Source organism: Salicibibacter cibarius (assembly GCF_016495725.1).
Lineage (GTDB): Bacteria > Bacillota > Bacilli > Bacillales > Marinococcaceae > Salicibibacter > Salicibibacter cibarius.
Genome location: NZ_CP054705.1, coordinates 4,145,640 through 4,203,310 on the forward strand (window position 1 = coordinate 4,145,640; position 57,671 = coordinate 4,203,310).

General features: G+C 40.1%; 50 protein-coding genes and 3 pseudogenes (2 of these 53 cut by a window edge). 4 read left to right on the forward strand and 49 right to left on the reverse strand.

The genetic code is table 11. The annotated features are described in order from the left end of the window. The 21 genes and pseudogenes from HUG15_RS20890 to HUG15_RS20985 all read right to left on the reverse strand — a co-directional run. Window positions 1-682: the 5' portion of an acetate--CoA ligase family protein gene (locus HUG15_RS20890; protein ID WP_200125457.1), read on the reverse strand. The gene continues 2 nt to the left of window position 1, outside the view; 682 of the gene's 684 nt are visible here — the first part of the coding sequence; its start codon is at window positions 680-682; the stop codon is cut by the window's left edge — 1 of its three bases falls inside, at window position 1. Continuing rightward, on the reverse strand, window positions 666-2,120 hold the full coding sequence (locus tag HUG15_RS20895; RefSeq protein WP_200125459.1) for an acetate--CoA ligase family protein: 1,455 nt from the start codon (window positions 2,118-2,120) through the stop codon (window positions 666-668). The genes HUG15_RS20890 and HUG15_RS20895 overlap by 17 nt, the downstream gene beginning before the upstream one ends. A gap of 413 nt (window positions 2,121-2,533) precedes the next feature. Then, entirely contained in the window at window positions 2,534-3,448 is a 915-nt protein-coding gene (locus tag HUG15_RS20900) for a selenium metabolism-associated LysR family transcriptional regulator (protein ID WP_200125461.1), read from the reverse strand. 115 nt (window positions 3,449-3,563) lie between these two features. Continuing rightward, window positions 3,564-4,703 (reverse strand): YeiH family protein, encoded by a 1,140-nt coding sequence (locus tag HUG15_RS20905; RefSeq protein WP_200125463.1) that lies wholly within the window; start codon window positions 4,701-4,703, stop codon window positions 3,564-3,566. 594 nt (window positions 4,704-5,297) lie between these two features. Further along, window positions 5,298-6,401 carry an NAD(P)-binding domain-containing protein gene (locus HUG15_RS20910; protein WP_200125465.1) on the reverse strand — a complete coding sequence of 368 codons (1,104 nt, stop codon included), beginning with the start codon at window positions 6,399-6,401 and terminating at the stop codon, window positions 5,298-5,300. A gap of 126 nt (window positions 6,402-6,527) precedes the next feature. Beyond that, the gene (locus tag HUG15_RS20915; RefSeq protein WP_200125467.1) at window positions 6,528-8,042 is read right to left on the reverse strand and encodes a tripartite tricarboxylate transporter permease; all 1,515 of its coding nucleotides are present in this window, start codon (window positions 8,040-8,042) and stop codon (window positions 6,528-6,530) included. A gap of 17 nt (window positions 8,043-8,059) precedes the next feature. Continuing rightward, complete coding sequence (locus tag HUG15_RS20920) at window positions 8,060-8,497, reverse strand: tripartite tricarboxylate transporter TctB family protein (RefSeq protein ID WP_200125469.1); 438 nt, start codon at window positions 8,495-8,497, stop codon at window positions 8,060-8,062. A 728-nt stretch (window positions 8,498-9,225) separates the two neighbouring features. Then, window positions 9,226-10,191, reverse strand: a complete 966-nt coding sequence (locus HUG15_RS20925; protein ID WP_200125471.1) for a Bug family tripartite tricarboxylate transporter substrate binding protein — start codon at window positions 10,189-10,191, stop codon at window positions 9,226-9,228. A gap of 69 nt (window positions 10,192-10,260) precedes the next feature. Then, on the reverse strand, window positions 10,261-10,551 hold the full coding sequence (locus HUG15_RS20930; protein WP_200125331.1) for a hypothetical protein: 291 nt from the start codon (window positions 10,549-10,551) through the stop codon (window positions 10,261-10,263). Further along, a complete protein-coding gene (locus HUG15_RS20935) occupies window positions 10,552-11,652 on the reverse strand; it encodes an IS630 family transposase (RefSeq protein WP_200125473.1) in 1,101 nt (366 codons plus the stop codon). Between the two features lie 190 nt (window positions 11,653-11,842). Then, window positions 11,843-13,030 carry a CaiB/BaiF CoA transferase family protein gene (locus HUG15_RS20940; protein WP_200125475.1) on the reverse strand — a complete coding sequence of 396 codons (1,188 nt, stop codon included), beginning with the start codon at window positions 13,028-13,030 and terminating at the stop codon, window positions 11,843-11,845. A 108-nt stretch (window positions 13,031-13,138) separates the two neighbouring features. Next, entirely contained in the window at window positions 13,139-14,674 is a 1,536-nt protein-coding gene (locus HUG15_RS20945) for an acyl-CoA carboxylase subunit beta (RefSeq protein WP_200125477.1), read from the reverse strand. 577 nt (window positions 14,675-15,251) lie between these two features. Then, the gene (locus tag HUG15_RS20950) at window positions 15,252-16,643 is read right to left on the reverse strand and encodes a DHA2 family efflux MFS transporter permease subunit (RefSeq protein ID WP_200125479.1); all 1,392 of its coding nucleotides are present in this window, start codon (window positions 16,641-16,643) and stop codon (window positions 15,252-15,254) included. 310 nt (window positions 16,644-16,953) lie between these two features. Continuing rightward, the gene (locus HUG15_RS20955) at window positions 16,954-17,796 is read right to left on the reverse strand and encodes a 3-hydroxyacyl-CoA dehydrogenase NAD-binding domain-containing protein (protein WP_200125481.1); all 843 of its coding nucleotides are present in this window, start codon (window positions 17,794-17,796) and stop codon (window positions 16,954-16,956) included. Between the two features lie 14 nt (window positions 17,797-17,810). Beyond that, window positions 17,811-18,997, reverse strand: a pseudogene (locus HUG15_RS20960) (thiolase family protein). 14 nt (window positions 18,998-19,011) lie between these two features. Next, window positions 19,012-19,518: an enoyl-CoA hydratase/isomerase family protein gene (locus HUG15_RS20965; protein WP_343073137.1), complete on the reverse strand. Its 507-nt coding sequence runs from the start codon at window positions 19,516-19,518 to the stop codon at window positions 19,012-19,014. Continuing rightward, the gene (locus tag HUG15_RS23545) at window positions 19,481-19,777 is read right to left on the reverse strand and encodes an enoyl-CoA hydratase/isomerase family protein (protein WP_343073138.1); all 297 of its coding nucleotides are present in this window, start codon (window positions 19,775-19,777) and stop codon (window positions 19,481-19,483) included. The genes HUG15_RS20965 and HUG15_RS23545 overlap by 38 nt, the downstream gene beginning before the upstream one ends. Before the next feature lie 15 nt (window positions 19,778-19,792). Further along, window positions 19,793-20,005, reverse strand: a complete 213-nt coding sequence (locus HUG15_RS20970; RefSeq protein ID WP_200125483.1) for an acetyl-CoA carboxylase biotin carboxyl carrier protein subunit — start codon at window positions 20,003-20,005, stop codon at window positions 19,793-19,795. A gap of 24 nt (window positions 20,006-20,029) precedes the next feature. Further along, window positions 20,030-21,361 carry an acetyl-CoA carboxylase biotin carboxylase subunit gene (locus tag HUG15_RS20975; RefSeq protein ID WP_200125485.1) on the reverse strand — a complete coding sequence of 444 codons (1,332 nt, stop codon included), beginning with the start codon at window positions 21,359-21,361 and terminating at the stop codon, window positions 20,030-20,032. An 898-nt stretch (window positions 21,362-22,259) separates the two neighbouring features. Beyond that, entirely contained in the window at window positions 22,260-22,490 is a 231-nt protein-coding gene (locus HUG15_RS20980; RefSeq protein ID WP_246516426.1) for an acyl-CoA carboxylase biotin carboxyl carrier protein subunit, read from the reverse strand. A 226-nt stretch (window positions 22,491-22,716) separates the two neighbouring features. Continuing rightward, window positions 22,717-24,300 (reverse strand): acyl-CoA carboxylase subunit beta, encoded by a 1,584-nt coding sequence (locus HUG15_RS20985; RefSeq protein ID WP_200125487.1) that lies wholly within the window; start codon window positions 24,298-24,300, stop codon window positions 22,717-22,719. Window positions 24,301-24,621: 321 nt separating this feature from the next. On the opposite strand from HUG15_RS20985, the gene HUG15_RS20990 reads away from it, so the two are divergent. After that, entirely contained in the window at window positions 24,622-25,524 is a 903-nt protein-coding gene (locus tag HUG15_RS20990) for a LysR family transcriptional regulator (RefSeq protein ID WP_200125489.1), read from the forward strand. Between the two features lie 692 nt (window positions 25,525-26,216). On the opposite strand, the gene HUG15_RS20995 is transcribed toward HUG15_RS20990, so the two are convergent. From HUG15_RS20995 to HUG15_RS21020, 6 genes and pseudogenes are all read right to left on the reverse strand, one after another. Then, window positions 26,217-27,425 (reverse strand): CaiB/BaiF CoA transferase family protein, encoded by a 1,209-nt coding sequence (locus HUG15_RS20995; RefSeq protein ID WP_200125491.1) that lies wholly within the window; start codon window positions 27,423-27,425, stop codon window positions 26,217-26,219. Window positions 27,426-27,519: 94 nt separating this feature from the next. After that, window positions 27,520-28,116, reverse strand: coding sequence for an isochorismatase family protein (locus tag HUG15_RS21000; RefSeq protein WP_200125493.1), 597 nt, complete (start codon window positions 28,114-28,116; stop codon window positions 27,520-27,522). Further along, complete coding sequence (locus tag HUG15_RS21005; protein WP_200125495.1) at window positions 28,113-30,035, reverse strand: hydantoinase B/oxoprolinase family protein; 1,923 nt, start codon at window positions 30,033-30,035, stop codon at window positions 28,113-28,115. The genes HUG15_RS21000 and HUG15_RS21005 overlap by 4 nt, the downstream gene beginning before the upstream one ends. Next, window positions 30,035-30,661, reverse strand: a complete 627-nt coding sequence (locus HUG15_RS21010) for a hydantoinase/oxoprolinase family protein (RefSeq protein ID WP_425504065.1) — start codon at window positions 30,659-30,661, stop codon at window positions 30,035-30,037. The genes HUG15_RS21005 and HUG15_RS21010 overlap by 1 nt, the downstream gene beginning before the upstream one ends. A 21-nt stretch (window positions 30,662-30,682) precedes the next feature. Further along, window positions 30,683-32,094: pseudogene (locus HUG15_RS21015) on the reverse strand (hydantoinase/oxoprolinase family protein); the annotation flags it as partial. Between the two features lie 30 nt (window positions 32,095-32,124). Continuing rightward, window positions 32,125-33,006 (reverse strand): hydroxymethylglutaryl-CoA lyase, encoded by an 882-nt coding sequence (locus tag HUG15_RS21020; protein WP_200125499.1) that lies wholly within the window; start codon window positions 33,004-33,006, stop codon window positions 32,125-32,127. A gap of 215 nt (window positions 33,007-33,221) precedes the next feature. Between HUG15_RS21020 and HUG15_RS21025 the strand changes: the two genes are divergently transcribed. Next, window positions 33,222-33,881, forward strand: coding sequence for a GntR family transcriptional regulator (locus HUG15_RS21025; protein WP_200125501.1), 660 nt, complete (start codon window positions 33,222-33,224; stop codon window positions 33,879-33,881). A 439-nt stretch (window positions 33,882-34,320) separates the two neighbouring features. Here the strand turns inward: HUG15_RS21025 and HUG15_RS21030 are convergent, their stop codons facing one another. After that, the gene (locus HUG15_RS21030; protein WP_200125503.1) at window positions 34,321-35,364 is read right to left on the reverse strand and encodes an IS30 family transposase; all 1,044 of its coding nucleotides are present in this window, start codon (window positions 35,362-35,364) and stop codon (window positions 34,321-34,323) included. A 615-nt stretch (window positions 35,365-35,979) separates the two neighbouring features. On the opposite strand from HUG15_RS21030, the gene HUG15_RS21035 reads away from it, so the two are divergent. Beyond that, on the forward strand, window positions 35,980-36,381 hold the full coding sequence (locus tag HUG15_RS21035) for a nuclear transport factor 2 family protein (RefSeq protein ID WP_200125505.1): 402 nt from the start codon (window positions 35,980-35,982) through the stop codon (window positions 36,379-36,381). Window positions 36,382-37,084: 703 nt separating this feature from the next. Here HUG15_RS21035 and HUG15_RS21040 read toward each other — a convergent pair. The 6 genes from HUG15_RS21040 to HUG15_RS21065 form a co-directional block, all read right to left on the reverse strand. Beyond that, the gene (locus tag HUG15_RS21040) at window positions 37,085-38,017 is read right to left on the reverse strand and encodes an isocitrate lyase/PEP mutase family protein (protein ID WP_200125507.1); all 933 of its coding nucleotides are present in this window, start codon (window positions 38,015-38,017) and stop codon (window positions 37,085-37,087) included. 712 nt (window positions 38,018-38,729) lie between these two features. Continuing rightward, window positions 38,730-40,229, reverse strand: a complete 1,500-nt coding sequence (locus tag HUG15_RS21045) for a tripartite tricarboxylate transporter permease (RefSeq protein ID WP_200125509.1) — start codon at window positions 40,227-40,229, stop codon at window positions 38,730-38,732. Between the two features lie 20 nt (window positions 40,230-40,249). After that, window positions 40,250-40,738 carry a tripartite tricarboxylate transporter TctB family protein gene (locus tag HUG15_RS21050; protein WP_200125511.1) on the reverse strand — a complete coding sequence of 163 codons (489 nt, stop codon included), beginning with the start codon at window positions 40,736-40,738 and terminating at the stop codon, window positions 40,250-40,252. A 126-nt stretch (window positions 40,739-40,864) separates the two neighbouring features. Continuing rightward, on the reverse strand, window positions 40,865-41,845 hold the full coding sequence (locus HUG15_RS21055; protein WP_211202296.1) for a Bug family tripartite tricarboxylate transporter substrate binding protein: 981 nt from the start codon (window positions 41,843-41,845) through the stop codon (window positions 40,865-40,867). Between the two features lie 346 nt (window positions 41,846-42,191). Beyond that, window positions 42,192-43,457 (reverse strand): 3-isopropylmalate dehydratase large subunit, encoded by a 1,266-nt coding sequence (locus HUG15_RS21060; RefSeq protein ID WP_200125515.1) that lies wholly within the window; start codon window positions 43,455-43,457, stop codon window positions 42,192-42,194. A 63-nt stretch (window positions 43,458-43,520) separates the two neighbouring features. Further along, on the reverse strand, window positions 43,521-44,036 hold the full coding sequence (locus HUG15_RS21065; RefSeq protein ID WP_211202297.1) for a 3-isopropylmalate dehydratase small subunit: 516 nt from the start codon (window positions 44,034-44,036) through the stop codon (window positions 43,521-43,523). Window positions 44,037-44,208: 172 nt separating this feature from the next. On the opposite strand from HUG15_RS21065, the gene HUG15_RS21070 reads away from it, so the two are divergent. Next, the gene (locus tag HUG15_RS21070; protein WP_200125519.1) at window positions 44,209-45,546 is read left to right on the forward strand and encodes an IS1380 family transposase; all 1,338 of its coding nucleotides are present in this window, start codon (window positions 44,209-44,211) and stop codon (window positions 45,544-45,546) included. 90 nt (window positions 45,547-45,636) lie between these two features. Here the strand turns inward: HUG15_RS21070 and HUG15_RS21075 are convergent, their stop codons facing one another. The 15 genes and pseudogenes from HUG15_RS21075 to HUG15_RS23230 form a co-directional block, all read right to left on the reverse strand. After that, window positions 45,637-46,758: an IS4 family transposase gene (locus tag HUG15_RS21075; RefSeq protein ID WP_200125136.1), complete on the reverse strand. Its 1,122-nt coding sequence runs from the start codon at window positions 46,756-46,758 to the stop codon at window positions 45,637-45,639. A gap of 353 nt (window positions 46,759-47,111) precedes the next feature. Beyond that, on the reverse strand, window positions 47,112-47,867 hold the full coding sequence (locus HUG15_RS21080; protein ID WP_200125521.1) for an IclR family transcriptional regulator: 756 nt from the start codon (window positions 47,865-47,867) through the stop codon (window positions 47,112-47,114). 476 nt (window positions 47,868-48,343) lie between these two features. Then, window positions 48,344-48,997, reverse strand: coding sequence for a DUF1670 domain-containing protein (locus HUG15_RS21085; RefSeq protein WP_200125523.1), 654 nt, complete (start codon window positions 48,995-48,997; stop codon window positions 48,344-48,346). Continuing rightward, window positions 48,994-49,708: pseudogene (locus HUG15_RS23800) on the reverse strand (DUF1670 domain-containing protein). Before HUG15_RS23800 ends, HUG15_RS21085 begins: the two are co-directional and overlap by 4 nt. Beyond that, window positions 49,696-49,818, reverse strand: coding sequence for a hypothetical protein (locus HUG15_RS23445; RefSeq protein ID WP_281393570.1), 123 nt, complete (start codon window positions 49,816-49,818; stop codon window positions 49,696-49,698). The pseudogene HUG15_RS23800 and the gene HUG15_RS23445 overlap by 13 nt, the downstream one beginning before the upstream one ends. Before the next feature lie 197 nt (window positions 49,819-50,015). Beyond that, window positions 50,016-50,207 (reverse strand): hypothetical protein, encoded by a 192-nt coding sequence (locus HUG15_RS21105; RefSeq protein WP_200125530.1) that lies wholly within the window; start codon window positions 50,205-50,207, stop codon window positions 50,016-50,018. 47 nt (window positions 50,208-50,254) lie between these two features. Continuing rightward, complete coding sequence (locus tag HUG15_RS21110) at window positions 50,255-51,238, reverse strand: toprim domain-containing protein (protein WP_200125532.1); 984 nt, start codon at window positions 51,236-51,238, stop codon at window positions 50,255-50,257. A 174-nt stretch (window positions 51,239-51,412) separates the two neighbouring features. Beyond that, window positions 51,413-53,011 (reverse strand): ImmA/IrrE family metallo-endopeptidase, encoded by a 1,599-nt coding sequence (locus HUG15_RS21115; protein WP_200125534.1) that lies wholly within the window; start codon window positions 53,009-53,011, stop codon window positions 51,413-51,415. Continuing rightward, window positions 52,998-53,276, reverse strand: coding sequence for a hypothetical protein (locus HUG15_RS21120; RefSeq protein WP_200125536.1), 279 nt, complete (start codon window positions 53,274-53,276; stop codon window positions 52,998-53,000). Before HUG15_RS21120 ends, HUG15_RS21115 begins: the two co-directional genes overlap by 14 nt. Next, window positions 53,277-53,720 carry a hypothetical protein gene (locus HUG15_RS21125; RefSeq protein WP_200125538.1) on the reverse strand — a complete coding sequence of 148 codons (444 nt, stop codon included), beginning with the start codon at window positions 53,718-53,720 and terminating at the stop codon, window positions 53,277-53,279. Between the two features lie 10 nt (window positions 53,721-53,730). Next, entirely contained in the window at window positions 53,731-54,912 is a 1,182-nt protein-coding gene (gene mobP2, locus HUG15_RS21130) for a MobP2 family relaxase (RefSeq protein ID WP_200125540.1), read from the reverse strand. Then, entirely contained in the window at window positions 54,909-55,163 is a 255-nt protein-coding gene (locus tag HUG15_RS21135; RefSeq protein WP_200125542.1) for a hypothetical protein, read from the reverse strand. The genes mobP2 and HUG15_RS21135 overlap by 4 nt, the downstream gene beginning before the upstream one ends. Before the next feature lie 322 nt (window positions 55,164-55,485). After that, window positions 55,486-56,343 carry a hypothetical protein gene (locus HUG15_RS21140; RefSeq protein ID WP_200125545.1) on the reverse strand — a complete coding sequence of 286 codons (858 nt, stop codon included), beginning with the start codon at window positions 56,341-56,343 and terminating at the stop codon, window positions 55,486-55,488. Then, on the reverse strand, window positions 56,340-56,948 hold the full coding sequence (locus HUG15_RS21145; RefSeq protein ID WP_200125547.1) for a hypothetical protein: 609 nt from the start codon (window positions 56,946-56,948) through the stop codon (window positions 56,340-56,342). The genes HUG15_RS21140 and HUG15_RS21145 overlap by 4 nt, the downstream gene beginning before the upstream one ends. A gap of 19 nt (window positions 56,949-56,967) precedes the next feature. After that, window positions 56,968-57,671, reverse strand: the 3' portion of a protein-coding gene (locus HUG15_RS23230) for a C40 family peptidase (protein ID WP_246516427.1). It continues 391 nt past the right edge of the window; 704 of the gene's 1,095 nt are visible here — the last part of the coding sequence; the start codon falls outside the window, past its right edge — the gene reads right to left on this strand; it ends in the stop codon at window positions 56,968-56,970.

The window sequence follows — 57,671 nt, forward strand, 5'->3', positions numbered from 1 at the left end:
ATGCCCTTGTTATAATTCGTACATCAACAGCTAAACAACCATCTCCATTTCTTTTGATGATTACTGGATTTAAATCCAACTCTTCCACTTTATCTTCTTCGGTAACCATAACCTCAACACGCTTAATCATTTCTACGAACGCAGGGACATCTGCACGTTCTGTTCCTCTATAACCATCTAATAAAGGGAACCCTTTTAGATTTTTCACCATTTTGTATATATACGATTCAGATAATGGTGATATACCTAAAGAAACGTCTTTCATTAATTCAACGAATACTCCTCCTAAGCCCACAACCAAAACATTACCAAAAGTATCATCTTTTTTAACACCAATTAAAAGTTCCTGCACCCCACTTTCCATTTCTTGGACAGTTACTCCATCAATATCGATATTAGAAACACCAAAATTATTAGCATTTGCATTTATCTCATCGAAGGCTTCTACTACATCTTTCAAAGAATTCAAACCTAATTTCACACCTCCAAAATTACTTTTATGAACTATTTTTGGCGAAACAACTTTCATTACCAGTGGTAATGTTAAATTATTAGCTATTTCCTTCGCTTCAGATTTTGTTTTCGCAAAACCATATTCATTTTGTTGGATACCATATTTTTTTAGTAATTTCCTACTTTCCACTTCATTCAATAATATTTTTTTATTAGTAGTCGGCTGCATAAGATACTTCCTTTCTTGCCTCATTTTCACCATGTCTAGCCATCATACTTATTCCAAATAACCCTTGCTCTATGGTTGATAAAACTGGTATCCCTTTTGATGATAAGAATGATTTTGTAGCATTTAATTTTTCCTCAATTAATTTAGGATCTCCATTGGTTCTTAATACGCCAACCACATTTACATTCAAATCATCTAATAAATCAAATTGTTTAAACATATTGCTTAATGTCTCCCGCAAATTCATATAATTAGATAGAGGAATCAAGTTTATATGAAATAATATATATGAAATATTATTATCGTTTGCTAATATACTCATAATTTTTGTAAAGGTTTGACCTTCATTTGCCGTAATAGCCCTTGCTGGTAAATCGATAGGATTAATATTATGATTTGATTCGCTAACACCCAATTGATGTAATTCATCTATGGACGATTCTTCTAATTGAGCAAGATCAAGCCATAATTCTTCACATACATCTGTTGCCAGGACTGATGCCCCACCACCATTTCCTATCATTGCAATGTTTCTATTTTCATTAACCTGTAAATATTGGAGACATTTCAACGCAGTAAACATCTCTTCCATACTATGAACATATAGTGTATTTGTTTGGTTAAAAAGCGCTTTCCATACCTCGTAATCTCCTGCTAAATTGCCGGTATGAGAAGAAACAGATTTGTTTCCTGCTGATGTACGTCCACCCTTTAATATAACTACTGGTTTATTAGGAGTTACTTTAGATAGAGTTTTTGCTAACCGTTTCCCATTTTTAACACTTTCTACATATAATCCAATAACTTTTGTATCAGAATCATCCAGCAAATATTCAATGAAATCACTATGATCTAAATCTATACAATTACCAACAGATATAACTTTACTGTAATAAATGTCGTGAGTGTCTCCATTACTAACAACATCATGAGCAATTCCACCACTCTGTGAAACAAAAGCTATAGATCCCTTAACTGGATTTTTACTATCGGTAAATGTAATTCCACCGGAAGGACAATAAGTACCTATACAATTAGGGCCTATTATTCTCATGCCATATTGTTTTGCAACAGAGAGCATGTCTTGTTCTATTTTTTTTCCGTGCTCACCAAATTCACCAAATCCCGCGGAGTAAATTTGCGCTACTTTAACTCCTTTTTCAGCACATTCCTTTACAACCTTGAGTACATGTTTAGTAGGCAATATTATGACTGCACGGTCAACTTCATCTGGGATATCCAAAACACTTTTATATGCCTTATAACCTTGTACTTTCTCTTCATTTGGGTTGACAGGGAATATGTTTCCTGAATAACCAAAATCATTAACTTTTCTTAAATCAGCAGCACCTAATTTTGACATATTATTTGAAGCACCTATAATAGCAATTGATTTTGGCTTAAAAGCAGCATCTAAAGCTTCTTTTGTGTTTGTCATCGGCTCCTCCTTTTGACCTTTTAGTCATCACATATTAAAATTTATTTTATATAGTGAAACAATGTAGAATAACAAGGATCGTACTATTTTAAGTGACAGTAATGGAAGGTGATAAATGTACCTTGATAATTTCGGTATACTATTGAAGTTACAAATTACCCTAATTTCGTGAAGATCTATAAAAATGCCTACGTAAGAATGAGCGGAAAGAATTAATGTGGTTCGGATACCCAATCTAAAAACTATCGGAATCGGAATTTGAATAAAATCCTTAAAGAAAAAGCTCTGCAGAAAAATAAATTAAGATGAATTTTGTTGAACGTAAGGAACTCTCTACAAAATAAATCTATTCCGTAATACGGTCCATGCACTCCTTTGTCCCTTTGGTGAATGTATAATTCTTTTGTCTTCCATTATCTATTTTCTGTCGTAGAAAAATGTTCATTGTTCCGAAGTAAGTGCAAAAACTCTTCAGATATTAACGATAACGTTTTTCTTTTTTTATATGCTATATAAAAATGTCTGCTCAATTCAACATTTTTAATTGGATATGTTTCAAATAAATCTAGGGATAATTCTTTTTCTATGGCATGTTTTGATATTATAGATACTCCTAAACCAGCTTCTACAGCTGCTTTTACGGATTCGGTACTTCCTAATTCAAGGACAACATTTAAATCTTCTGATGATACTCCCATTTTTCCGAGATATTGATGTAGTACAGAACGTGTTCCTGAACCTCTTTCTCTAAGCACAAGAGGGGTAGAGCATAATTCTTCTACCGTAATAATTTTTTTTGAGTTAGTAAAAAAATCTTTTTTAGCCACTAATAGAAGTTCATCAGACATAAAAGGTTCCATGTGTAAAAGAGGTTCATCCAACCAAGCTTCAATAAGGCCAATCTCCAATTCACTATTTCTAATCAATTCTACAATGTGTTGGCTATTTATAATTTCCGTATTTAATTCAACTTTTGGATATTTCATTTTGAATTCATAAAGTAACGATGGAAGGATACTTTCACCGATTGTCAAACTGCTAGCAATCACTAATTTACCATGTAATTCTCCCATTAGTTGATCAATTTCATTTTGTGCCCGAACCTGCGTATCCAGAATATTTTTGGCATAAGGATATAGTAAATTAGCTGCTGGTGTAGCTTCCACATGTTTTTTAGTCCGTTCAAATAAATTCGCATTTATGGCATTTTCAAGAGCCTGAATGTGAGAAGTTACCGTAGGTTGTGATAAATAAAGGATGCGAGCAGCTTCCGAAAAGCTTTTCTGCTCCACAACAACTATAAATGTTTCTAAATGATCATGGTTCATGATATACCCACTCTCTCGTAATAAACAAACAAGGTTAGCAATATCCACGTCACAATGATGTCATATCAAGTTTAAATGTGAATTCTTGCATAGAAGAGTAAAGTGTAGATCAAATTTAATACGCAATAAATCCACCTAGTAAATAAACCATCAGCAAGCTAATACCAGTTACTGTAAGGGCAGCTACCATACCAATATAAAAGGGTCTAACTCCAAGGGTTTTAAACATCCTAAGGTTTGTAGATAATCCTACAGCAGCCATGGCAATTCCAAGTAAATATTCAGAACCGAATGTGTTAAGAGATTCCCAAACCATCTGCCATTGATCCGGTGATAAAATGCCAAAGGCTAATTGATACTCTTGCACACCAGAATCACCAATTGTACGGACTATAGCCATCAGGAGAAAACCTATGACAAACAAGGGGATTAGTTGATACCACTTTTTCCTTTCTTGACCATCTGTGGAAGATCGGTTTGATGTCTTCAAATAGTAATAAGACATGAGCGGCACGACAGCTATCAGTAGAGTATTTCTTGTAAGCTTAGATATTGTGGCAACATCAACAACTTCATTAGACTGAAATATTTGGTTATAAATTAACGAAGCACCAGCTACCTGAGCCGTTTCATGAATAGCAGTTCCTAAAAACAAGCCAGCACGCACCGGATCGTCAGAAAAAAACCAATGTGCCAAATACGGGTATAGAAACATAGCTATTATTCCAAAGATTGTAATGCTTCCAATCGAATAAGTAATTTCTTCTTTATTAGCTTTGATTCCTGGTGCTGTACCTACAATTGCCGTAACCCCGCATATCCCTGTACCTACGGCCGTTAACGTTCCGAGTCGATGGGATTGATTTAATTTTGCAGTGATCCAGATCGTTACAAATAGACCTGTTATAACGCAAATCAAAATGATTGGAATACCCCAAGCTCCAAGTGTAATCACATCTAAAAAACTTAAACGTATACCTAATAGGATAATTCCAGCCTTTAAAACAATTTTGACTGAAAAATTTACACCTTTTTGGAAATCGTCGTGTAGACCGATCACATTTCTTATTAATATCCCCATGATAATCGCTACAAATATCGAGGAAATCGGACTACTTCCGCCATCTAAGATTCCTTGGAAATAATTAATAACAACTCCTAGCCATTTTGCAATGTACAATGATGCTGCCATTACTACAAGACAAAGGGTTAGCCCCGGCAATAACTGTGATATCTTTCGAATGCTTTTATGCATACTGTTCTCTCCCGACATAATTAAGGTTCTCTTTCTAATTGTAAAAGAAAGAAGAAAGTTGTGGTTATCGGGATATCAGAACACTCTTATTATAAAAATAAATAAGAGCATTAATAAGGATACGATTCATAAAAAAACCGTTATGCAGTTCTTGCTGTATTTCATTCTCTAAAGAAGCACCGTTTTTCTATTACTATGATTACTCATTTAGTAGAACCTCCAGGACTTCGTCGCAAAGATTAAAAACAGTAGGTCAAGTAGGACTGATCTGAAAGCTGTAAGCCATAATTATAATAAAATGGATCCCAAAATCTCTCCGAAATTAGTGGACAGGTATTAATAAATTTCTTTCCTGTGTCGTTTATATTTCATCCTCAAACACCCAGAATTTAACATGAAGGAAAAAATTAAAACTATCCACAAAACGCTTAGAAACATCGTCAACAAATACAGGTAAATATTAAAAATTGGGATGAAGTTTAGAGTGTATTTATGATCTTATAAGAATGTGCTGCGCGATCACTATTTTATTCTCTCTTTATTCACTTGCCAATAACTCTTTGCTTTGACTTAATTAAAACATGTTATATTGTGTTAAAGAGTTTTTTTGATATAAGGAATTAATATATCACATGTCGCCCATAATCCAGCAATAAAACGATAAGCAGGGCCATGTGAAGTAGCTGCTGCAGGACCAGTAAAAAATAAATTGGGAACAGTTGACTCAAAGTATTCATTAAGCACAGGATCACCCGAATCATTAATTGCTATATTTTGGTGAATTGAGTTCAAAAAAGAGATGTTATTAACAGAAAAACGAAAGCCAGTTGCTGCAATAACATGATCAACAATTAAAGAGGTTTGGTCATTCAATTTAACATGCACTTTGTTATCATGTGTTTTTAACACATATGTAATAAAGGTATTTGGTCTTTGTTTGACTTTCCCTTCCACTAGGGGAACCAAAAAGTCAGAAACAGTTGCTTTCTCCAATTCTTTCTTTATTTTATCTTGATATTGCTTTGAAAAATAATAAAACCTTCTAGATATTTCTTGTTGTTTTGCATTCATATTTTTTTGTGGTTTTAAACGTTCTGATCTTCTGTATACAAGTTCTACCTCTGCATTAGCCTGATGTAATAGCGCCGCTGTTTCCCAAGCACTTTGCCCTCCTCCCACTACTAATACATGCTGACCAACAAACTCATCAAAAGTAGTGTAATCAGATGAATGCGTAACTAAATTTTTCTTAGATACGTACAATTCATTTGGGATATACTGAGCATTTGTTAAACCTACGGCAACTATAACTTTTTTAGCTTTATAAGAATTACCATTTTCAGTTTGTACAATATAAAAACCATCAGTAGATATGACATTCGTGATTAATGCTTTTTCAATATCTATATCAGTTTTTTTAATAAACCAAAAAGCGTAATCAACGAATACATTACGAGAAAGAGGATAAAATAAATCTATCCCTTTTTCTAGCTGATAATTTTTCAAAGTATATTCATTATGCCTATCAGATAATCCTGTATATTCTAAGGAGGTACGCACATACATATTTGGGGGGATTTTAGAAGCCCAAAAATCCATCGGATAGCCAAAAACCTTATAATTTATGTTTGATTCTTTTGCATGAGCAGCAAGCGATAAACCATATGGTCCAGCACCTATTATGGCTAAATCTATCATTTAAGTTCAACCTTTCGAAATCAATATATATTGATATACATAAACTACAAGAAATTTTCATATTGACTCTGAAGCTCTCACAAGGGTTTAAGATTTCAAGCAGTGTTAGCTAAATTCATAAATATATCATGTCCCGCTTGCAGTTTCATCATCGTTGTGTTTTCTTTTATATCCTTTTCTTAACGAGGTATATGATATTACTATAATAATTAATAAAATAAGAATAACCAGAACGAGTGAAAATGGTCTTGTGAGAAAAATCAAATAATCCCCATCTGAAATGAGCAAAGATCTACGTAAACTTTCTTCAACTATTGGGCTTAAAATAAAGGCTAATATAAATGATGGTAACGAAAAATCAAGTTTCAATAAAAAGTAAAAAGCAACCCCAATTAACAATGCCACCCAAAGATCAAAAATTAAATAATTCGATACGAAAGCTCCTGTAAGTGCTAAAATGAGTATAATAGGAATTAAGTAATGATTTGGTACAGTTAATACTCGTGAAAACAAGGGTGTCACTAATTTACCTAAGATGAACATAGATATTGTTGTAAACAAAAAACCATAAAATATCCCATACACTAAATCTGTATCAGATGCAAAGAGAGAAGGTCCAGGCTGAATGCCGTGTATAATAAACGCTCCCATAATAATAGCAATTGCAGGTGAAGCAGGAATTCCCAGCGTCAGCATTGGAAGCATAGAGCCTCCAACTGTAGCGTTATTTGCAGCTTCTGGCCCAGCTATCCCTTCTGGGTTTCCTTTGCCAAATTTAGATTTTCTTTTAGAAGCTTTTTTTACAAAAGTGTAAGCGAACCATGAAGAGGGACCAGCTCCCATGCCTGGAATAAGCCCAACAATAGCGCCAGTGATTGAACCAATACCGATAGGTTTCGCTACTCCTCTGAATTCTTTTAATGTTATTTTAGTTTTAAGGCCTTTCACGTCCGTGATATAATTTACATTAAGTTCTTCACTTATCATTATAAATATTTGCGAAAAAGCAAAAACACCAACTAACACTGCTATCAAATCTAGCCCTTCCATCAACTCATTCTGTCCTAATGTAAACCTCGGAGCACTTGTTAAAATGTCAACCCCTACTGTACCAGCCATTAATCCCAATACAACAGATATCATACTCTTTGTAACATCCCGAGAACTTAACCCGCCAACAACAATCAAACCAATAAGGGCGACTAAGAAAAATTCAGGATCTGACAAATTTAATGCAAAATCTGCTAAAGGTACTGAGAAGAAGAGCAGCATCAAACCACCTGCTAAACCACCAATCGAACTAGCAATTAGCGAGTATGCTAGTGCATGTCCTGGAGAGCTTTTTTTAGCCAATGAGTGACCGTCTAAAACTGTCGGTGCGGCTGATGGCGTTCCTGGTATCCCAATTACAATAGCTGAAATTGATCCTCCGTATTCAGAACCCTGAAATGCAGCAAGTAAAAGTAATATTGAAGCTAAGGGATCCATTGCAAATGTGAAAGGCAGGAGTAAAACAACTGTGACTGTTGAACCAAGCCCTGGTATAGCACCTATTAATAAACCTGCAAAAGTTCCAAATAATATTGCAGAAATAGTTTCAAATGTGAATAAGTTTAATAAATCAAAACCAAATAATTCCATTTTTCCACCTCTTTAACTTAAAGTCCCACACCCAATATAAAATCAAATACAAAATAGATTGAAATGGTTACACTTATAGACCAGATAATATTTATAAAGATAACTTTTTTTGAAAGCGAATTCATACGAAAAAGAGTGAATAAAATAAATAAGAAAAATATGGAAACAATATAATATCCAATAAATTCCCATCCTAGTATAAAAGCAACGATTAAACATAAAACCCCAAAAAGTAGCATTTTATTCGGCATTTCAATTTTTTTATCTTCTTTTTTTACAGTTTGTATAACACTTATAATGCATAGAAGGATTAATAGAATAGATAATATAATTGGAAAGTAATGTGGACCTATCCCAGATTCTTGATCCCTAAAATTTATAGCTGATACGCCATAACTAATTGCCAATATAAATAGAAGAATTAAAGAAACATATGTTCCTTTATTAGCGCTCATTACTTAATTAAACCCCCTTTTTATAAAAAAACTGTTCAAAATTTTAAATGGTATACAATTTTTACCTTATTATTCTTTTAAATAGTTCGATACCTTTTGTAATTATTTACCTACATGAGTTGTGAATATTTTCCCATACTCCACCATATATTAAATTCACTTTTCAAATCGCCAAAAATAGGGGAAGGTATGACATAATCATCAGATATTCATTGGATATGGCTTAAAAAGTTCCGTGGTTTACAATGTTTTACGCTACCGTAGCTGACCATATGTCAGGAAATTTAAAATCAATAAGAACCCGCAACAAGTCTTGACTGCTATCACACCCAACTTTAAAATCCAATTCAGGATCACATCACAAATCTCATATAAAATTCATGTGTTCAACATCAATCGTTTAGATTCGGACACCTTACTGGGTAAAAAGTTCAGTAAGCACTTTTCTTACAATAATGAATAAATCAGTACCTAAACAGCGGTGTGCTTATTGGTCTTGCCGGCATTCTACGAACGCCAGTACTATAGGGAGTTTTCTCTAGAAGTTATACGTCGGTTACCTCCAAGTGCAAGAGTTTTTACCATATATTATGTAAAAACCCTTGCACATTCTCCATTTGTTAATGGCGGGATTTGGTAACCACACACTCTAGCCCATAGGATTTCCGAGTATCAGGCATCATTTGGATACAAAGATACTCGTTCGTTTTTAGTACTTTGTCTTTCTTCTACTCAATTTGACCTGCTTCCCTCAAAAGCTCTTCATGTTCAAAATAATCTTCTTCAAGATTTTGTCCGAATTCCTCACCAGTACCATAAGAAATATCATAATGTAAATCTAATAGTTGTTCTTGCACTTCAGGATCCTCTAATGTTTGTTCGAAGGCGTCATGTAATGTATCTACTATTTCCTGTGGTACCCCCTCGGGTGCTACTATTCCAATATAAGCCTCTGTCGAAGTATCGATCCCACCTTCTTCTAATGTAGGAACACCCTCATTCATTTCACTTGTTTCTTCTGAAAATTGAACTAATGTATTTACTTGGTCTGCATCCACATTCCCCTGAAATGTAGATACTGCGTCTACTTCACCACCTAAAGCTGCTGTAACAGCATCACCACCGCTTTCGTATGGGATAGCTTCTGCTTCAAGCTCAGCTTCTGAAAGAAAAGATAACATTGCAATGTCAGATATACTGCCATTACCAGGTGTAGAATAAGTGAAATCACCCGGATTTTCTTCCATAAACTCTAATAAGTCATCGAAATCTTCCAACTCAGAATCATGATTAGCCATAAGTACTTGAGGTATATCGACCAATTGAATAATAGGTTCAAAGCTATCGTAATCATACTCAGTATCAGATAAATGTGGTTGAGTGGTAATAGGGCTATTTGAAGCAAATCCTATCGTGTAACCGTCAGGCTCAGCATTTTGAATAGCTGTCATCCCAACAGTAGTCTGACCACCAGGTCTGTTATCTACAATAACATTTTGGTTATTCGGCAAGTTTTCACTTAAATGACTCTCAAAAATTCTCGCTGCCGTGTCCGTACTACCTCCAGGTGCAAAAGGAGTTATTATTTCAATTGTATCTGATGGATAATCATCTTCTGGTGAACTTGATGATTGTGAACAACCTGATATTATTACTGTACAAGCAAAAAACAAGATCCATGTTCTTTTTTTCACTTTAATACCTCCAATTTAAAATGATAGTATCCTAATACTCTATTCCAGAAATTCCTTCCCTGGTTCGGTTTACCATTCGGTGAGTGTAAACGGAAATTGTTTGGTTAGTAAGGTGAGCATTTCAGCCATTGTACCGGAAAAAGGGGTTGCTTCCCATTTTCCGCGATGATTGCTCATGCTTAGTTCATACGTCTGATCATTGAATCGTGTCAATCTCGCGCGATTGACCTTTTCTCCGTCTTCCTCAGAATAGATAACAAGATGAGGGCCATGCGTTCGAACATTAAGGTGGGTAAACCCTTGCTCATGAAGGGCATCCTTAAGCGTTGACTTGGCTGCACTCATGATAGGTTCAACCATTTAAGCCGCCTCCTTTTCCGCATTTTGCATAGGATAGCCTTTAAACATCCATTCGAATGGGTGGCCATCGGTTTCATTCCAGCGATGAATGAAAGCCATGACCTTTTCAGCCAAATCTTGGACAGAATGAAAACTGGCATGTTTCAAACAGCGTCTTTGCAAGATGGAAAAGAAAATGTCGATTTGATTCATCCACGACGCATGAATCGGCGTATAGACAAATGTGAATGTGTTGGCGTGGCCTTGGTTGAAGGTTGTCCACCGTTGACTTGGTCCGTCATAATGGATGTTGAGATTATCCCAGATCACAGTGATGTTGGTGTCATCTTGGTAATGCTCGGCCAGATCTTCCATAAAGGCTTGAATATCTTCCGCTTTCCGTCCGGAACGGCATTGAGCAAATACTTCCCCGGTTTGAATATCGAAACTGGCGAATAACGATTGCGTCCCGTGACGCATGTATTCATGTTCGAACCGTCCGGTGACGCCAGGTTTTGGACGTTTCGTTTCATATTTTCGCTCCAGGGCTTGTATCCCCGTTTTCTCGTCGATACAAAGCACGCGGGTATCTGCGGGCGGATTCAAGTATAAAGACACGATCGAATTCACTTTTTCCTTGAAGTGTGGATCCTTGCTGTGAAGCCACATTTGGAACTTGTGCGGTTTGAGATCATTGTGGATCAACGTTCGATGGATACTCGAACGGCTCATGGGTTTCAAATCGTGTTCAGCTTCGATGGTTTCTACCAATAGATCGAGCGTCCATTGAGGGCGTTCCCCAAACCCGTAATGTTTGGGGGCGTCGCAGGCGATCGCGATGACTTCACACCGTTCTTCGATCGTATATGTCGGCGGTGCACCAGGCCGGGGTTGATCACGCAAGCCCTCAACACCATCAGACATAAACCGATCTCGCCATTTACGTACCGTCTTTTTCGATGTCTGTTGCTGGCGTGCCACCTTAGCTATGCTTTGGCCCAGAACAGCTAGAGACCAAATGATTTGAGCGCGGAATTGAATACGAACCTCGGTCTTTCCACTGCGAAGGAGGTTGGCTAATTTTTGGCGTTGTTCGGTACTCGCGTCAAACGTAAATAACAACTTTATGGGCCCCTCTCCCAGATGGTATTTTCTACTCATGTGGTAAAATCAACCATCGAGAAGAGTCAAATAACACCAATTTTTGATATCATTTCCGAACTTTTATTCTGGGAAAGAATTTATGATACGTTGTACTAGTGCATTATTAACGATTATATATTAACTCATATATAAGGTATCGTCTGATATGTTATTTCCTTAATTCTTCATTATCTTGGCCTAATAACGGTGGGGGTGATAGTTTATAGGAATTGTAACTGCTAAAACGAAATGGATTATTTATGGCACGTATGGTCCCGGATTTCTGGTGTTCTAATTTTAATTCCATGTTCCTTTCAATAAAATGTTTATCTTCTAACACGTCAGCAAGTGTATTAATAGGTGCACTAGGGACTCCGTGTTCGTTAAACTTTTTCACCCAATAAGAGCTTGTATGCTTTAAGAATATAGGTGTTAATATCTTACGTAATTCATCTCTATTTAGTATCCTTGCTTCATTTGTTTTAAACCGATCATCATACTCAAATTCCAATATACCCACTACTTCACAAAATTTAGGCCATAATATATCACTGCCCCCCATAATTTGAATAAATTTCCCATCGGAACAAAGGTAATTGCCTGTAGGGCTCCTTCCTGGATTTTCAGATCCTCCTCGTTCAGGCAAATTCCCGACTGCAAGATATTCCGCTGCATTTGTGGAATATAAACTTAATAGAGAATCGGCCAATGATAAATCTATATGATTTCCTAATCCACTTCTTTCACGAGCATACAAAGATACCAATATTGATGATAGCGCATACAAAGAACCGGTTAAATCACCAAACATTAACCCACTTCTAAGTGGCGATTCGCCAGGATTTCCTGTAATAGCCATGACACCAGTAATAGCTTGAACTATAGAGTCATATGCCTTACGATCCTTGTAGAGGCCTTGTTGTCCAAATCCTGATATGGAGCAATAAATTATTTTTTCATTTATCTCTTTAACTGATGAGTAATCCAGTTGAAGCTTTTCCATTGTTCCAGGCGTAAAGTTTTCCACGATCACGTCTGCTTCCTTAATCAGATTATACACTTTTTCCTTTTCAGAAGAGTTTTTTAAATTAATTTCCACACTTTTTTTATTTCGATTCATTGGATAAAAGTAATCTTCGTCTTCCTTAGTTCGTCCAGCATAAGTGCGTACGTTCCTGTTTTCGTCACCGATATCTGGTTTTTCTATTTTAATCACTTCCGCACCGAGATCACCTAAAAGCATCGTGCAAAAGGGTCCTGATAACACCCTCGAGAAGTCAACAATTTTAATATTCTCTAAAGGATATCTTTTTTTAGTAGAATTCAAATTATCAATTGTTAAATTATTTGCCTTCACATTCATCCCCCTCGTTATTTTTCCGCATATTCTTCTGCCCGTTTTTTTCCTAACATATTGCAATCAATGAGTAACAACTACTCTAATTAGAGCCTTCCCCTTTATAATTTATAGCCCTGTTGGCCAATTTTTTAGTAAATGTTGGCCTACCCCATTATTTTTCTTCTGGGAATAAACCTCTAAAATACGCTTTAAATAATCCCGGGTTTCTCTTGGATCAATGACATCTTTTGCCCCATAAACGGACGCCAAATCATAAGCAGAGGTATCTCTGGATGCTTCTTTTATATATTCCTGATATTTATCTGGATCATCTGATTCATTTATGCCATAAACAATTGAGACGCTTGCATGTGGGTCCATAAAACTTACTTCAGACGTCCACCAAGCAACAACTTCATCAGCATTTCCACTCCCTCCCATATTCCGAACAGCCAATCCATAACTTTTTCTCATGATGATCGCTATTTTCGGAACAGTTACGAGCGCTAAAGCATTTAGCCAATTAATGGCTTTTCCCGGCATACTGTTCCGTTCTGACTCTACCCCCACTTGGAATCCAGGCTGATCAGCCATCATAACAATCGGAATGTTATAGGAATCACAGTGAACTAGGAAACTGATGGCCTTATCAGCCGCATCTGCGTCAATGACTCCTCCTTTAAACATTGGATTATTAGCTATAATACCTACGCTTTTTCCATCTATTCTTGCAAGAGCTGTAACCAAACTTTTACCAAAACGATCTTTCATTTCAAAGTAACTATCCTTATCTACGATACACTGAATCACTTTACGCACATCAAAAACTTGCTTTTGCGATTCAGGAATCAGATCAAGAATATTATTTACAGAATCATCAGAACCTGCTGGAACAGACTTGCGCGGGGGAGGTTCATTGCAATGGCTAGGAAGATAACTTAGATATTTTTTTATAGCATCCAAAGCTTCTTCATCGCTGTCAACTGCAAGATCAACCATACCAGTTACTTCAGTATGTAGTTTCCACCCACCCAATTCTTCATAATCAACATCCTTTTTTGTTGCCAATTCAACTAGACGAGGACTGGAAATAGCCAGGCAAGCCCCTTTTTTCATAACAGTAAAGTCTGACATTATTGAATACCAAGTCGCATTACCAAAGCTGTTACCCAAACAGGCGGCAGCCCAAGGAACCTCACGCAGACGCATATATTGACCAGGGTCGTTATTAATACCAATAATATTTCGTGCCCCCATTATGTCAGGCATACGTGCTCCACTGGATTCACCAAGAAATATAGCAGGGAAACCATTATCTTTCGAAACGTTTTTTATATATTCCATTTTCCTGCCATTAACCTGACTGCTAGAAGCTCCCTTTACGGTAAAATCATTCGAAACTACCCCTACATCGCGCCCATTAATTTTCCCAAATCCCGCAACCTTTCCATCAGCTGGCGTTTTTTCCCTATCCTGAGCTAATATTGAAGTTGCAAAAAGACCTGATTCATAAAAGCTATCTGAATCCAAGAGGTAATCAATTCTCTCGCGGGCATTCATAATACCCTCTTTGCGTCTACGTGATAATTTCTCTTCTCCCCCCATTGACTTTGCTTTCATTTTTCGTTCTTCATGTTCTTTAACATTTTTTTCAAATTTCATAAAAAACCCCCTATAAAATATTATTGTGTGCTAAAAGACATTTGTGCTGCTAGCACACATACGTCTTTTTAAAACTATATGGACGTCAATTTTGTATTGTTAACTATTTTACTCTATGAATACAAGAAAAGTAAAATGAGTATTTATCATACATACATGATTACAAGTCATGTATTAGAGGTTTTAATATAAATGCTAAGTGCTATTATGCGAAGTTTTAACAAAGGGCTGGGACAACTAACCAAAAGAATATAAAAATGAATCCAACCATTCTTTGATGATATCGGAACCATTTTTCGTTGGGTGGGTTGATCTTCGTTATCTATCGGTTAATTTATATGCTTGTCGTTATGCTCCTTCCATTTTATCGCCATGAATACTAATTCGTTTCCTTCCTTCCCGCGGACAAACGAATGAAGCCCAACCATACTTTAGCCTTCAGTTCATGTATGAACAGAGGATAGGGATAAAATAAAGACCTCTTCTATAACTTAAAAATTATTGGGATATTTGATCACGTTTGTATTAAGGTATATACGAATATTTTCTCATGATGCTACATTCTCAACAATGTGTGCTACCATTTTTTTCGTAAGTAAAGAACCAAGGGTATAGAAGTTGCGATAAAAAATGCAACAAACAAATAAGATTCTTGGATGGCTCGCTCACCAGCTTCAATCCATCCATTACTATCTAAATGAAGGGCACGCCGATACTCAAAAAATATTGATAAAAATACAACACAAATAACTTTCATTAGTTGTCGAGAAAGATTATTGAATGCTGATCCGGAAGATACATACTCTTCATTTAGGGCGTTTAATCCACTAGTAGAAGCCGGGGTATTAATCATTCCATTACCGATGCCCTGTAAAGCGAGCAAGGTAGCAAGAAAGCCTAAACTAATTTCTCCTATCGAAAAACCAATCACAAAAGTTAGAACGGTTGTAATCAACACTCCTAGTAAAATCACAATGTACGGCCCTTTTTTATCAAGAATTTTTCCACCAATAGTCATAGAAAGCCCCATAGCTAATGCTTGTGGAAAAAGTATAAATCCTGCATAAAGGGGTGGAAGCCCATAAATATCTTGAATTAAAATAGGGATCAGTAACAAAATAGAAAACATAGCTAAGATATTAAAAGAAATCAAAACTAAGCTTCCACTAAAGACAAAGTTATTTAATATTCGTATGTTTAAGAGTGGTTGATCAATACGTAACTCCTGCCATATGAATAATAAAAGGGCAGCAACTCCCAAAGTTATAATGGTATATGCTGATATTGCATATAATTGATTTTGCAAAAAATTAATTCCAATCATAAGAAAGGCGAGCCCTAAACTTATATATATAAATCCTATCCAATCAAAATGAACTTTAATTGACTTTTCATCTTTTTGCAGAAAAAAAATTCCCGCCAAAGCAGCTACTAGTGCTGTAGGTATATTTATATAAAAAAGCATTTCCCAAGTAAAGAATTCTAATAAAATGCCTCCAATAGTTGGTCCTATGGTTGGGGCTCCCGTAGCTCCAACCCCCCAAATACCTAACGCTAACCCTCGTTCATTTTTAGGGAAATGTTCAAAAATCAGTATCATTGAAAGTGGCATAACCAAACCGCCACCTAATCCTTGAATAAAACGAAAAATGATCAAGCTAGCAAAATCCCAGGCAAGAGAGCCAAAAAAAGAACCTAGTAAAAAAATAAATGTTCCTAATAAAAATATTTTTTTTCTGCCAACTCTTTTTCTTAAGTAATTAGAAAGAGTCATGACTATTACCATACCCAATGAAAATGCAGTGATTATCCACTGTCCTTCGACGGCAGTAATCTGATACATATCCATAAAAAAAGGAAGGGAAACATTCATCAAGCTATTGTTAAGAATAACCATAAAACCGCTAAGGACTGTAGAAAGCAATACTCCCCACTTATTAACCTGTTTATTTATCTTATTATCGATCAAGAGGAACCTCTCCTGGGAATTGTGAAATACCTTCCTCCAAGACACAATAATGCTATCGCATGTGACAGTTTCACCATGCCCATGGCAAGCAAATCACTATAACGTCTTTGAAGAAGGTATTTCGAAGACTAATAAATATAATATTATTTCAAAGATTATTGATACCCTATATTTCTCACGGAAAGGAAGCTATGCCCATTGTTTCTACGAATGATTACGTATCTTTTAAACTTATTACTAACCGGATGATTATGAATCATTTCCACAAAATAGGATTCACCTAAAATTACCTGTATGCATCAGAAGAAAATCAATATTTGTAAAACCCTTCTCCCGATTTGCGGCCTAATTTACCGGCCTTTACATACTTGATGAGCAGCGGGCAAGGGCGGTATTTTTCTCCTAAAGTTTCATATAAATAGTTCATATTCCGAAAGCGACTATCGAGGCCGACGAGGTCTGCCAGTTCAAGTGGGCCCATCGGATGATTTAAGCCGAGCTTGAGGGCCTTGTCGATGTCCTTGGCTGATGCTACGCCTTCCATGTACATATTCATCGCTTCATTTCCGATTAAGCAGTTCATGCGGCTCGTCACAAAGCCCGGAAATTCATTGACTTCCACTGTTTCCTTGTTCATTTTCTCTCCAAGATCCTGCACGATTTGAACCGTGTCCTCGGACGTATCCAGTCCTTTAATGAGTTCTATCAACTTCATTTTATGAACAGGATTGAAAAAATGCATGGCGATGACTTTGTCAGGGCGGTTCGTAGCAGCGCCGATCTCCGTCGGGCTTAGCGTTGATGTATTCGTAGCCAGCACCGTATGTTCGGAACAATATTTATCCAGATTTTGGAAAATATAAACCTTTAATGGAATTTCTTCTAAAACCGCTTCAATGACAACATCCGCTTCGCGGACGGCTTGCTGCAAGTCACTTTCATAACCTATTTGCTGTTTTGCTACTTCTGCTACGTCCACAGCGATAAATCCTTTATCCACACTTTTTTGTAATAGTTCCTCAATGGATGTCTTCGCCTGTTGGAGGTTTCCTTCATCGATATCTTGGATCTGCACCCCGAAACCGCTAAGGGCAGCCGTGTAGGCAATGCCTCTCCCCATCGTTCCGGCTCCAACTACACTGATCTTTTTCATGATGTTCATCCTTTCTACATTTCGAGCATGAGTGCCATGCCCTGACCTCCGCCGACACACAAGGTCGCCACACCCAATCTTTCATCTTTGCGTTTCATTTCATAGAGGAGCGATGTTGTAATACGCGCACCTGTAGCTCCAAGCGGATGTCCCAACGCAATCGCCCCGCCGTTTCTATTCACGGCTTCCTGCGGCAAACCAAGCTCACGGATGACCGCTAGAGACTGGGAAGCAAAGGCTTCGTTCAGTTCCCAAACGCCGATATCTTTTTTGATTTTTCGGTTCTTTGCAAAAGTTTTTCAACGGCAGGAACGGGACCGATGCCCATAATTTCCGGATCAACACCAACGGCCGTCCAGTCGACGATCGTTGCCATTGGTTGAACGCCGAGGTCCTCCGCTTTCTCTTTCGTCATGAGAACGAGCGCTGATGCGCCATCGTTACGTCCGCATGCATTCCCCGCCGTCACCGATCCGTCGAATTTAAACGCCGGTTTCAAGGAGGCGAGTTTCTCCGGCGATGTGTCCCGGGGATATTCATCGACGGAAAACGTGAACGTTTTTTTCCGTTGCTTGACTTCAACAGGCACAATTTCTTCAGCGAATGTTTGATTTTCAAGCGCTTGTTTCGCCCGTTGTTGGCTTTCATAGGCAAATGCATCCTGGTCTTTACGGGAGATATTGTATCGCTCGGCCACATTTTCCGCGGTCGCACCCATGCCAAGCTTGTCCCCATAGATTTCTTTAGGCTGCTGGCCGGCTTCCAGATTGGAATCCACGAGATGCTGCATCCCTTCTCCGTAGCGAGTATTACGCAAATACATGGGAGCCTGGCTCATATTTTCCGTGCCGCCGGCAATCACAACATCCGCCTGTCCAAACAGAATCTGCTGGACACCGGAACCAATCGCCTGCATGCTAGAGGCGCATAGCCGATTGACGGTAAACGCTGGTTTATTTTCCGGAATGCCCGCCCGCAAAGCGGCGACTCGAGCGACGTTCGATGAAGCGGTAGTTTGCCGGACCTCGCCTAAAATAACTTCATCTACTTCCTCATTTTCAATCCCAGCTCTCGATACGGCTTCCTTAATGACGATGCTCCCCAAATGTCCGCTGTCTACGTTCCGAAGGGAGCCGCCGGCTCGTCCCACGGCCGTTCGAACGGCGCTCGCGATCACAATTTCCTTGTTTTGTACGTTCATGTTCTTCACCTTCCCTATTTTCCCTGAAAATCGGTCTTTCTTTTCTCCAGAAAAGCACTCGTGCCTTCGTATTTATCATTAGATTTGAAAGCGACTGCCTGGGCGAGTTTTTCCAATAATTGAGCGCTCTCTAAATTCGAATCCGCTCCCCGGGTTACGACCATCTTCGCGAGGCGAACGGCGAGAGGCCCTTTGGTGGAAATATCAGTGGTGATTTCCTGCCCTTTATCTTCGAGTTCTTCCGGAGCACTCACATCATTAACGAGACCGATGCGGTGCGCTTCATCGGTATCGATCAATTCTCCACACAAAATCATTTCCACGGCTTTCCCCTTTCCGACCAAACGGGACAAGCGCTGCGTGCCGCCCGCACCGGGAATAATGCCCAAATTCAATTCCGGAAGATCGATCTTCGCCTTCGCGCTTGCCACCCGGATATCACAGGCCAAAGCGAGCTCACAACCGCCGCCGGCCGCAACCCCGTTAAATCGTCGGTTTTTCAAAGTCTGCCAGTTTGTCATACACAGCCTGCATCCCCGGAGACAGGGCATCGACGGCTTCTTTGTCCCGAAGTTGTTTGATATCCGCCCCTGCTGCAAATGCTTTCTCGCCGGCACCTGTGAAAATAATACCATCGACGTCTACGCGCTGGGCTACTTCATCGAGAGCGTTCTCCATCTCCTCCAATACCTGCGCGTTGAGGGCATTGCGGACTTCCGGGCGGTTAATCGTCATCGTTGCCCATCGCTTGTCTACATTTGCTTTAATGAGTTCATTCATGGAACGCACCTTCCCTTATTCAATTTCTAATATGGTCTCACCTTCATCAACAAAATCCCCTTCTCCTTTAAGAACCATTTTTACCTGCCCACCGGCTACGGACTCTATCGGGATTTCCATTTTCATGGATTCAAGAATCGCTACTTCCTCGCCTGTTTCTACTTGATCCCCTTGCTTCTTTAATAATTTCCACAAGTTCCCTGCCATACTTACTTCAATCTTTGCCATGATTATTGGTCTCCTTTCTTAATTTTAAAAATGTTCGTTAATAAAATGAATCGTGACATTGCCAGCCGTATATTCAGGATGTTTCGATACTTCACGTAAAAACGAGAGATTCGTCTTGAGCCCTCTTATGTCGCATTCATCTAATGTTTTTTCTAGGCGGTCAATGGCCTCTTCACGTGACTTACCATATACAATTAGTTTTGCAAGCAAGGGGTCATAATGCGGAGTAATTTCAGTTCCGCTGCGTACACCGGTATCAAGGCGAATATATTCGGATTCAGGCACGTGAAAGTCATCAATCGTTCCCGGTGATGGAAAAAAGGTCTTCGGGTCTTCGGCATAGATTCGCGTTTCAATCGAATGTCCTTTTATTTTTATTTGGGGTTGTTCAACGCTCAGTTTTTCCCCTGCTGCCACTTTCAGCTGTTCCTGGACAATATCGACCCCGGTTACCCATTCTGTGACCGGATGTTCAACTTGGAGTCGCGTGTTCATTTCCAGGAAGTAAAATTCGTCATCCTCAACGAGAAATTCCAGTGTTCCAGCATTTTCATACTTAAGAGACTTTGCGGCCTGAACCGCGGCCTCATGTAATCGGCTTAGCAACTCGTCCGAGAGGCCGATTGCCGGTGCTTCCTCGAAAACTTTTTGGTGTCTGCGCTGAATGGAACAATCCCTCTCGCCAAGATGAATCACGTGTCCATGTTGGTCACCAAGAACCTGCACCTCGATATGACGCGGGACTTCCAGTGCTTTCTCAATATAAAGGGAGCCGGACCCAAAATAGTTTTCGGCTCTGCGTTGATTGCTGTGAAATGCTTTTTTCAGTGCATCTGCATCGTTTACTTTTTCCATACCAATGCCCCCACCGCCTGCTGCTGCTTTTAGCATGACAGGATAACCAATGTCATCGGCAAAAGAAACAGCTTTTTCGGCATCGGCAATCGGGTCGTCAGATCCCGGTATAACAGGAACACCTACCTCTTTCATGCGTTTTCGGGCTAACACTTTATCTCCCATTTGCGCCATCGTTTCAGGGGCAGGACCTATAAAAACTATGCCTTCATTTTTACTTTTTTTTGCAAAATGGGCATTTTCTGATAAGAATCCATATCCTGGATGTATTGCATCTGCTCCTGATTTTTTTGCTATATCAATGATTTTATCAATATTTAAGTAACTTTCGCTAACTTGTGCTTCTCCAACGCAATGCGCTTCATCAGCTTCCATAACATGTGGAGATTCAGCATCAACCTCAGAATAAATAGCTATAGCATGAATGTCTAGTATTTTACATGTGCTGATAATACGGACTGCTATTTCCCCACGATTTGCCACAAGAATTTTTTTAAACATTTTTAACCTCCTAAAGTTATGAGATGTTAGCTTTTAAAGTAGCAAAAGTCTTCCTTTTTATAAAAGAAAACAAAATATCTGGAATCGTCTTTTAGTCTATATCAGAGTGTTCTCTAATCTTACACAAACAGAATAGTTATTTATACCAGTAAACATTTTTAATCATTTATAGGATTTTCATATGTTGATAGGGAAACGCCTTAACTAATAGGCGGGGAACAGTTGCTCCGTTAACTCACGATCATCTTGATTGGAGTTGCATGACACGCCTTCACAATCATTAGAAATAGTAAAGCGAAGGCTACAGAACCTATTAGCGGTATCGATGTTAACCATTGATTCCAAAAAGAAAATAAGAGTTAAATCGCATCCTATGCCTATGTATCCAGCAGTTCCTAACATTGCCAATGACAGTCAAAACCCACACATTCATGACCAAAAATGGGTAAAGATGTTAAACCTACCCTGAGTTTGCTATTCCAGTGAGTATATTATTATATAGATTGATCGAAAGGAATTTAAGCTTATCCGTCAAACCTTTATTTTAAGAAAGGAAATTACTTATAGTGAGCTCAGATTAAAAATTTAAGAACTTAAAAAACTTTAGGTCCTGCGATACAAGAATTCTAGGGAGCCATACACAAATAACTAAAGGTTTCGAGTGTCTTAGGTATCTTGCACGCTACGAATCTATATTGATATAGTTAAAATGATAAGTGTGATCCAATATGCTGAAAAAACTTGAAAAAAACCTACGCCGATATGTGTACGAACGGCACCGAGAACATGTGCCGCTCCTAACATTGTCACTCACATACATTTAAACTTAACTAAAAGAAAACTGCATCACATATTAAAACATCCCCAAGAGAATAAGAATGCATTGTTAATGTTCGTTCTATTTATCATCGCTTTCCATAACAATAGCTATATTTCCTTCTGAAAGCATATCTCCAACTTTAACCCTTATTTCTTTAATAACACCTCCTTCGGATGCTGTTAAAGGAATTTCCATTTTCATTGACTCCATAATCAGTAGCACATCTCCTTCATTAACTCTATCACGCTCTTCCACTTCAATTTTCCAAACACTTCCTGATAAATCTGCCATGACATTTATTAAACTCATTTTATCGCCCCTCATGAGTGATACACTCCTGTTTGAATAAAATCCATTTTAGATTTCTAACCAATATTTTAGACAACTAAAATAAAATACGCTGATATATATTTAGATAAGAATACAAGAAGCCTTTCCTGAAAAAGCATATAATTTATTCGTGAATGGGAACAATTATTCTAACCACGTTTAAGGAGTTCTTAAATTATTACCACTATTAAGGTGAATTGCTTACTTAGCGCATTGTGCGTAACTTCATCCCTACCTGCCTTTTAGTTAATTCATATGCATCTTCTACCCAGTCACTAAGAACGTAGCGTGTTTCCTTAGGTTCTATAATATCTACAACTCCAAATTTTTCAGCAGTACGAAAGGGAGAAGATAAATTCTGATAGTAATACTCAATTTCTTCCTGGCGTTTGTCTGGATTCTCCGCCTGAGATATTTCCTTTTTATAGGCAGCGGCCACACCACCTTCTACAGGTATAGATCCCCATCGGGCTGATGGCCACGCAAAACGATGGTTCAATGATCGACCACTGGGACCATGCTTTGGACCATGGGCTCCACCTCCAACACCAAAAGCTCGTCGTACAATAATGGAGCACCAAGGAATTTCCGCTTGTTCAATTGCTCCTAAGGTACGTATAGCTGAGGTCAACGTTCCGTTACGTTCCGCTTCAATTCCACTCATAACGCCTGGCTGATCTACGAAATTTATAATAGGAATATGGAATGTATCACATAAGTCAACAAATTTTTCAGTTTTATTTGCTGCCTGTAAAGTTAAAGACCCTCCCATGATTTTAGGGTCATTGGCAATAATCCCTACAGTATAACCATTCATTCTTGCTAGACATGTGATTGTTGATCCTCCGAAATGTCTCGAAATTTCAAACAATGTCCCTTCGTCGACTACTGTTTTTAATATCTTTCGCATATCATAGATTTTTCTTTTATTTTTGGGGATAATAGTATTCAATTCATTATTCATTCTATCTGGACTATCATTTGTGGGTTTATACTCAGGAACTTCCCATACATTTTGTGGCATATACGAAAGAAATTGACGAACCTGTCGAAAGGCATCTTCTTCATCTGTTGCTTCATTATTTACCACACCACTTCGAGTATGAACTTGTGTTCCACCCAATTCTTCTTTTGTTACATCATAATTCAAGCCTTGTTTTACAACAGGTGGACCACCAGCAAAAACATGACTAATATCTTTAACCATAACTGAAAAGTGAGAAATTCCGACTTTGATAGCTCCTAATCCAGCACAGGATCCTAATGCTACTCCAACAACAGGAACACGGCCCAATAGTGAGATAGAAGGCCACCTTGAATAACCAGGTATTTTGGTCGCTTGTTGTTGCTCTAACAGTTTTACACTTCCTCCAGCAGTATCGACTAATCGAATAAGCGGTTTATCCATTTCGTTCGCCATTCTTTCAGCATAAACCCATTTGTCTGACACAGTTGACTCAGACGAGCCACCACGAATTGTAAAGTCATCCCCCGATACAACAATTTTTTTTTTGTCAATCCGCGCTGTTCCCATAACAGAATTAGAAGGTGAAAAAGATTCTAAATTACCTTCCTTGTTATATTTTCCTTTGCCTGCAATTTTTCCCAATTCATTAAAGCTATTATATTCTACTAATGCCTTTATACGTTCTCGAACTGTTAGTTTTCCTCTGTTATGTTGAAAATCAATGGAATCGTCTCCTCCCATATTTTCCGCCATTTCTCGCCTGTACCTTAACTCATTTAGTTCTTCTCCCCATTCTTCTTCTGAAGAATTATATCCATTCATTGAAAAGCTCCTCTCTTTAAATTTTTTAAAGATATAGTTTTTTTATGAATTATCCTAGGAAAATTTCCTTATAACTATTGTATACATGATTGCAAGTAATGTAAAATAACGACAAGTCATATATACTTGACCTAAATTCATATCGACACTATAATACATCATCAGTATTGAATTTATTTTAATTTAAATTCGATTTTTAAACAAAAAGTTTCCCCTGTTTCATTTACTCCCGAACGTATGATTATTCGAGTGCGTTTTTTATAGGAACTAATACATTAACCTTCGAAGTCGTAATTAAACGATATATACTGGAGTGATAAAATGAATATTGAACAATTAGAATACATTGTTGAAGTAGCAAAAACACGTTCAATTTCAGTAGCTTCTGTAAATCTTCATGTTTCTCAATCAGGAATTAGCAAGTCTATAACGAACTTAGAACATGAACTAGGCGTAAAAATTTTTACACGATCTCGGATGGGAGCAATACCCACTGAAACTGGACTGAAACTGATAAATAACGCTTATGAAGTACTTATTGGAATACAAAAAATAGAAGAGGAGGCAAAAATTTTAAATGGTGAATTATCACCAGGAAAATTGAAATTAGCGACTATTCCAAGTATGCTAATGACCTATTTACCAAAAACTCTTGCTAATTTTAAAAAAGACTATCCTTATATACAAGTTGAAATTACTGAACAAGGATCCCTAGATATTATTAACGATATAGAACAAAATAATGTTGATATTGGATTAATTGTTTTAATTGAGGAGTGCAAGGATCATCTAAATGGCACATTAGTAGAAACTGAAATAAACGTTTGTGTAAGTAAAAATTCATTATTAGCTTATAACGAAATCATAACCCCTAAAGATTTGGTAAACCAGCCTATAGTTTTATACAACTCACACCTTTGGGAAAGATTTTTTCAAAAACATCTTAGCGGACAAAAAGGGATAAATATTTTATTTTCATCAAATAGCACGGAAGTAATTAAAAAAACGGTCGCAGAAGGGCTATCAATAGGTTTTTCAACAGATTTAGCATTAAAAGGAGATCAATACGTGCAAAAGGGAGATATCGTTCCAATTCCTTTTGTCAATAACGAAGTAGCGATTCGCTCATATGGTTGGATTCATCCTAAAAATAAGCATTTTACACTTGAAGCAAAAAAATTTTTACATTATCTTAAAACACAAATTGTAAAAGGAGATATTTAAGTAATTTTTCTTTTATCACAATATTGATCAAAATGGGTGGGTAACGCTTTTTGTTTATTTGCTCCACTCACAAATAATCTTCCTTTTAGTATCAGTTCTGTCGTATTGAGGGCGATATGAATGACAATGGTGCCTTGATCATTCGGCTCCGCCCCATTATTTGGCTTATTATTTTTTTAAATTCCCTTAATCGGTCTCACCCAACCAGCGAGTTGCGAATGGAAGAGGGTTATAAAATATGATAAGTTGGCACATGATGGTAAATCCTTTGGCGATAGGTGCGATAGGTAGTCAAAATGTTGACATCACTGGTAAAAAACGATGACGGTAATCAAGTACTAATGCTTATTGCAATAAATGTTGTTACATTATATCATATTTCATGCAAAACTAACTGCAAAAGAGATGAAGAACCATAGGAAAGAGCGCCCCCCTCTACATCATCGGAGACGCCTTAATCAGTACTAATTTACTGTGGCTCAATATCGTTAGCTTCGATCTTGATATTGCACACCTTTGAAGAGTGAAATTAGAATGGTATATTGGCTATGATCTAAAATGGCCCATAGTTGATGATTTAAGCAATGATAAGAAACATAACGGGGGGAACCATATCATATTAACGATAGTGGAAAAATAAATTTTATCCATTTTTCCCATCCTATCGGACATGTGCTCTCATTTTATTTTTCCTAAATAACATCATTTCTACGTAGATTTTCTACATATGACTCTTTAAATTCTAATAGACCACAGTAAATTTCTTCGTTATGCTTGCCTACACTTTCTGCTCCGGTAAATTCAACTCTTCCCGGGGTCCGGCTTAATTTCGGAACCACACCGGGCATTGGAAATTCCCCCAAATCTGGGTGCTCTTTATAAATAATCATTTCTCTTTCTTTAAATTGCGGGTCTGCAACCATATCTTTCGCATTATAAATAGGACCCGATGGAACGCCATGCTTTTCCAAAATTTTGAGGCACTTTTCCGCACTCAAAGTTTGCGTCCAAGTTTCAATTAGGTTATCCAATGCTTCCATGTTTTCCGCCCTTGCTAAGTGGGTAGAAAATATTTCATTTTCAGCAAGTTCCGGCTGTCCCATGGCTTGGCATAACCTCTTAAAAACCCCGTCTGCATTGGCGCCGATAACAATATAAATCTCATCTTTTGTTAGGTAAATACTGGATGGTGCAACGCCCGGAAGAATATTGCCCATTCGCTCCCGAATATAATCAACCAGTAAATAATCAGGTATAATACTCTCCATCACTGAAAAGACCGATTCATAGATTGCTGTATCTACGATTTGGCCTTTTCCAGATGTGTTTCGTTCATGTAGAGCGGTAAGTGTACCAATCGTTGCAAATAAAGCAGCTAGAGAATCGCCAATTGAGATACCTATTCTTGAAGGCGGACGGTCCGGAAACCCTGTAACATATCTCAAGCCCCCCATTGCTTCACCAACACTACCAAATCCAGCTCGACTTTTATATGGACCTGTTTGCCCAAAACCAGATGTTCTTGTCATGATAATCTGAGGGTTAATTGCAGAAAGTTCCTCATAAGATAAACCCCATTTTTCCATCGTTCCGGGACGAAAATTTTCAATGATGACATCTGCTTTTTTCACCAATTCTTTGAATATATCTTGCCCTTCTTCAACTCTTAGATTCAAGGTGACTGATTTTTTATTTCTTGACTGGATAGGCCACCATAAACCATGACCATCTTTTTGCTGGCCCCATTGACGCATAGGATCATGTTTATCAGGAGCTTCGACCTTAATAATTTCCGCTCCAAAATCCCCGAGCAAACGACCTGAAAAAGGACCCGCAAGCAAAGTTCCGAGTTCCAGAACTTTAATTCCTTCTAAAGGCATTTTTTTGTTTATTTTAGCCATGACATGCCCTCCACATCCATATGATATATTTTCTATAGGTAATGATTTAGACAAGATTCATATAAAACAGAAGTTACCACTACTACCTCTTCTCCTAATTATTTTCCATATAATGCAGTACTTTTTCTGTTGTAACTACGTCGCCGTATTTTTTATTAATATCAAATAGACTGGCTTCATGCGGTTCTTGCATTCGGTCTCCAACACACTCCTTTGGTATAACTACCTTATAACCATATTGTAATGCGTCCACTGCTGTCGCACGCACACAACCTGATGTGGTAACACCAGTTACAATGACAGTATCAACACCTTGTGTTGTAAGCATAGAGAAGAGGGACGTGCCAAAAAAGGCACTAGCATATTTTTTCATTAACAGCGGTTCCTGCGGATTACGATCTAAATGAGGGTCCACCTGAATCCATTCAGATTCAGATGTCAACACCCGCAAGGACGGAACTTTTTTAATAAATTGCCCACCCTCAGCCTCATTCTCATACACCACTGTCGTAAAAAAAATAGGGTAACTCTTTTTTCTTGCTGATTGCAAAAGTTTTTTCAATTGCATGAGCAAACTTGTGTAGTTAGAACCTAATTCACAATAAGGATCCGTAAATCCTTTGATAACATCAACGACTACAATAGCTGGATGTTGTCCAAATCCACCCTGCTGTGTTATCAACTTGCTCATTCTTTGGATACTCCCGATTTCATAGCGCTCTCAGCATTTGAAACATCCTCATCCGAAAGCCATGCGTCAAAGCTTCTTCGCGTATCTGCAATTTCAGTTCTTAATTTTTCAATCTCAGGAATGGGCCCATTATCAAACAGTTGTGTATTTCCTGATTGCTGATTGGTTAGCTCATTTCTTTTTCTTTCCGTTTCTGCAGGATTTAGCGTTTCGTCTTCATTTATCACAACACCATAACCGTTTAATGCCCGCTCCTTGCTAATTAAACCGCGACGAACTTCTTTAACAACGTGCTCAGCATCACGCTTTAATGGGTCCCCTAAGCCGCCGGAACCGGCAGTAATAAAAATCAGTTGATCTCCCTTAAAAACCGGGACATTTTCAACTTTTGAAGGCAGTTTGACCCGCGAACCATCTTTTTTTCGAATCAATAATTTTTGTGATGGAGCACCATGCTTACCACCTTCCACTCCGAATGGATAGGTATGTGCTCTGTCATCCTGAAAAGTTATATGGCCATCTTCAAGGAACGTGTACGTTTTCTTTATACCATTTCCTCCTCTAAATTCTCCGGATCCGCCGGAGTCTATATTCGCTTGATACTCATTTATTTGTAAGGGATAATATTTTTCCATATACTCAGCAGATACCGCTCGGAACTCCGGCCACCAAGAGTGTCCGTCTACTCCATCACCCATTGGACGTGCAGGTACACCACCATAGAGGATTTCCATCGTTTGAAATGGCATCCCGTTTGAATCTTTTCCGGCATATACGAAGTTCGGGCTGGTTCCGTAACTCCCTGAGACCGAAAACGAATCAAGCGCTTTTGAAAATACACCTTGCAGGACATCAAAATGTCGAGCCATTACGACAAGACGATTGCTTAGAGGTGCTGGATATTCAGGGCGAAGTATCGACCCCTCCGGAATGTTCACGTTAATTACATCGTAATAACCGTCATTAAATACAAGATTGGGCGCATATGCCATAATCAAAAATATTCCGCCAAACATCTTAAACATCTCGGGATTAAGGTAAAAATTGATCGGTCCCTGCACTTGAGGGTCAGAACCAGCCCAGTCAAAATTTAGTACTTCACCGTCGCGGTACATGGTTAATTTTAACTTAACCGGTCCATATCCAAGTCCGTCGTCATCCGCATAATCCTCAAATTCAAATTTTTTACCATCAGGCAAATGAGTACAAATCAAGTCGATGACTCCTGAACGTGTCCGATCCAAGATCGCGTCACATGCTTCCATATAGACATCTTTGCCAAACCGTTGACATAATTCTTTCACGCGTTCAGCACCTACGGTTGTACCGGCAACTAAGGCTTTAATGTCAGCCTCGGCTTGTTCGGGTAAACGTGTATTGTGCGTAAACATTTTCAGTAGTTCTTCATTCAACGTTCCTTCTTTATAAAGCATTACCGGAGGCATACGTATTCCTTCCTCCAAAACGCTCCGGGCACTAATTGGAATACTTCCTTCCGTCTTACCGCCAACATCCATCAAGTTACCCCATTGCGATGAATAGCCGATCAGTTTGTCTTCAAAAAAGATCGGTTTTAATATGAGAAAATCAGGAAGGTGAGAAACCGTACCTTCACACATGTAAGGATCATTCAAAGCAATGACATCGCCGTCTTTCAGGTCAGAAATTTCATAGGATGAATGTTCTAAAATGGTATCAATGGCGCTCCCGAACTGGCCCACGACCATTCTTCCCTTTTTGTCCGTAATTAACGGGAATTGATCTTCCTGTTCTCGAATGATTGGACTCACCGCCGTCGTAACCAGTACACGATCCATCTCATAGCGAATATTTTGTAAAGCGTTTTCAATAATATCCAACGTAATCTGGTCGATGTTATGTTCCCGAACATAATCAGGAAGCGATTGGTTTACGCTCATTATTCAGCAACCTCCTTGTCAATTAAAATATTCCTAAATTCATCAATCTTTCCACGGTATCCTGGCTCAATCACAACTGTACTGTCTTCTTGTAAGATGACAGCCGGCCCAATGACAACTTGGCCTGGTTTTAAATGGTTGCGGTTATACAACGGTGTATCGGTTTCCTTACCGGTAAAATAAACATTTTCTCTTCGTTCTACAGGGGGATCGTTATCTTCTAAGGTCATTTCTTCTTCTGTTAAAGAGACGCCTTCAATCGTTCCTTTTCCAACGACACGAACCGTTGCCATTTCAATTGAAGTGCTTAAATCAAATCCAAATCGTCTTCGATGTTCTTGCTCAAATTGATCCCGTAAAACTTCAAACCCTTTTCCCTCCAGCTCTTCCAAATGCACTTGGCAAGGAATTTGGATATTCTGAAGATAATAACGGCAATCAACGAAAAAATCGAATTGGCGCAAGTTTGCCGGTACGCCTTCATCATCCAGCCACTGGGTTGCTTCCGTTTGAAGTTTTTTCAAAAGTGCCATTAATTCTGACATAGGAGTTTTCTCGGCGATTTTTAAATACGTTACAGCAAATTCGTTCTGAATGTTTGAAGATAGAAACCCAAAGGCACTCATGACACCCGGGGTAGGCGGAATAATGACCGGGAATGCATTAATCAACCCGCCGAGTGCATTGGCATGCATTGGTCCAGCTCCACCAAACGCAACAAGCCCGAATTCTCTTGGATCATAACCTCTTTCCACGCTGACGACACGTAATGCTGAGTGCATGTTTTCATTTGCGATGTCAAGAATCCCTTGCGCAGTCTCTTCAATCGTAAGATCTAGTTCATCAGCAATGGTCTTGACAGCGTTTCTGGCGGCTGATTCGCTGAGTTCAAAATCACCTCCCAATTTTGTATCAGATGGAATGTGATGAAGAACCACATTTGCATCTGTAACCGTTGGTTCTGTCCCCCGTTTCCGTAGCAAGCAGGCCCGGGGTCTGCACCGGCGCTATTCGGTCCGACAAGAAGTGTTCCGGATTTAGAAAGATGAGCAATCGATCCCCCTCCGGCTCCAACGCTGTGAATATCGACTGTTCGAGATTTGAATTCGTGATAACCGATACGAACGTCCCGTTTGACAGTAGCTTCTTTATCAATAACGAGTGAAACATCTGTGGAGGTTCCTCCCATATCAAGGACTAACACATTGGGGACATCGATTAATTCAGAAAGGTACGAAGAACCAACGACACCACCGGAAGGCCCTGAAAATGAAATATCGACAGGGCGTTCAGTCGCGGCTTTAGCGCTCATCGTCCCACCATCAGAACGAACGATGTTTAATTGCCCATCAAATCCTTTTTCAGACTGAGAAGATTCCAAGCGATTTAAATAATTCAGGACTTGAGGGCGCGTGTAAGTATTAATTACGGTGGTAAGCGCCCGTTCATACTCCCCATATTCCGGCACAATGTCGGATGAGATCGACACGGGAAGATCCGGATACATTTCATTAATGAGATTACGAACATACTTTTCATGTTCCGGATTAAGATAAGAGTTTAGAAACGCGATCGCCATCGACTCAACGCCACTTTCCACGAGTTCCTCTATTTGTTCACGGCAAGCCGCCTCGTTTAACGCTTGAGTAACCTCTCCTTGAGCGTTTATTCTTTCATTCATTCCATAGGTGTCGATCAGATCCGCGAGTGGCTCCGGCTTATCTAATGCCATCCATCCGTAAAGGGGGCCCGGCGTCCAGGCACGTGCCAAATGTAAAATATGCTCATGTCCTTTTGTTGTTAAAAACCCAACACGTGCACCCTTTTTTTCCAAAATCATGTTTGTTACGACTGTTGTTCCGTGAAATAAAAGATTTATATCAGAAAACGGGATGTCGGCTTTTTTACACGCCTTTTCCAGACCGTTCATTACGCCTTGAGACTGATTTTCCGGTGTTGACAGCACTTTTTCTATCATAAGTTGACCGGTTTTAGGATTAGCCAACAAAACATCTGTAAAAGTCCCGCCCACGTCTATTCCTACATTATGCTTCAACATAAAACCCTCCTTGAAAAAATGAATACTTCATTAAGCAGGACCTGCTTTCATGACAAGTCCGTCTAAACGATGCCCTACTTTGCCTTCCACCCATTCAGCCGTATCTACCAATTGGTTTAGATCACCTGGGGTTTCCTCATTCATTTGCTTGAAAAGATGGATGAGATCTTCCGTGCAAACATTGCCGACAGCCATTGGAGCAAAGGGACACCCGCCTAATCCACCAATGCTTGACTCAAATGATCGAACCCCGGCCTGAAACCCTGCATATGCATTTGCTAACGCTAACCCTCTCGTATTATGGAAGTGAAGTCCCAGCTTTGTTTCTGGAAAATATTGATTAAACCGATTGACGTTTTCCAATACTTGCTTCGGATCAGCCATTCCTGTTGTATCAGCAAGAGTAATTTGATCAGCACCATGTTCAAGAAACGCTTCAGCAATCTTCAAAACGCGAGAAAAAGGCACCTCGCCTTCAAAGGGACATCCGAAAGCGTTTCCAATTGTGCTTACAACGCAACGCCCTTTTGTTTTAGCCTGATCGATTAAAGGAGTTAATTGCTTAAGAGATTCATCGGTGGTTCGTCGGGCGTTTTTTAAATTAAACGTTGTCGAAGCTGCCAACACGACATGAATATCATCAAGATCACAGGCCAATGCCCGCTCTACTCCGTTGGGACTTAAAACAAGGCCAGCGTATCGAACACCGTCCTGACGAGGGATTGCCTGTATGACTTCCTCTGCATTCGCCATCTGCGGGACTACCTTTGCATTAACAAAAGATGCTACTTCAATTTTTTTAATCCCTGACATTTGTAATTTTTTGATCATCTCTACACGATCTTCGATGGTTAGACGAATTTTTTCATTTTGTAAACCATCACGAGGGCCAACCTCGCAAATTTCTATCACATAAACACCCCCCTTAAAAAATATATAATCTTACTCTATAGTTGAATCAGCTACCATCGTAAAAATCTGCATTGTATACAATTTTTCCGAAAAATTATTCTTTCCACTCTATTCACTTTTTATTTATTCCTATTATAATAGATATTAGAGAAATGTCAATGAAGTATAGGAAGATTTTTAATATTTTTATTGTATGCAATTAGGAGGAGATACCAATGAACACTTATGAAAGGATAAAGCGATCGATTATCAATGGCGAATTAAAACCAGGTGAAAAACTAAGAGAAGAAAGACTTTCATCTGAACTAAACGTAAGTCGTACACCTGTACGAGAAGCGTTAAAAAAACTCGAAGTGGAAAATCTTGTTGTTTATTATCAAAATCGAGGTTCTGCCGTTCAAAATTATTCAGAGGATGACATCCTAAATGCCTACAATTTGCGCGGGTTGCTTGAAGGTTATGCCGCTTCTTTAGCTGCTTACAATTATATAGAAGGTTATAAAGGATTGATTCGTGATGCCAATGAAAAATACAGGATGGCTGTACAGCAATGCTTAGAGAATAAAAACGAAGAAACGATTTTAGGAGTCATGAAAGCCAACCGCTTATTTCATGACATTATTTTGGAGATGTCTAATAATAATCAAATTAGCACTGTGCTCTCTTCAGTTGTAGCATTGCCGCTTGTATACCAATCATTTTACTGGTATACAAATGAAGAAATCAAATTGTCCGTCGTACAACATATAAATATTGAATCGGCCATTAAACGAAGAGATATGGACGAAGCTAAAACGCTAATGACATCACATATTTATCATGGGCGCAATCATGTGCTCCATCATTTTAACGAAATTATGAAATATAACAGCTAAGCCATTATCGAAGGAAACTCGACACAGAAACAACAGGAGAAAAACTACGCTAATGAGTGATTCAAAAGCTTCTGCCTATGCTTGCTCCGGTCATTACATGCAGTATGATTTGGATCCTTTACAGGGAAACATGACGATATCATTTACAAGGTGGCGTCGACTGCATGTCGATCGGATGATCCTTGATATCGATCTACTTACATCCCTGGGTGTAAGCACCCTTTTTATAATGGTGTATGCGCCATTGGAATCTATGGGTAAAGGTATGTTGTGCTTTTCCACTGGAATGTGGAGCAAGGTCAAATATTCTATGTTCCTAATCTATGCGTTTAAAATTGGGAATCGTCCCGATTGGTTCCAATACGTGAATTGCAATGTTAAATGCAACACTTCCATCATAGACCGTGGCACAGGGTTTCCGGGGTTTCTCCGGGGCGGGCTAGCCCGCCCCGGAGAAAGCTCGCGCAAAAACGTCATCGGGCGTTTCATAGCCTAAGATTTTTCGCGGAAGCTCATTCATCCATGCTTCTACCTCTTGCAGCTTTTCGTCCGTGTACGAATGGATCGCTTCGCCTTTCTTGATAAATCGTCGGATCAGTCCGTTGTGGCGCTCATTGGAGCCTCGCTCGTATGATGCGAAGGGGTGGGAAAAATAGATAGCTATCCCCGCTTGTTTCCCAAGAGCATCCAGTTCACTAAATTCCGATCCATTATCTGCTGTGATGGTCTTAAATACGCGAGAATGGTCTTTTTGATAGGGAGCGAATAAGGTCTGTAGCCCTTTCTCGACCGAAGACGCATCCTTCCCTTCGAGACGCGTTATAAGCTCTTTACGGGTTTTCCGCTCGACCAAGGTGAGGAGGGCTTCATCGTTCGATTTCTTCCCGATCACTGTGTCGATTTCCCAGTGTCCAATGGTTTCTCGGGTATCAACCGATGGGCAGCGTTCCTCAATGCTTGTCCCGTACACGCGCTTGTTTTGACGCGAGCGTTTTTTCTTGGGTGAGCGCCGGAGCTTGAGCGGCAGATCCATATTGATGACCGTTAAATGCCCGGCATCGATCCAGTTGTAAAGGGTTTTGGCGCAGGGAATGTAGGAACCTTGCCACTCTGGGCATTTACGGGCGTAACCCACGACGACATCAGGCGACCACTTGTCCTTCAAGATTTTCTGCTCGACGAATGCTAGAAACGCAGAAGCTTTGGGGCGCACAGAAGGACATCCGCTGTTTTGACGATGGTCTTGATACACACGCGCCCCGGCATCCGCATAATACGTTTCATACGGTTTTCGGTTCGTATCCATCTGTTGGACGGTTCCCCGTTTTTTCTCGCGGGAGAGCGTGCTGACATGGCGGCCCATTTTCTTTGCGATGGTTCGTAAAGACAGCCCCATCTTGAGATAAGCGGAGAACTCCCCTCGCTTTGTCTCGGATAAATGTGAAAACGTACGTCGGGTTGTGGTACAATCAGTGTTAGCCATCGTTGAGACCTCCGTGTGTTACGTGTTGTAGGTGACATTAATGATACACGGTCTCACGATGGTTTTGTGTTTTATTTACGTGTTGCATTTCATTTTACAATGAACCATTGGTTCCAATATTTTCGTTTAATTATAAAAATTATTGACAAATAATGAATGCGCTTTTATATTGACTATATGTAAATAAAATAGCCCTATCGGAATAAGTTGAGGAGGTGATTCGAGCAAAGGAGCACTCTATCTTTAGTCCCTGAAAGGCATGGAAGTGAACTTCTCTCGAGAGCTATTCCACCCGTCGTCATTACAGTTGAGCTGGGAATAGATGAGATGACAGCCATATCAATACATGCTGCGGGCGCGACAATCTCAGGTGAGTTTGCTTCGCCGGTAGGCTTACGTGACGACATGGGTTCCGTACTCAAGTGGATGATCGATCGCCAATAACACTCTAAAATTGTTTCAAGAACAAAACCTTGGTGCCTGTCGTGCAGATATAAATGTCGGTTTAAAATGAAAATTCCAATAATAGTAATAAGGGGAAAGCTGGGTTCGTCAATAAATCCCTTGTCACATGGTGAATGCCGATAGACTAATAAATTATATAGGAGTGATTTTGTGCAAAAAAGAGATTATTTGATAAATATGGCGCAGAAAAAATATTTTCAAAGTGTAGATGCTTATGATATTGAAGGAGTTTTAGAGTGTTTTTCTGATGATGCTACTTTTATAGTTAGATCAGCACAACCGGCAAAACACCATGGGAAAGAAGAAATAAGGGAAATGTTTGAAGAACTTTTTAAAAGCTTTCCAAATAAAATGATCCATAAAGATTTTAAACATGTTGTAGACGAACCTAACGAGTCTATTTCATCTCAATTTAATGTGGAGTTAATATCGCCTGATAATAATGAGATTTATCAAACTAATAGTAATTTCTTTTATCTGGAAAACGGAAAATTCAAGGAAGTTCACGTTTACATGTTAGGCCAAAATGTATTAGGAGGTAAAAAGATTTAAGAGTAATTGAGCTACCCCAAAAATGACATTCAAATGGACTACTTCTTTCAGGTTGACGAATTTCCCATTCGAAAAAGCTTTGAATCAGTGATGTATGGAAGATCCCTTTTGATATAGCGATTGAGACATTAAGAAAAATGGAACCCAAAAAAACACCCTGCAAAACTCGAGATTAATGACCAAGGACCAGCAAGGTATACAACGTTCACCCTCCTTGTATTACTAGTTAAGGAAATAGCATCCATTTGGAGCAGTAGCAAGAACTCCAAAAGCTTGTTGCTGCTCTTTTTATTCGACCGTATAATAGACATCGGGGGAATAACGAAGAATAATGCTTTAGGTTGTCTATAAACCCGTCTATACTAAAAATATAGGTTCTGTAACAATTACGGAAGACAAGAATCGACAATGCGATAAAAAAAAGAAAATCCAAATCATTTGTCGAATGGTGGCTGGAAAAAGCCATATAAAGCAAAGTTATTCGCATTGGGATAACTAACAGACGCGTTTATGTTCTTATGTGTATCCACAGGTAGCTTGCAAAACGGTCATTTGTGAAGACAGGATGCGTATGTCCTTTTTAGGGAAATATTCATATTTAGTCCCTGTTCGAATAAGAAAAGAGCGTAAGAGCACAAAAAATAGGGAACACACTTTTTAGTGATGCTCCCCTCCAAGCTCCATTTTTATTTTGGCAAAGGCTCTAAGGTTGGAACCCAATAGAATTTTTATATTTATCTAGTTCACTTTCTGTCAGATACTGTTCTTCCAGTTTTTTAACTTCCGAAAAACCAGCAAAATCATGAAAATCACCAATGGGGTGGTTAGATTCAAAACCTTCTTTCCATTCTTTTTCTACTAATACTCCTTCCTGTTTTAATTTCGTAGCGAAATCAAACATAGCCTCTGCTGCTACTCTCATAGTTGCTCCTGGTAATATAACCATAGAGACACCAATTTCGCCCAAACGTTGAAGGCTTATGCGAGGGGAAACTCCTGCACTATTATACAAAATAGGTTTATCAATTTTTTTGCAAAAGGTTTTGACTTCATCTTCAGAAGTAGGACCTTCTATAAAAATGACATCTGCCCCTGCCTCAGCATAAGCATTTCCTCGGCGAATCGCTTCATCTATGCCACCATTATAAGCACCTCGAGCATCCGTTCTTGCTATAAGTAAAAAGTCAGGATCTAATTCATTACGAGCATCATTCGCTGCTTTATATTTACTTACTGCCTCTTCAATCGGTACTAACTGTCGACCTGCTACATGCCCACACCTTTTAGGCATGATTTGATCTTCAATGTGAACACCCGCTACACCTGCCTGTATAAACTCAGTAATAGTGCGTCTTACATTAAGTGCATTTCCATATCCAGTGTCAGCGTCTGATATTAAAGGTGCAGAAATGGAATTATTCATATATTTAGCATTCATAACCATCTCTGTCATTGTAGCATAACCTGCATCAGGCATTCCTAATAAGTTTAATGATGTTCCATACCCTGTCATGTATACTGCATCAAAACCGACTTTTTCTAGAATACGAGCTGACATGCCATTAAAAGCACCCGGTATAAACAATGGTTTATTTTCTTTCAACTGTTCTCGTAACATTTCACTTTTCTTTTTCATTATATATCACTCCAATTTAATATTCATTGCAATTTGTAATGTATTCCTTTGCCAAGACACGAAATTTGATTGATTTTTTAAGATAAATCTGCTCCCACGCATGACGCGGCCGTTCCCTGATTCATTTGTCCAACAATTGATCACGTCTGTTCTAGATCGGGCCTATGCTACCATCCGTGATTTCGATAATCTTGAAGACGACGGCAAAGGCTTTGTGATCCGCATAGATGATTACTCGGCAAAGATCGGAAAGGAAAGAAGCAATCCAACCATCGGTTTCGTGTCGTTTGTTTTTATGATGATGAAGAGAATATCCTTCGGGTGGTTACCGAAGATATCACCGATCTTTATAAGGCACGCTGACAGATCAAACTTTTTCACCGTTTTCTCACACAACACTTAAACTTGATACACTTCTTTGGAAAGACACCGAATGCGGTCTAGGGCCAGCTTTTTTGCGCCATCATCGTTTATATAATCCTTAGATTTTTATACAATCAGTTATCTCCCGAATGGAAGACGACCCGACGTACATTCATTCAATTTGCGCGGGAATTGATCCTTGGCACACTGCCCTTGGAAATCGCGGATACCTTGGCTCAATTTCTATCTGAAAGAAAAAACATGACAACTTTTTAAGGAATTATGTGGTAATTTAACGCGGCTGGTTTAATTTTTTTTATCATTTTGCGTCCAACACCATGGGCACAGTCTAATTTTCATTTTCGCTTATGCTTTTTCCGTATCTTTTTCGTATCAAAGGTACACAGAACATAATAACTGTTAAAACTAACATAGTCACAAAAATCGGACGGGTTAATAGATACTCAAACCTCCCTTCATACATTACAATAGTTCGCGCAAGCTCTCCATCAACGATCGAACCCAAAATCAATCCCAATAAAAGAGCAATAACAGGATACTCTAATTTTCGTAAAACCAAACCAACAATTGCGAAAATTAGTGTTATTAAAGGATCTATATATAAACCTCGAATTGAATAGGCTCCTAATATAGCTAGAACTCCAATAATAGGGATTAATAATCTTGAAGGTACCAAAATAACTTTACTGAAATACCATACAAATATTATACCGATTATTACTAAGAAGAAGGTTTGAAAGACACCTCCTACAATGACCGCATATGTCATATCCATATGATCTCTAATCAAATATGGACCGGGAAGTAAACCGTGCACCATAAATGCAGCCAATAAAATAGCGGTAGCACTCCCCCCTGGGATACCAAGGGTTAGCATTGTAGTCATACTTCCGCCCTCGGATGAACTATTTGCAGCTTCGGCCGATACTACACCAGAAGGTTCTCCGTTACCATAATTTTCACCTCGCTTTGAATGAGTTTTACCCTGACCGTAACTTATTAAAGCGGCTACTGTTGAACCCGCTGCTGGTAATAAGCCTATACCAATCCCAATAAGGGTTGAACGAAATGCATTTATTTTGTCTTTAAATGTATATAGCATACCCTTTAGAAAATCTTTAAAATTTCTTTGCACTGACACATTTTCATCAACAATTGACTTTTTTGATATGAGAAAAAACAATTCAGAAATAGCTAACAATCCCATCAAAGCTGGAACAATCTCAATACCTTCATATAATTCTGTTATACCGAAATTCCCCCTTGGACGCCCAAAAGCTGTAGCTCCAATCGTGCCTAGCAATAATCCCACTACACCTGCTATTAATGCTCGTAACATGCTCCCACTTATAATACCAATCACTGAAAGAGCAAACATTATCACAAGTAACATTTCTGGTGGACCGAACTGCAACACTAGTTGGCCTATGGGTTGAATAGCAAATAAAATGATAAAATAGCCAAGAAAAGAACCAATTGCTGAAGCAGCAAGACCTATCCCTAATGCTTCATTTTGCTTACCTTGTTTTGTCATTGGATAACCATCCAAAGTAGTAGCTACTGCAGAAGCAGACCCAGGTATGTTTAACAAAGTAGCCGTAACTCCGCCAGAATAAACGGATCCTGTAAAGATCCCAGTTAGAAACATAATAGCGTCTATGGGAGCCATATTATAAGTAAGTGGTAACATGAGGGCGATACCCAATACACCAGATACTCCAGGTAATGCACCCAATAGAATACCTAAAATCAATCCTAAGATGATAAACAAAACAACAGTCCAAGACATTAATAAATCAAAACCATCTAACAATGCATTTAAATCCAATTAATTATCCCCCTTTTTGCTCAGAATAAAAAGCCACTGGGTAATCTAACATCTAAAAAGAAAACAAATACAAAGTAAGATACTGCTAAAGTCACTAGGGGGATAAACAAGAATTCTTTAATCTTAGCGCTCCCTAAGTATAAATTTAATGTCACTAAGAAAATGAGTGAGGTTGCAAAAAATCCAAGATATGGAATTATTAAAAGATAAAAAACTAAAAATACTACCAAAACAAATTGTTTATTAGAAGCCAATTTGTATAAAAGCGTCCTAATACCTACTTTGCTTCCTTTAGTAACATTGCCATTCTTTTCACATTTTTTGTTTTTAATAATTCCATAAATTATTTTGCTAGCTTCCAATGCTAGAAGAGGTATTAATAACCAGAATAAAAGGTCTATAATTAGCCTTTCCTCGAATTCAGGAAGTGTCCGTACGTCTAAATAATAAACTAAACCGAAAGAAAGGAAAAACAGTAATAAAATTAAACTAGCAATTCTTTGCTTCATTTTGGTTCTCCTTATGAAGTTATTCACGTATCTTTCAATCATTTGCTTAAATATAAGGGGTTTCCAGCCTAAGACTTTTGGGAATTAATACTTAATGTGCTGATATTCAGGAAACCCCTGTTCCTGTTACTCAATAACGTCTGCATACTCCAAAATGACTTCGTGCGCCTCTTCTAACTGATCATGCGCTTCCTCAGGTCCTGACCAAGTTATATTCATATCTTGGGTTTCTCCCCACTCGATAAATTCATCACTCGTAGCGGCATTTTCAAGAGCTTCAACTAAAATATCCCATTGTTCAGGGTGCTGTTCTCGAAAATCGCTTTTCACTTGAATGGATCTCATATTTGCCATGTCCGGAAATTCAATATCAAGGCCCATTTCATCCATCAAATCATTAGCAAGAGGCATATCAGGATCATGGTCACTAGGTTCACTAACAAATACTACTAAACCTCTAGCATCATCTCCGACGCCTGCCAGCATACCTTCAATATCTGAAAATGTGAATTCAGTTTCTTCAGATACTAAAGCAGTTCTTAGCGGCCCGCCTCCGTCAAAAGGAACTCCTCTAGCATCTAAGTTAAACTCATCAAGAAACACATGAGCTGTAATATCGGACCATGAGCTAGGCATCATGCCATAATTTATTTCACCAGGATTCGATTCCACTGTATTAATCAGGCTTTCAAAATCATCATATTCTGAATCAGAATTGACAAAAAGAGTGATGGGTGATTCATGCGTCTTTCCCAAGAAATCAAAATCATCAAATTCAAATCCTGCCTCTCTTACAATGCCTGAATCAAAATGAGGATGAGATTGATAAATAATATAGGAACCGTCATCAGGATCGTTTTGCAAATGAGCCATTGTGCCCGTAGCTCCCGCTCCTCCCTCTCTGTTTTCCACAAGTACTGGAACATCTAGCTCTTCTTCTAACACCGGAGCTAATGCTCTTGCTTGGCGATCAGCAGATCCCCCTGTGTCATAAGGAACGACCAAAGTTAATTCGTCCGTGTGCCATTCTTGATCTTCCGCATCCGCATCTGTTTCTTCACTATCAGCACAAGCAACGAGAAATAATGACATAACAATAGATATCATCATCCTCCCTCTTAGCAACATATTTATTGCCCCCTTTTCCTTTTTTTCAGAGACCTCCCTTGGTTTTCCTCCCACATTTACGTTGATTGCTCTCATTAAATGTTTCCATTCTAAGGAAAGAAAGGTTTCTGGATTGTTAATGATGAAAACTGACTTATCGATCCCCAAACGTTAAAATGTTGGCTTAATAGATCTTAACAATAATGTTTTGAATTATGTGTGTGGATTCTTAATACAAAATAATAGGCTGTTATGCGACAAATTTCGAAAAATAAAACTGTAAGGTCAAACATCACACCTGTTTATCTATATTTTGACATACAAAACATACTAAAAGCGTTTACGTTTACACCTGTAGTGATAAACTCTTTCTGGGATCATGTATTGACCCAGCTATAGCCGATGCTGCAACAGTCGCGGGGGATCCCATATAAACTTCACTGTCCGGGCTTCCCATTCGTCCTTTAAAATTTCTGGTACTTGAAGTTAAACAACGCTCTCCCTTACCTATCACACCCATATGACCTCCATAACAGGCCCCACATGTAGAGTTAGTTGTTACTGCTCCCGCCTCCATAAAGATTTCCAGCAATCCTTCTCGAGAAGCTTGCTTCATCACTTCGCTTGAGGATGGTGTAATAATTAAGCGAACATTCGGATGAACTTTTTGACCCTTTAAAATTTCAGCAGCACTTCGAAAATCTTCGATTCTAGCGTTAGCGCAGGAACCAATGAAACCTTGATCAATTGTTATTTCTTCATTTACATCTGAAATTGGTTTCACATTGTTCGGCACAAAATGAGGCATCACTATCATAGGCTCTAACTTACTAACATCTATAGTGCGAATGTCGGCATAATCAGCATCTGAATCAGCAAACACAGGTTCAAAATTTTCATCCGTTCTTTCCTTAAGATATTCAGCTGTCTTATCATCCGCTTCAAACATCGCAAACTCCGCACTAAGTTCTGCACTGATTGTTGCGATAGTTTGCCTTCCAGCCATATCCATTTTTTCAACAGCCGAGCCTACAAATTCAACATTATGGCCAACATGGTCACCATACTCTCCGGCGATATAATGGATAATATCTCTTGGGTAGACACCTTCAGGCAATTCGCCATCTAACACATACTTTATTGTTGGACATACCTTAAACCAAGTTTCTCCTTTACAGATTACATAAAGCATTTCCTGAGAGCCCACTCCTCTTGCCGCACAATTAAACGCCCCACTTGCACAGGTATGAGAATCAGAACATGCTAATATGGTTCCGGGAAGCGTAAAACCAAGTTCAGCCATTAATTGATGACTGATTCCATGCCTTCCTTCTCCATAATATTTTTCAATACCGAATTTTTCGACAAATTTTCTTGCGTTTTGTAGTCCATCAGCAGTATGGACATTTGGAGCTGGTATTGCATGATCTAGTACAACAGCAATTTTATCTGGGTCAAAAACTTTTTCAGGTATACTCCGTCGGCCTTTGTCCGAAAAAGATAAATCCAATAGAACAGACGTGTCTACTTCTACCGTTACTATTTCACCCGGTACAACTTTTTCGTTTTTAGATCCCTTAGCTAGGATCTTTTCCACCATAGTCATGCCCATTGACTATTCTCCTTTCAATAATCATATGATTTTTATAAACGTGCTTACTCTATCTCTATACTTTCACTTTTCATTCGTCGTTTTCTTTAAATATCCTTCACTTTCAAGAAGGGGCTCTATTCCTCCTTTCAACGCTAAGTTCACTAACTTTTCCGGTAATATTTCTGCTTGGTGCACTTTCCTCTTTGAAACATTCAGTATTTCTCCGTCATAAGGGTGAACTTCAGCAATCTCTCCTTCCTCAAAAGAAGAACTAATACCTTGACAAGAAAGTCCGACAACCCCAAAATTCACACAATTTCTTAAAAATAATCCATTGAGAGAGTCTGCTATAATAGCAACTACTCCCAATTCTCTTAATAATTTTGCGCCTGGCCTACTAGATCCTGTCCCGAAATTTTCTCCCCCGATAATAATATCTCCTTCCTGGACCTGGGAACTCCAACCAGGTCTTATAGATTCAAAGACCAACTTTTTTTGTCCTTCTAATGATTCTAAAAATGCAATATTCGGCATCATTTCATCAGTATTAATATTATTACCAAACTTCCATATCTTACCTTTCATTTTCCCCTCCAAAGTTACTTCCTCCTTTTTTATCTGACTAACCTTATACATCGTGATTAAAATTGGATATATAACTTTCACCTGATTCCGTGACGTGATTCCCTTTCATTCACCTCAAACATTGATAAAATAGGGGTAGATAAGCATGAACGCTTTTCAACTTTAACACCCGGAAGGTGAAAGCATGACAGGGAAATTAAATATCCAACTAACGGATGAATATATTTTACCGACGAGCGGGCTTCCGTTGATCGGTGCTTTATTGGAACGGACTTTTCTTCACGCTCAACTTTCAGCTCTTTCGATGGAGGGGCTCACGGATACCGCCGAGATTTCGCATGGGGATACGATCGCTTCTTATATCGGTTTGCTTGCCCAGGGCAAAAATGATTTTAGATGGATCGAATCTTATCGGCAAGATCCTTTTTTTCAAACGGCTTTAGGGCTGGAACATACACCTTCCGAGGCGACACTTCGCCAACGGATGAATCAGATCGCCCGCCATGACGAAACGCTTTCAATACTGGGGAAAGAAAATGTACGCTTTCTTCAACAGCTGGACTCCCCGATCACCGCCACGTCGCTTTCAAATGGCGAAGAGAGAGTAACCGTCGACGCCGATCATTCGCCTTTTGACAACAGCGACACCAACAAAGAAGGCGTCAGTCGCACGTATAAAGGCGTTGATGGCTATAATCCGGGCTTTGCCTACATGGGCCAAGAAGGCTATGTGATTCATTCTGAACTCCGGAATGGCAAAGATCATGTCCAAAAGGGCACGCCTGCCTTTTTACATAAGGCCTTGACCTCAGCCCAACAGGTCACCGGCACGTCCCTCCTTCTTCGTCTCGACGGAGGCAATGACGCCGCTGCGAATCGGGAGATTTGCGAAAAACTGGGCGTGGACTATATCATCAAGCGTAACCTCCGCCAAGAAACACCTGAAGCTTGGTTAGCTATTGCCGAACAACAGGGGACAGCTACTGAGCCTCGAGAAGGAAAAACCATGTACACCGGGAAGATTCAAATGAGAAACAGCCAAGGAAACTCGACGTGGCAAGTGTATCAGGTCGTGGAACGAACGATGACCCGAGACGGTCAAATGCTTCTCGTGCCGGAGGTCACCTGTGACAGTTACTGGGTTTCCATGGATCTTCCTGTGGACGAAACCATCGAGCTGTATCATCAGCACGGCACGTGTGAACAATTTCATAGTGAGCTGAAAACGGATATGGATCTTGAACGCTTTCCCTCCGGGAAATTTGCGACTAACCAAATGATTTTAATATTGGGTTGCTTCGTCTATAATCTTTTACGGAGTATCGGTCAGGAAGCATTAAAAGGTGACGATATGCCCGTGAAAAAGAAGGTCTTTCGCCGTCGCTTGAAAACCGTCATTGATCAGATGGTTATGTTCGCCGGCAAATTCGTTCAGCATGCTAGACAGCTTTATCTAAAAATCAGTAAACACAATCCTTGGCATCATTGTTTTCAACGCCTCTACCAGCAATTTCAATTGTGACAGATAAACCCATCGTTTGGCCCACTTGTCTTAACGGATATAATTCCTATACCAGGCGCGTTGATTTACCATTAAATTCCATATAATTACTTACGTAGGTGTCATGTTCTTCCTGTCATCTAGAAATTGAGCTAAGGTGTCTTTGACTTCCAATGGTGATGTACCAAGGATCAATTCCCGTGCAAATTGAATGAACGTACGCCGGGTCATCCGCCATACAGGTGCCAGCTGGTTGTATAAAAATCGCAGGACCATATAAACCATGATGGCGCAAAATAATTGCCCATAGACCGCATTCGGCGTCGTTCCAAAGAAGTGATTCAGATTCAAGTGTTGTTTGAGAAAGCGGTGAAAAAGCTCGATCTGCCAGCGTGCCTTATAGAGATCGGCGATATCTTCGGCAAAAAGGGTGCTGAGGTTTGTGGCCACCCGAAGGGTATTCCCTTCATCATCATAAAAACAAACGATACGAAACCGGTGATTGGACTGCTTCTTCCCTTTCCCTATTTTCGCTGAATAATCATCGAAAACTCTGGAATGTTCAGACGTTACACGTGGGATAGGCTCCCGCTCTTCGGTATAGATGGACGTTTTCAAGCGGATCACAAAGCCTTTGTCCTCGTCTTCAAGGTTATCGAAATCACGGATGGTGGCATAGGCGCGGTCTCGAACAGATGTGATCAATTGGTGCGAAAATGAATGAGCAACAGCCGCATCATGCGTCAATCCTTTGGAAGCCTCCACTTGGATCGGAAGCAGCGTATCCACACGGAAAAATGTATGCATTTTAACGCCGTTACGTTTCCCGTGATAAGGCGCCCATGGGAGCCGGTTTTCGCCTACGGTCATCGTCGTTGAATCCAGCGCTGCCAACGAAACCGGCAAGTCCATGGAACGACGAGTTTCCCGATTGAAACGGGAACCTAAAAGCTCCAGTATCTCTTTGACGGCTTCATAAGGAAGGATGCTAGCTTTTGTCGATAACGTCGTGTGATCAACGGCTTTGAGGCTCGGATCAATTTTGAGTTTGTTCTCGCTTTCACGGTAATTTTGCCATTGTTCACTTGACGCCAATAGCCAAAAGAAAATTTGATCGGTTCCCAGCCATTTTCGCCCGACTTCTTGGTAATCATGTGAACGAAGAATGTTCTCGATTTCTTCCATCGACACGAAGGATTTAAAAACCTTTAAAAGTGTGTTAGATTGTCCCATGAAGGCATCACTCCTTTGGTAGGGTTTACCTTTATGGTCATAGTGATGCCTTCATTTTTTTAAGTCATTTGCTTGGATAACTTTGGCTAATCAACGCGCCTGTTCCTATACATATATTATTAAATATATGTTCCGTGTTAGGAATGTCCTTAAATCATGAATAAAGTCCTGTTTTTCTGCTGTTAAACGCCACATCTCATCCGATTCTCTGAAATTCGGCACCTTTCATCGTTTCATCACGGAATCAGGTTTCAATTGAGCAATTTAATCACCGTATCCTTACTGGATGAATTTTCAGACATCCATGACTGCACACTAAACCCAACAGTAGAGCTCGCCGCAATCAATAATTACTAATCGCTCTTATAGCCTAATTTGCATGAAATTTCTTGAGAACTAACAAGTAAATATTTTATTATGTTTGAAAGGTTTGCCTCATTGTATCTTTGCATTGGACCAGCAACTGTTATCCCGGCTATAAGCTTTCCCTTATGATTTTTTAAAGGAGCAGACACTGAAAATGCTCCAGGTATCCTTTCTTCTATTGACACCGCATATCCTTGTGATTTAATATCATCCAGATCCTGTTTAAGTTTGTGTTCAGTAATGTGGGGAAATAAGCCTATTTCTGTTTCTATTATCTTATTTATTTCTTCATATTCCATGTTAGCTAGCAAAGATTTTCCGGATGAACTTTCAAATAAACTATTACGTGACCCTACTCTTACAAAATTACGAATGACTTCAGTGCTTGGAAGCTGTTCTATACATACCCTCTCACCCCCTTCAACAATATTAAGTTCTACTGTTTCATTTGTCTCTTTGTTTAACTTTCTCAATTCGGGCAATGCTATTTTACGTATCTCCATATTCTCTAAAAAAACTTCACTCAGCAACAACAGTTTTGGGCCTAAACAATATTCTTGAGTTTGCTGATCGTGAATGACCATTTGCTTTTTTTCCAATGTAGAAAGTAAACGGTGAACTGTACTCGTAGATAATTGGACTTTATCACTAATATTGCTTAGCTTCAAAGATGGTGTTTCGTAATCAAAACAATATAAGATATCTATGGCTCTACTTACTGAATTAACATATTTTGATTCCATGCATATGCTCTCCGTTCATTCCATTATACAAGATGGTATTCCATTTCTATTATTAAAAAGTTTATACCATTCTTTATAATCTGTCAACACTAAATATTTTGGAATTTTTGCTCTGTAACGTTTTTTAGGGTTCGATCCAAAAAAAATAAAGCGGCTGTTCCCTCACAAAATGTATTCAAATAGATAAAAGCGTACATTTACATTCAGGACATTTGTCCGGTTAATAGCTCTTTCATTCGCAGGGATGCTCCCTTGATTTCGTTTTCCGTTTTATTCCTTTTAGGTCGATCGTGGTTACTTTCAGGACATTTTTCCGCCTCTCACTCAGGGTTATTGTCCGGCTTTAAATGTCCTGTGCTTGTTTCATTATGGTCCGGACATTTGTCCGCAAAAAGTGTTGGATGATGTCTCTTTAAAATCGCGATATATTGGTCGATCACCTTCTTTCCTCGCCCTGTGAGGTGGCTAATATCGCCTTAATCAATGTTCCTGCGGACGAGGAATTTGACCTTGTCGTAGTCCTTAATATATCGGTCGACCGCCTCTAGGCTATGATGCGTGCGCTTCGCAATATCAGGGGGCGGCACTTGTTGCTCATAGAGCTCAATGATGATTTTCTTGTGCGTCACGCCGGGACCGATATCTAACTGGTTGCCCTTGATCGGAAGGATGATTTGATGCCCTTCCTGATATTCTTGAATGCGCTTAGAGACCGTAAGCGTTGATCGGTTGACCATGAGCGACAGCTCTTCAAGAGAGGAGCCGCCCTCCTTGTTCAAAGGCGGCGTTAATGAGCCGGACAATCCGTGCCTGATCCCGTTTTGTGCTTTTTTCAGGTCTTCTTCGGTCACCAACGGCAAGTCGATGCGCTGCGCTTTGTAGTCTTCGATTTTTTGACCGAGTTTCGGTTTTTCATTTTCGCTGGAGGTGGTGATCCAGGTCAGGTTGCCAAAGCTTGTTTCATGGCGCATCGGGTAAAATTCATCCCGTAGTTGACAAATATCATCCGCGATCAATTCAATAACCTTATGGCTGCCGATCAGTTTATATTCGGACTCCAGCATTTCCATCAAGGCGCTGCGAAAGGTACGCTTGGCAAAACCGCTCTGGGTGGCTTTTTGTTTCTTCATGCCTTCGGCGCCCCTTTTTTTCCTTTCGCCATGGGGGCGGAAGGGTTGGATGACGTCACAAGATCTTCAATCCGATCGGCATATTCCGGAATGTTGTAGTCTCGGTATAGCGCTACATATTCATTGGCTAAGCGCTCGGAAATCCCTGCCATGTGCGCGGTTTCAGCAGCTGTTAACCCTTTCTTTGAGCAGGTGACCACGCGGCCAAAATCTCTTAAATAACGCTTGATCGCTGAGATCGAATGGCGCGTCCTCCGGGCAATCACAGAATACGTGAGATACTGCAAGTACAAGCCGACAATCCAGACCTTATGCGAAAGGGTGGGGCCAATATCATGATAGGCGCCTCTCGTTTGCACACGAACCTTTTGCTGGGTAGAGTGCCTGTATGTCTCGGCGAATGGTGCGGACATCCACGCTGAGTAGGTCTGAGAGGCCTTCTTGGGTGAGAATCCCACCTTGGTCCAGTGCCTCTTCCGTGATGCGGATGATGCGTATGTGTCGCAACGATTTTGTCCCGTGAATGCGGCGAACATCCTGATCTTCTTTGCCGCTGTCCAAGGTTAAAACCACTGTCGCCATGGGAAGTTTTCTCAAGCGTGGCCCGTGCTTGGCATGAACGGCAATCACTTGTCGGCTGATCTGGCCAGGATCCGTTTCTCGATCAAGATCCCAACGATGAAGTTCATATTTCTCTTTCACTGTTTCCATGATTTCGCTTCGGCGGTCTTGGGGGAAAATTCAAATTGATGCGTTAAGGTTTCAAACAGTTGGCTGCCTCTTGATTTAGACTCAAGGCGCTTGTAAATGGCTTTTTCCATCTCATTTGTCCTCCCGTGTTCTCAACTCCCGCTGCTTACTTACTAGTTTAGTAAGTTTGTCCGGAAGTGTCGAACGTCATTTTGGGCGGACAAATGCACTCATTTTCATCACCAAATCCGCCCCAAAATCATTGGAACGTTTCGTTTCTTTCACGGATCGATAACCTAATCCTTTAAACAGTTAGCCTAAAAAGCACTCAATTTGATGGCCGTCCATGCGATCGATCGAACGAATGCCGTTCCGAATCACTCGTTGAAACGCTTGTTTCTCTCGACGACGTTTCATCCAATTTCTCATCCACCACACAAGACCAGTCATGGCCAATGGGAAGGTGAATAAAATAAAGGCCAATAAGAAAAATATTGATGTTCGTACTTCCGTCTGTCATGCTCCCTCCTCCTTTCATCGCTCGTCATCGTCCACGCATAGAGATTTCTATGATCGTTCCAGTTCCGTATCCTTGACTTGGGACGGTTGAGCTTCTTTCAATCGCTGCTGTTCGATGGCCACATTTTTTTGTAACTGTTCATTCCAATCTTTTTCCTTGGGTAAATCGATTTTGCCAACCCGCTCTCCGTCCTGATTGATATAGTTTTGCAGTACATCTTTTAATCCGTGCGCAAAATCACGGCCGGATGCATCATTGTCCACGGCAATAATAACTTGTTTTGGCGGATAGCCATCTTTGTTCATCCGGTTCATTTCCGCACTCACCGTATGTCGTTTTAAGCCAGACATGGAAAGTATGCGTGCGTTTTGAATGTCTCCCTTTTTTTCACTCCAATAAGATAAAGCATCGACGGAACTCTCAAACACATAAAGCGTTTTCGGTTTGCCAATATCAAAGGTAAAACCGGCGTTTCCCTGACTATTTTTATCAATGCCTTTAAACCAATCGCCGTTGCGAGCCGTCGGTTGCGTGCCTTGCCGCTCGGCACCAATGACCTCTCCTTGCTGTTTCCACTTATAAACGACGTTTCCTCGCTTGTCTTGGGCCAAATAATCCTTTCGTTCCAACCAATCCACCACTTTTGGATGGATGTTTCGATCCTGGGTTAAATACTGATGCATCCGCGTCGTATCGCTCTCCTCGTAGTGAACAGGATATCGGTAGGGTTCAGCCGATTTTTTTTCCGATGGCGGCCGTTCCTTTTCTTTATAATTGCTGTTCGTAATATCTCTAACGGCTTCTGGGAAAGACATGCCATAATACATCTGCGCAAAGTTAATGACGCCGGCACCTTTTTTGCCTCTCGAGTTCCACGCATACATTTGGTCACGGATTATTAAACTATCATGCTCTGTATTCCGGTAGTAATGACCTTCCTTCTTAAAGGTTTCGCCTTTCGCCTCCAAGTAGTCTAATAGATCCACACGTTTGGCACGTTCCACTTGATCTGTACGGACACGGCCTCCCATACCGTATTCCCTCCTTTTTAAACATGTTTTGTAAACCTCAAAATATTCATGTTTTCAGAAACATACCTTTTTTGTTTTCAAGGCATTGGCATTATTGAGATTGAACCCATACATGTCGGATATCATAAAAATGAAAGGCATAAGGACAAAGATATCCTTATGCCTTTTTTGCTATTACATATCAGGTTCCGGCCCTTTAATACCTGTTTGCGTGCCGGTGCTGATGGGTGATGTGGCCACCGGATCTTTTTGTTCTCGACGTTCCCGTTCATTCGAGCGCTCAGCGCTTTTCTGCGACGTTTTTCCTTCGTCCTTGCTGTATTCATCCAATTGCTTTTCAAGGGAATCTAAGCGTTTCTGACCTTGCTCAGACAAGGGTAATTCTTTGATCTCTTGCAACGATTCTTTCTTCAATGCATAAACCGTTTGTGGATCATGGTTCTTCTCAAATTCTTTCATGCGCTGCCAGCGATCCTGTTGGTCGCCGGATTCTTCTCGGTCTAATTGCTTACCAACCCCCGGTTCAATTAAGCTCATAATTTCGCGTTTATAATGATCTTTAAAATTTAGGTGTTCCGCGCTTTTTTCCTCTTTATTAAACGGACCTGCGTTTCGTTCATTGGCATGCATTTCGTTGCGACAGGCTTTAAGCAACGGGCTTTCTTGACGGGTCAAAGTTGGTTTTTCTCGTTCCTCCGCGTCCAACGATCGTTTGTGTTCATCGTGAGCTGTTACCGGGGATTGGTCAGGGTGCTCTTTCTCCGTGGCGCGTTTTGTTTGATGAATCATTGCATTTTCCCCTTTCGTTTCCTCTTTGGCTTGGGATTGATCTTTTTCCAAGGCTTGGTCAAGTGTTCGCTCCATCGTCGTGATAAACTTATGAGACGTATCCTGGACCTCTTTGAGTAATTGCTGATGATCGTTAAAGGTGCGGTTTTTCGTCCAATGTTTGAGGTAATCCAACGAGTAATCTGACGTATCCACGCCGAAATGAGACGCTACCGTGTAGGCGGTCATTTCTGCCTGAAACTCTTTCTCCGGTCGTAAATACTGATGGGCGGTTTCAGTCGTGTGCAGTTTCGCATGGCATAACTCATGCAAGAGTGTTTTGACGTTCTGTCGTTCATCATTACGCGGATTTAAAGCCACCTCCTTTGTGTGGGTATAGCTAACGCCTTTGGCAGCGCCTAACTCTTGCTTAGGGTCCACAATCGAAATGCCATTTTCTTTCGCAATGGCTTCCATGCCTTTGCGAAGTTGACCATAATCCTGAACCTTTCCCTCCATCCATTTATTGGGAAAGATAGAGGGCAAATCAGCTCGAGTGGCTGACGTCTGGCTGATATCAAAGACGGTTCCCGTTGAAAACACAAGACGGCCATCTCGTTTAGGGAGATGACCGTCTTGAATGTGTGTTTGTTCTTCTTTTGTCGCATGTTTAACGGATTTCCATGTGCCTTCCTCGTTCTGAAATTGCTCGCCAAGCTGTTGGGGGACCAAGATTTTGAAGCCTTTCTCTCCCTTTTGCACGGGGAAACCTTTATCTTTCCAAAACTTATAGGAGCCAACGGCTTCGGCACCCGGAAATTGCGATTGCATGAGTTGGACATTATTCCGAGAGTAGTTGTGAAATTGCCCCATAAACCGCAAATATGTTTTCATTTGATCTTCAGAATAGAAATGATTGGCCACGTTTTCTTCCATGCCCCTTGTCAGTTCCTCGACTTCTTGTTTTATTGCTTCCGGCGATTTTTTCGATCTAGTCCTCGCCATGGTTCCATCCCCGATCGGCGGCCTCAATCAGTTCTTCCATCTCCGCCTCGTGATAATTTCGGCCCACGTCCAGCACCATCTTTTTCGTTTTCGTATCAAACAGGATCAACAAATTCTCTTGGTTGACTAAATGCTGTTCCAAGGCAGCTTTATCCGCCGCGTCAATTTCAATTGTATAACGGGTATCGCCGACTAAAATCTCAACATCATGATCCCCTAAACTTTCAAACACACCCACTTCGTAGCGTTCATCCAGAAAAAACATTTACACTCCTCCTTCTGTTTGCTTTGCTTTTCGACTCTCTTCCCAATCCATTTTTTTCTGCCTTTGATGGGCGATTCGCTCTTTGATTTCATCTTTGGCAATGCTCACCGGTTGACTTTCCATGTTCGATGTTGTGATAAGGTGATCCTCGTTCATAAGCATGCCATTCATAAGTTCAATGAGAATCTGCGTATTTCGATCAGCATTATTTACCCCCAGTTGTAGTTTCTTTAATTCAGCGTCAAATACCTGTCGGAATTGTTCGGCGGCCATATTCATGATCGCTCGATTAGAACGATCTTCAATCTTCCAGGCTTCATGCTCTTGGATGATTTTTTCCAACGCTTGCCCGTTGTAGGTTATATCGTGCTGCTCCCGGTAATCATCGATATAGTCCATCACGTGCGGAAGCACACGGAGATTCATGCGTTTACGTTCACTCAAGGGTTCTTCCCTACCTTTCATGTTCAATCGATCGTTCTAAGCTTTGGTGGTCCCTATCATTCATATACTCTTGATACGTCTGCCTCATCGATCGGTTGAGACGTCTTAATGATTGTTGCACGGCGATGCCCGATGACATTCCAGGTCGCATCGTTTTTCCATCGTCTTTGCCTTCGGTCTTTGCTTGTTGTTGGTGCAACTGATCATCGAACGTTTTCATTTCCTTTAAAAACGCATTGCCCATACGCTTATAAAGATCATCCATCTTATTCTTTTTATAGTTATCAAATCGACGTGTTTCTTTAGGGCCGTCTCCATAAGCTACCTTCATTTCTTCCACTTCCGTATCTAAACGTAGGTGTAAGTTTTGAAGATCATTAGTATGATGTTTTTTTAAATAATTGGTGGTTAGCTGGTCAATCATTGGCCGGATAGGATTTAAGCTATTGTAACCATAATTCCATTGACGTTTATCTTCCGGTAACCGTTTATAAATATCCTTGAATAGAGGTTTCATATCTCGGTTGCGCCATCTCAATGTGTTATCTTGTTTTTTACCATCAACCATCTTTCCTCGTATGATTTGATTAATTTGTTCGCGTTCATAACTTCTGTCTTGTAATCCGTTGACCACTTCACTTTTCATAGCGCTGAGTGTTTGAGGTTTCCGTTTTCCTCGTTCTCTTGTTGGGAAGGGTTCCACGGTGGCCACATGAATGTGAATGTTATCTGTATTTCGATGAATGGCTGCCGACCAAATCGCACTTTGTTCGAGACCTTCTTTTTTAACCATCGCTTGCATGGATGAACGTGTGACATCCTTCAATGCTTTTTCGTCTAACCTCCTCGTCTGCCGATCATAAATCCCTTGCTTTTCTAACCACGGATTATCAAAGGTGATCACATCTTGCCACATAAGACTTTTATTTTCTTGTGCTTGTTGAAACGCATGCTTTAATTCATCTTTATCATGGGTATCTAAGTAATCACGTTTTTCCGTGAACAGCGCCGACGTTTTTTCTGGGTCATCCATATAATGATTGTATAGCGAAAACATTTGCGCCGGTAATTGTTTATCACCTTTGGCTTCTTCCCGATCCACGTAATTGACATATTGATGAAAGGCTTTTTTATTGGACGTTATAAATTTCGTTTTTAAAACCACGCCCGGCGTTATCTTTGATTGACTCATGATGTCGGCTCCGGTTCTTCCCCGATGAGCGCATTCATCGTTTGCATGCTGTCCGCGCATCGCTCCATCACTTGCAGATTACTTTGGACTAAATGTTCCAATCGCTGCACCCGTTCATCCTCCTGATGAAAGATGGCCATTTGCATGAGTTGCCCATGTAAAAATTCCTGTCGTGTCATCTGTTTTTCCTTTGCTAGTTCATCTATTTTTTTTACCGCCCAGGGTTCCATGTAGCGAATGCGTATTTCCAATTCGATCAACTCCTTTGCTTTTTCCTTCCGGTTTTTTATTCAGCAAGTGATCGTTATTTACTTCCCTCTCACAACCACTCATGAATAGATCATATGTGGGAGGGGGTAGAGAGAAAGAGCATAAGGGATTTCTGTCTCCCCTTAACGGGGGAAGTCCGGCAGAGCCGGACGAAATCTGGGAACAAGAAAAGCATAATTGGTGTCAGGTTGTCGTCTACTTTTCGGGAACATACGTTACAATTTTTGTCGATGGTGTCAAGTCGTCGTCTGGATGGTGTCAGGTTGTCGTCAATGGTGGTGCAAGGTTGTCGTCTGGTTTTGATTAACCATCTGATGCCATTTCCATCTGTTCCTCGATCATATCTTGTTCTTCTTGGGCTACTTGATAGGCTTCCTTCTCATTTTCCATATCCGTCTCTAAACCATCAATTTCTGATTCAATTTGACTGTATTCACTTTCGAGTTCCACTTCTTCATCTTCGGTGCTGTATAAAATATCGGCTTCAATATCGACCAATTCTTGTTCCAATTCCTCAATGCGTTCATCCATGTTTTCGACTATTTGCTGATGCTCTCGTTGATCTTCTTCTAATCGATCCGTTTCTAACTGCAATACATGTTGCTCGTACGTGTTCGTATCTTCAATCATCATCGATTCATCGACGTCCACCTCCCGATGGTCCGCATAGATACGTGCCAATTCAGCCGGAATATTATCATCGTCGAATGATTCGTCTGGATCAAGCACACCCTCATCTGATGTTTCTTCTAAAATATCCATGCCAATCACTTCAAACGACGGATCAACGTTATCAATATGAATCACAACATAATCGCGATCTTCATAAAGCATGGTCACTGGTAAGTCTTCTTGTGGGTTGGCGCGGTCCTGCGCCGTAAACGTCATTTCTGCATTTCGATCAGCCTGTGAACGATCAATATGCAAGGTGGCTATCATATGATGCTCGGCGGGGTTATACGTCCAATCCTCAACCACAGCTTCGCCGTTCCCTTGCATCGGTACCGACGAACCGGACGCTGTATGTTGAATGTCTCCCGGAGGCGCCCCTAACAACGTTCGGGATAACATGAGCATCATTCCCACAAATACAAAGGAAAAAGTAATAACAAGGAGCGGCACGGTTTTTTTTGTGCTTAAAGTAAAACGTCTACGCTTCATACGTCACCCTCTCCTTCCATGCTTTCAACGGCATCTCTAAAGTCTTGAATGATCCAGGAGCCATCTTCTTGTTGTTCAGCGTCCAATTCGATAAATGTTGGCGTGGTATCTTCATGGCTACCACTGCTATACGTTTGGGTAAATCGAGCCATAATGGTCGCATCCGATTGATTGAGTTCGCCTGTTTCCACAAAGAATTGAACATCTTCAGCAATCGCCCTTCGATCCGTTTCCTCTTGTTCATCCTCCGAAAATAAAAAACCATGCAAGTTATCCTGCATGATCGTTTCAGCTTCATCTTTACGGTCTTCATACGTCTCTGCGTCTTCGGTATAGACGGTTTCAACGAACGTTGCGGCTGTTTCCTGTAAAGCTTCCTGGCGTTCTTGCATCGCTGCCGGTTCTCCCATCTCTTGTTCATTTTCAAGCCGTTCGACTTCATTTTCTAATTGCTGGTTCGCCTCCATCATCTCCTGCATCTGATCATGTGACACCGATGCTTCTTCGTCATCACCAGCCATCGCACTATACACATTGACCCCTGTGACGATAAGGAGAGCCACAAGGGTAAGACTAAATAATGTTATTTTCGTTTTTGAAGACACAAGGTTTCCCCTTTCTCGTTTAACCTATACGCTGCACATTTTCGTTATACGTTTCGCCCCAATAACCATCTTCCAAAGATTCATATTCGACACCATCACTGGATTGAGCACCGATAAATTGACCATCACCAGCATAAATACCGACATGGCCATCTGTCTTGTACGTATCAAAAAAGACCAAGTCACCAGGTTCCTTATCATCTGAGTCAACGGATTCGCCTTCGTTGGCGAGTGAATCGGTGGTGACAGAACCTAAAGGTCCAAGTTGAACCCCGATCTGTTCAAAAGCCCAATGCACAAAGCTCGAACAATCAAAAATACCTTGCGCTTGTTCAACTTCATTCCTTCCACCGCCAAAATCATACACTGAATTGCCAATCCATTCCTCGCCAACTTCAACAACCTCCGGGATGTCCCCGTTACCGGGATCAATGCCATCCCCACCGTCGTCCGAATATTGATCCATAAAATCCATTACATCATCCACGTACCAATCCGCGCCGTTATAAGCATAGACAGCTTCCTCCAAGTTCCCATCGGCAGCCCCTTGTTCGGCCAAATAGTTTGCGGCTGAATGCACGGCATCATCAATGTCGTAAGGGTCGGCATCCCCTGTACCACTGCCATCCACGGCAAATCCGTCATGTTCGTCGATAACGTCTAAGTCGATCAATTCATTTTCGGGAATGTCACCGGCGCCTAAGCCACTGCATGAAGGATGGT

Bases quoted from the DNA above. Each gene is read 5' to 3' on its own strand.
- HUG15_RS20895 (WP_200125459.1), bottom strand. From the start codon at position 2,120: ATGACAAACACAAAAGAAGCTTTAGATGCTGCTTTTAAGCCAAAATCA.
- HUG15_RS20900 (WP_200125461.1), bottom strand. From the start codon at position 3,448: ATGAACCATGATCATTTAGAAACATTTATAGTTGTTGTGGAGCAGAAA.
- HUG15_RS20905 (WP_200125463.1), bottom strand. From the start codon at position 4,703: ATGCATAAAAGCATTCGAAAGATATCACAGTTATTGCCGGGGCTAACC.
- HUG15_RS20910 (WP_200125465.1), bottom strand. From the start codon at position 6,401: ATGATAGATTTAGCCATAATAGGTGCTGGACCATATGGTTTATCGCTT.
- HUG15_RS20915 (WP_200125467.1), bottom strand. From the start codon at position 8,042: ATGGAATTATTTGGTTTTGATTTATTAAACTTATTCACATTTGAAACT.
- HUG15_RS20920 (WP_200125469.1), bottom strand. From the start codon at position 8,497: ATGAGCGCTAATAAAGGAACATATGTTTCTTTAATTCTTCTATTTATA.
- HUG15_RS20930 (WP_200125331.1), bottom strand. From the start codon at position 10,551: ATGGTTGAACCTATCATGAGTGCAGCCAAGTCAACGCTTAAGGATGCC.
- HUG15_RS20945 (WP_200125477.1), bottom strand. From the start codon at position 14,674: ATGAAATTTGAAAAAAATGTTAAAGAACATGAAGAACGAAAAATGAAA.
- HUG15_RS20955 (WP_200125481.1), bottom strand. From the start codon at position 17,796: ATGAAAAAGATCAGTGTAGTTGGAGCCGGAACGATGGGGAGAGGCATT.
- HUG15_RS20965 (WP_343073137.1), bottom strand. From the start codon at position 19,518: ATGACAAACTGGCAGACTTTGAAAAACCGACGATTTAACGGGGTTGCG.
- HUG15_RS23545 (WP_343073138.1), bottom strand. From the start codon at position 19,777: ATGAATGAACTCATTAAAGCAAATGTAGACAAGCGATGGGCAACGATG.
- HUG15_RS20970 (WP_200125483.1), bottom strand. From the start codon at position 20,005: ATGGCAAAGATTGAAGTAAGTATGGCAGGGAACTTGTGGAAATTATTA.
- HUG15_RS20975 (WP_200125485.1), bottom strand. From the start codon at position 21,361: ATGTTTAAAAAAATTCTTGTGGCAAATCGTGGGGAAATAGCAGTCCGT.
- HUG15_RS20980 (WP_246516426.1), bottom strand. From the start codon at position 22,490: ATGAGTTTAATAAATGTCATGGCAGATTTATCAGGAAGTGTTTGGAAA.
- HUG15_RS20985 (WP_200125487.1), bottom strand. From the start codon at position 24,300: ATGAATGGATATAATTCTTCAGAAGAAGAATGGGGAGAAGAACTAAAT.
- HUG15_RS20990 (WP_200125489.1), top strand. From the start codon at position 24,622: ATGAATATTGAACAATTAGAATACATTGTTGAAGTAGCAAAAACACGT.
- HUG15_RS20995 (WP_200125491.1), bottom strand. From the start codon at position 27,425: ATGGCTAAAATAAACAAAAAAATGCCTTTAGAAGGAATTAAAGTTCTG.
- HUG15_RS21000 (WP_200125493.1), bottom strand. From the start codon at position 28,116: ATGAGCAAGTTGATAACACAGCAGGGTGGATTTGGACAACATCCAGCT.
- HUG15_RS21005 (WP_200125495.1), bottom strand. From the start codon at position 30,035: ATGAGCGTAAACCAATCGCTTCCTGATTATGTTCGGGAACATAACATC.
- HUG15_RS21010 (WP_425504065.1), bottom strand. From the start codon at position 30,661: ATGAGTGCCTTTGGGTTTCTATCTTCAAACATTCAGAACGAATTTGCT.
- HUG15_RS21025 (WP_200125501.1), top strand. From the start codon at position 33,222: ATGAACACTTATGAAAGGATAAAGCGATCGATTATCAATGGCGAATTA.
- HUG15_RS21030 (WP_200125503.1), bottom strand. From the start codon at position 35,364: ATGGCTAACACTGATTGTACCACAACCCGACGTACGTTTTCACATTTA.
- HUG15_RS21040 (WP_200125507.1), bottom strand. From the start codon at position 38,017: ATGAAAAAGAAAAGTGAAATGTTACGAGAACAGTTGAAAGAAAATAAA.
- HUG15_RS21050 (WP_200125511.1), bottom strand. From the start codon at position 40,738: ATGAAGCAAAGAATTGCTAGTTTAATTTTATTACTGTTTTTCCTTTCT.
- HUG15_RS21055 (WP_211202296.1), bottom strand. From the start codon at position 41,845: ATGATATCTATTGTTATGTCATTATTTCTCGTTGCTTGTGCTGATAGT.
- HUG15_RS21060 (WP_200125515.1), bottom strand. From the start codon at position 43,457: ATGGGCATGACTATGGTGGAAAAGATCCTAGCTAAGGGATCTAAAAAC.
- HUG15_RS21070 (WP_200125519.1), top strand. From the start codon at position 44,209: ATGACAGGGAAATTAAATATCCAACTAACGGATGAATATATTTTACCG.
- HUG15_RS21075 (WP_200125136.1), bottom strand. From the start codon at position 46,758: ATGGGACAATCTAACACACTTTTAAAGGTTTTTAAATCCTTCGTGTCG.
- HUG15_RS21080 (WP_200125521.1), bottom strand. From the start codon at position 47,867: ATGGAATCAAAATATGTTAATTCAGTAAGTAGAGCCATAGATATCTTA.
- HUG15_RS21085 (WP_200125523.1), bottom strand. From the start codon at position 48,997: ATGAAGAAACAAAAAGCCACCCAGAGCGGTTTTGCCAAGCGTACCTTT.
- HUG15_RS23445 (WP_281393570.1), bottom strand. From the start codon at position 49,818: ATGGAAAAAGCCATTTACAAGCGCCTTGAGTCTAAATCAAGAGGCAGC.
- HUG15_RS21105 (WP_200125530.1), bottom strand. From the start codon at position 50,207: ATGACAGACGGAAGTACGAACATCAATATTTTTCTTATTGGCCTTTAT.
- HUG15_RS21110 (WP_200125532.1), bottom strand. From the start codon at position 51,238: ATGGGAGGCCGTGTCCGTACAGATCAAGTGGAACGTGCCAAACGTGTG.
- HUG15_RS21115 (WP_200125534.1), bottom strand. From the start codon at position 53,011: ATGGCGAGGACTAGATCGAAAAAATCGCCGGAAGCAATAAAACAAGAA.
- HUG15_RS21120 (WP_200125536.1), bottom strand. From the start codon at position 53,276: ATGTTTTTTCTGGATGAACGCTACGAAGTGGGTGTGTTTGAAAGTTTA.
- mobP2 (WP_200125540.1), bottom strand. From the start codon at position 54,912: ATGAGTCAATCAAAGATAACGCCGGGCGTGGTTTTAAAAACGAAATTT.
- HUG15_RS21140 (WP_200125545.1), bottom strand. From the start codon at position 56,343: ATGAAGCGTAGACGTTTTACTTTAAGCACAAAAAAAACCGTGCCGCTC.